The organism is Streptomyces sp. NRRL B-1347 (assembly GCF_000720325.1).
Lineage (GTDB): Bacteria > Actinomycetota > Actinomycetes > Streptomycetales > Streptomycetaceae > Streptomyces.
On sequence record NZ_JOJM01000030.1, the window covers coordinates 1 to 56,844 of the forward strand.

The 56,844-nt window shown below is 71.1% G+C and carries 53 protein-coding genes and 2 pseudogenes (1 of these 55 only partly in view); 32 read left to right on the forward strand and 23 right to left on the reverse strand.

Features of this window, described 5'->3' with window-relative positions; all coding sequences use genetic code 11:
• Positions 1-459: 459 nt before the first annotated feature.
• Entirely contained in the window at positions 460-1,029 is a 570-nt protein-coding gene (locus IG74_RS48080; RefSeq protein WP_051855217.1) for a hypothetical protein, read from the forward strand.
• A 119-nt stretch (positions 1,030-1,148) separates the two neighbouring features.
• Here the strand turns inward: IG74_RS48080 and IG74_RS52185 are convergent, their stop codons facing one another.
• The 4 genes from IG74_RS52185 to IG74_RS0124205 all read right to left on the reverse strand — a co-directional run bounded on the left by IG74_RS52185 (position 1,149) and on the right by IG74_RS0124205 (position 4,464).
• The gene (locus IG74_RS52185; RefSeq protein ID WP_420709935.1) at positions 1,149-1,973 is read right to left on the reverse strand and encodes a zinc-binding dehydrogenase; all 825 of its coding nucleotides are present in this window, start codon (positions 1,971-1,973) and stop codon (positions 1,149-1,151) included.
• Positions 1,901-2,623 (reverse strand): hypothetical protein, encoded by a 723-nt coding sequence (locus IG74_RS52190; RefSeq protein WP_051855221.1) that lies wholly within the window; start codon positions 2,621-2,623, stop codon positions 1,901-1,903. Before IG74_RS52190 ends, IG74_RS52185 begins: the two co-directional genes overlap by 73 nt.
• Before the next feature lie 257 nt (positions 2,624-2,880).
• Positions 2,881-3,468, reverse strand: a complete 588-nt coding sequence (locus tag IG74_RS0124200; protein ID WP_030681133.1) for a hypothetical protein — start codon at positions 3,466-3,468, stop codon at positions 2,881-2,883.
• A gap of 99 nt (positions 3,469-3,567) precedes the next feature.
• Positions 3,568-4,464: a universal stress protein gene (locus tag IG74_RS0124205; RefSeq protein ID WP_030681136.1), complete on the reverse strand. Its 897-nt coding sequence runs from the start codon at positions 4,462-4,464 to the stop codon at positions 3,568-3,570.
• Between the two features lie 125 nt (positions 4,465-4,589).
• Here IG74_RS0124205 and IG74_RS0124210 point away from each other — a divergent pair, with 125 nt between their 5' ends.
• The 20 genes and pseudogenes from IG74_RS0124210 to IG74_RS0124310 all read left to right on the forward strand — a co-directional run bounded on the left by IG74_RS0124210 (position 4,590) and on the right by IG74_RS0124310 (position 31,345).
• Positions 4,590-5,096: a hydrogenase maturation protease gene (locus IG74_RS0124210; protein WP_030681139.1), complete on the forward strand. Its 507-nt coding sequence runs from the start codon at positions 4,590-4,592 to the stop codon at positions 5,094-5,096.
• A gap of 5 nt (positions 5,097-5,101) precedes the next feature.
• The gene (gene hypF / locus IG74_RS0124215; RefSeq protein WP_030681142.1) at positions 5,102-7,483 is read left to right on the forward strand and encodes a carbamoyltransferase HypF; all 2,382 of its coding nucleotides are present in this window, start codon (positions 5,102-5,104) and stop codon (positions 7,481-7,483) included.
• 5 nt (positions 7,484-7,488) lie between these two features.
• Positions 7,489-7,746 (forward strand): HypC/HybG/HupF family hydrogenase formation chaperone, encoded by a 258-nt coding sequence (locus IG74_RS0124220; protein WP_030681144.1) that lies wholly within the window; start codon positions 7,489-7,491, stop codon positions 7,744-7,746.
• A 126-nt stretch (positions 7,747-7,872) separates the two neighbouring features.
• The gene (locus IG74_RS0124225; protein ID WP_030681147.1) at positions 7,873-10,644 is read left to right on the forward strand and encodes a bifunctional GNAT family N-acetyltransferase/acetate--CoA ligase family protein; all 2,772 of its coding nucleotides are present in this window, start codon (positions 7,873-7,875) and stop codon (positions 10,642-10,644) included.
• Between the two features lie 33 nt (positions 10,645-10,677).
• Positions 10,678-11,409, forward strand: a complete 732-nt coding sequence (locus IG74_RS0124230; RefSeq protein ID WP_030681150.1) for a CBS domain-containing protein — start codon at positions 10,678-10,680, stop codon at positions 11,407-11,409.
• A 13-nt stretch (positions 11,410-11,422) separates the two neighbouring features.
• Complete coding sequence (locus IG74_RS0124235; RefSeq protein ID WP_030681152.1) at positions 11,423-11,935, forward strand: flavodoxin domain-containing protein; 513 nt, start codon at positions 11,423-11,425, stop codon at positions 11,933-11,935.
• 162 nt (positions 11,936-12,097) lie between these two features.
• Complete coding sequence (locus IG74_RS0124240; protein ID WP_037825965.1) at positions 12,098-13,267, forward strand: 4Fe-4S dicluster domain-containing protein; 1,170 nt, start codon at positions 12,098-12,100, stop codon at positions 13,265-13,267.
• A gap of 5 nt (positions 13,268-13,272) precedes the next feature.
• Entirely contained in the window at positions 13,273-14,121 is an 849-nt protein-coding gene (locus IG74_RS0124245) for an FAD/NAD(P)-binding protein (RefSeq protein WP_234334441.1), read from the forward strand.
• Position 14,122: 1 nt separating this feature from the next.
• A complete protein-coding gene (locus IG74_RS0124250) occupies positions 14,123-14,920 on the forward strand; it encodes an oxidoreductase (RefSeq protein WP_030681160.1) in 798 nt (265 codons plus the stop codon).
• The gene (locus tag IG74_RS0124255) at positions 14,917-16,266 is read left to right on the forward strand and encodes a Ni/Fe hydrogenase subunit alpha (protein ID WP_030681162.1); all 1,350 of its coding nucleotides are present in this window, start codon (positions 14,917-14,919) and stop codon (positions 16,264-16,266) included. Before IG74_RS0124250 ends, IG74_RS0124255 begins: the two co-directional genes overlap by 4 nt.
• Before the next feature lie 55 nt (positions 16,267-16,321).
• Complete coding sequence (locus IG74_RS0124260) at positions 16,322-16,939, forward strand: CBS domain-containing protein (protein WP_030681164.1); 618 nt, start codon at positions 16,322-16,324, stop codon at positions 16,937-16,939.
• The gene (gene hypD / locus IG74_RS0124265; protein ID WP_030681167.1) at positions 16,936-18,069 is read left to right on the forward strand and encodes a hydrogenase formation protein HypD; all 1,134 of its coding nucleotides are present in this window, start codon (positions 16,936-16,938) and stop codon (positions 18,067-18,069) included. Before IG74_RS0124260 ends, hypD begins: the two co-directional genes overlap by 4 nt.
• Positions 18,066-19,100, forward strand: coding sequence for a hydrogenase expression/formation protein HypE (gene hypE, locus IG74_RS0124270; protein WP_030681170.1), 1,035 nt, complete (start codon positions 18,066-18,068; stop codon positions 19,098-19,100). The genes hypD and hypE overlap by 4 nt, the downstream gene beginning before the upstream one ends.
• Before the next feature lie 741 nt (positions 19,101-19,841).
• A complete protein-coding gene (locus IG74_RS0124275) occupies positions 19,842-20,042 on the forward strand; it encodes a DUF5988 family protein (RefSeq protein ID WP_030681173.1) in 201 nt (66 codons plus the stop codon).
• A 21-nt stretch (positions 20,043-20,063) separates the two neighbouring features.
• Positions 20,064-25,301, forward strand: coding sequence for a type I polyketide synthase (locus IG74_RS0124280; RefSeq protein WP_078868997.1), 5,238 nt, complete (start codon positions 20,064-20,066; stop codon positions 25,299-25,301).
• Between the two features lie 126 nt (positions 25,302-25,427).
• Positions 25,428-26,492, forward strand: coding sequence for an SAM-dependent methyltransferase (locus tag IG74_RS0124285; RefSeq protein ID WP_158857733.1), 1,065 nt, complete (start codon positions 25,428-25,430; stop codon positions 26,490-26,492).
• Positions 26,489-27,481 carry a spirocyclase AveC family protein gene (locus IG74_RS0124290; RefSeq protein ID WP_030681183.1) on the forward strand — a complete coding sequence of 331 codons (993 nt, stop codon included), beginning with the start codon at positions 26,489-26,491 and terminating at the stop codon, positions 27,479-27,481. Before IG74_RS0124285 ends, IG74_RS0124290 begins: the two co-directional genes overlap by 4 nt.
• A gap of 30 nt (positions 27,482-27,511) precedes the next feature.
• Positions 27,512-28,771, forward strand: a complete 1,260-nt coding sequence (locus IG74_RS0124295) for an NAD(P)/FAD-dependent oxidoreductase (RefSeq protein WP_051855224.1) — start codon at positions 27,512-27,514, stop codon at positions 28,769-28,771.
• A gap of 262 nt (positions 28,772-29,033) precedes the next feature.
• Positions 29,034-29,947: pseudogene (locus tag IG74_RS0124305) on the forward strand (IS630 family transposase); the annotation flags it as partial.
• Positions 29,948-30,439: 492 nt separating this feature from the next.
• Entirely contained in the window at positions 30,440-31,345 is a 906-nt protein-coding gene (locus tag IG74_RS0124310; RefSeq protein WP_030681193.1) for a calcium-binding protein, read from the forward strand.
• 158 nt (positions 31,346-31,503) lie between these two features.
• On the opposite strand, the gene IG74_RS49615 is transcribed toward IG74_RS0124310, so the two are convergent.
• The 8 genes from IG74_RS49615 to IG74_RS0124345 form a co-directional block, all read right to left on the reverse strand.
• On the reverse strand, positions 31,504-31,866 hold the full coding sequence (locus tag IG74_RS49615; protein ID WP_030681196.1) for a hypothetical protein: 363 nt from the start codon (positions 31,864-31,866) through the stop codon (positions 31,504-31,506).
• Positions 31,866-32,444: a nucleoside-diphosphate kinase gene (locus IG74_RS46105; RefSeq protein WP_158857735.1), complete on the reverse strand. Its 579-nt coding sequence runs from the start codon at positions 32,442-32,444 to the stop codon at positions 31,866-31,868. Before IG74_RS46105 ends, IG74_RS49615 begins: the two co-directional genes overlap by 1 nt.
• Entirely contained in the window at positions 32,441-32,956 is a 516-nt protein-coding gene (locus tag IG74_RS46110; protein ID WP_030681198.1) for a hypothetical protein, read from the reverse strand. Before IG74_RS46110 ends, IG74_RS46105 begins: the two co-directional genes overlap by 4 nt.
• A gap of 511 nt (positions 32,957-33,467) precedes the next feature.
• Positions 33,468-35,639, reverse strand: a complete 2,172-nt coding sequence (locus IG74_RS0124330; protein ID WP_051855227.1) for an ATP-binding protein — start codon at positions 35,637-35,639, stop codon at positions 33,468-33,470.
• Positions 35,636-35,836, reverse strand: coding sequence for a DUF5999 family protein (locus tag IG74_RS0124335; RefSeq protein ID WP_030681204.1), 201 nt, complete (start codon positions 35,834-35,836; stop codon positions 35,636-35,638). Before IG74_RS0124335 ends, IG74_RS0124330 begins: the two co-directional genes overlap by 4 nt.
• Before the next feature lie 82 nt (positions 35,837-35,918).
• Positions 35,919-36,455 (reverse strand): class I SAM-dependent methyltransferase, encoded by a 537-nt coding sequence (locus tag IG74_RS48095; protein ID WP_158857737.1) that lies wholly within the window; start codon positions 36,453-36,455, stop codon positions 35,919-35,921.
• Between the two features lie 65 nt (positions 36,456-36,520).
• The gene (locus IG74_RS54230) at positions 36,521-36,643 is read right to left on the reverse strand and encodes a hypothetical protein (RefSeq protein ID WP_267885590.1); all 123 of its coding nucleotides are present in this window, start codon (positions 36,641-36,643) and stop codon (positions 36,521-36,523) included.
• A 180-nt stretch (positions 36,644-36,823) separates the two neighbouring features.
• On the reverse strand, positions 36,824-37,366 hold the full coding sequence (locus IG74_RS0124345; RefSeq protein WP_051855229.1) for a hypothetical protein: 543 nt from the start codon (positions 37,364-37,366) through the stop codon (positions 36,824-36,826).
• Positions 37,367-37,709: 343 nt separating this feature from the next.
• On the opposite strand from IG74_RS0124345, the gene IG74_RS0124350 reads away from it, so the two are divergent.
• Together IG74_RS0124350 and IG74_RS0124355 are read left to right on the forward strand one after the other, a co-directional pair.
• Positions 37,710-39,047 carry a hypothetical protein gene (locus IG74_RS0124350; RefSeq protein ID WP_234334434.1) on the forward strand — a complete coding sequence of 446 codons (1,338 nt, stop codon included), beginning with the start codon at positions 37,710-37,712 and terminating at the stop codon, positions 39,045-39,047.
• On the forward strand, positions 39,044-39,916 hold the full coding sequence (locus IG74_RS0124355; protein ID WP_051855230.1) for an NAD(P)-dependent oxidoreductase: 873 nt from the start codon (positions 39,044-39,046) through the stop codon (positions 39,914-39,916). Before IG74_RS0124350 ends, IG74_RS0124355 begins: the two co-directional genes overlap by 4 nt.
• A gap of 71 nt (positions 39,917-39,987) precedes the next feature.
• On the opposite strand, the gene IG74_RS0124360 is transcribed toward IG74_RS0124355, so the two are convergent.
• Positions 39,988-40,899, reverse strand: coding sequence for a methyltransferase domain-containing protein (locus IG74_RS0124360; protein WP_078869001.1), 912 nt, complete (start codon positions 40,897-40,899; stop codon positions 39,988-39,990).
• Entirely contained in the window at positions 40,877-41,041 is a 165-nt protein-coding gene (locus tag IG74_RS52195; protein WP_158857739.1) for a hypothetical protein, read from the reverse strand. The genes IG74_RS0124360 and IG74_RS52195 overlap by 23 nt, the downstream gene beginning before the upstream one ends.
• 194 nt (positions 41,042-41,235) lie before the next feature.
• On the opposite strand from IG74_RS52195, the gene IG74_RS52795 reads away from it, so the two are divergent.
• Positions 41,236-41,406, forward strand: coding sequence for a hypothetical protein (locus tag IG74_RS52795; protein ID WP_199818881.1), 171 nt, complete (start codon positions 41,236-41,238; stop codon positions 41,404-41,406).
• A gap of 155 nt (positions 41,407-41,561) precedes the next feature.
• Here IG74_RS52795 and IG74_RS48100 read toward each other — a convergent pair whose 3' ends face one another.
• Positions 41,562-41,843 carry a hypothetical protein gene (locus IG74_RS48100; RefSeq protein WP_051855232.1) on the reverse strand — a complete coding sequence of 94 codons (282 nt, stop codon included), beginning with the start codon at positions 41,841-41,843 and terminating at the stop codon, positions 41,562-41,564.
• A 38-nt stretch (positions 41,844-41,881) separates the two neighbouring features.
• On the opposite strand from IG74_RS48100, the gene IG74_RS48105 reads away from it, so the two are divergent.
• Positions 41,882-42,448: a hypothetical protein gene (locus IG74_RS48105; RefSeq protein WP_051855233.1), complete on the forward strand. Its 567-nt coding sequence runs from the start codon at positions 41,882-41,884 to the stop codon at positions 42,446-42,448.
• Positions 42,449-42,938: 490 nt separating this feature from the next.
• Here IG74_RS48105 and IG74_RS0124380 read toward each other — a convergent pair whose 3' ends face one another.
• Positions 42,939-44,282: an erythromycin esterase family protein gene (locus IG74_RS0124380; RefSeq protein WP_037825969.1), complete on the reverse strand. Its 1,344-nt coding sequence runs from the start codon at positions 44,280-44,282 to the stop codon at positions 42,939-42,941.
• 315 nt (positions 44,283-44,597) lie between these two features.
• Here IG74_RS0124380 and IG74_RS54715 point away from each other — a divergent pair.
• Positions 44,598-45,668 (forward strand): annotated as a pseudogene (locus IG74_RS54715) (IS630 family transposase).
• Between the two features lie 28 nt (positions 45,669-45,696).
• On the opposite strand, the gene IG74_RS0124390 reads toward IG74_RS54715, so the two are convergent.
• The gene (locus IG74_RS0124390; RefSeq protein ID WP_078869002.1) at positions 45,697-46,569 is read right to left on the reverse strand and encodes an SDR family oxidoreductase; all 873 of its coding nucleotides are present in this window, start codon (positions 46,567-46,569) and stop codon (positions 45,697-45,699) included.
• Between the two features lie 144 nt (positions 46,570-46,713).
• Between IG74_RS0124390 and IG74_RS0124395 the strand changes: the two genes are divergently transcribed.
• Positions 46,714-47,118, forward strand: coding sequence for a winged helix-turn-helix transcriptional regulator (locus IG74_RS0124395; protein ID WP_030681228.1), 405 nt, complete (start codon positions 46,714-46,716; stop codon positions 47,116-47,118).
• A gap of 148 nt (positions 47,119-47,266) precedes the next feature.
• On the opposite strand, the gene IG74_RS0124400 is transcribed toward IG74_RS0124395, so the two are convergent.
• From IG74_RS0124400 to IG74_RS0124415, 4 genes are all read right to left on the reverse strand, one after another.
• A complete protein-coding gene (locus IG74_RS0124400; protein ID WP_030681230.1) occupies positions 47,267-47,812 on the reverse strand; it encodes a hypothetical protein in 546 nt (181 codons plus the stop codon).
• Positions 47,813-47,898: 86 nt separating this feature from the next.
• Positions 47,899-48,951 carry a TniB family NTP-binding protein gene (locus tag IG74_RS0124405; protein WP_030681232.1) on the reverse strand — a complete coding sequence of 351 codons (1,053 nt, stop codon included), beginning with the start codon at positions 48,949-48,951 and terminating at the stop codon, positions 47,899-47,901.
• Positions 48,948-50,477, reverse strand: coding sequence for a Mu transposase C-terminal domain-containing protein (locus tag IG74_RS0124410; protein WP_037825981.1), 1,530 nt, complete (start codon positions 50,475-50,477; stop codon positions 48,948-48,950). The genes IG74_RS0124405 and IG74_RS0124410 overlap by 4 nt, the downstream gene beginning before the upstream one ends.
• A gap of 146 nt (positions 50,478-50,623) precedes the next feature.
• On the reverse strand, positions 50,624-51,529 hold the full coding sequence (locus IG74_RS0124415; protein ID WP_324607511.1) for a TnsA-like heteromeric transposase endonuclease subunit: 906 nt from the start codon (positions 51,527-51,529) through the stop codon (positions 50,624-50,626).
• Between the two features lie 679 nt (positions 51,530-52,208).
• Between IG74_RS0124415 and IG74_RS46125 the strand changes: the two genes are divergently transcribed.
• Together IG74_RS46125 and IG74_RS0124425 are read left to right on the forward strand one after the other, a co-directional pair.
• A complete protein-coding gene (locus IG74_RS46125; protein WP_051855238.1) occupies positions 52,209-52,673 on the forward strand; it encodes a hypothetical protein in 465 nt (154 codons plus the stop codon).
• Positions 52,674-52,738: 65 nt separating this feature from the next.
• Positions 52,739-53,038, forward strand: coding sequence for a hypothetical protein (locus IG74_RS0124425; RefSeq protein WP_234334435.1), 300 nt, complete (start codon positions 52,739-52,741; stop codon positions 53,036-53,038).
• A gap of 133 nt (positions 53,039-53,171) precedes the next feature.
• Here IG74_RS0124425 and IG74_RS52800 read toward each other — a convergent pair whose 3' ends face one another.
• Positions 53,172-54,833, reverse strand: a complete 1,662-nt coding sequence (locus IG74_RS52800) for a hypothetical protein (protein WP_199818882.1) — start codon at positions 54,831-54,833, stop codon at positions 53,172-53,174.
• A gap of 595 nt (positions 54,834-55,428) precedes the next feature.
• Between IG74_RS52800 and IG74_RS54720 the strand changes: the two genes are divergently transcribed.
• Positions 55,429-55,989, forward strand: a complete 561-nt coding sequence (locus tag IG74_RS54720) for a hypothetical protein (protein ID WP_063761287.1) — start codon at positions 55,429-55,431, stop codon at positions 55,987-55,989.
• On the opposite strand, the gene IG74_RS54725 is transcribed toward IG74_RS54720, so the two are convergent.
• The gene (locus tag IG74_RS54725; protein WP_420709937.1) at positions 55,973-56,140 is read right to left on the reverse strand and encodes a hypothetical protein; all 168 of its coding nucleotides are present in this window, start codon (positions 56,138-56,140) and stop codon (positions 55,973-55,975) included. The two genes, IG74_RS54720 and IG74_RS54725, sit on opposite strands and share 17 nt — an antisense overlap.
• Before the next feature lie 25 nt (positions 56,141-56,165).
• On the opposite strand from IG74_RS54725, the gene IG74_RS54730 reads away from it, so the two are divergent.
• A complete protein-coding gene (locus IG74_RS54730) occupies positions 56,166-56,306 on the forward strand; it encodes a carbohydrate-binding protein (RefSeq protein ID WP_420709936.1) in 141 nt (46 codons plus the stop codon).
• Positions 56,281-56,844: the 5' portion of a TetR/AcrR family transcriptional regulator gene (locus IG74_RS0124440; protein ID WP_037825987.1), read on the forward strand. 63 nt of this gene lie beyond the right edge of the window; 564 of the gene's 627 nt are visible here — the first part of the coding sequence; its start codon is at positions 56,281-56,283; its stop codon lies beyond the right edge, outside the window. The genes IG74_RS54730 and IG74_RS0124440 overlap by 26 nt, the downstream gene beginning before the upstream one ends.

Below are 56,844 nucleotides of genomic sequence, written 5' to 3' on the forward strand. Positions count from 1 at the left end.
CGCATCAACCGCAACCCGCAACTGCCCTGGTCCTTCCTCACCCACACCGGCCTGACCATCCACCCACAACACCCACCGAACTTACGAAAAGATCAGTAGACGTTGTCTCGATTGGCGGAGTGTTGTCTTTGCGGGCCCCCGTGAGGGCTTCATGCCCGAGAACAACCGCGTCCCTCTCGTGGTTGCTTCGGGCGCGTTGGTGTGGGGCGCAGGAGGCGTCGTTGCCACGGCTCGGTGACTGGCCCGGCACAATCGCCGCTGTGGGCTCGCTGGTCTGCTGCCGGTCGCAGTCAGCTGGGGACCGCGCGCCCGGAGCACGCGCCGGAATCGCATCGTCCGTTCGGGTGGGGTGGGCGGCTGGCCGGTGGACGGCGGCTGCCAGGGTCCGGTTCCGTGGGAAATGAGCAGCCCTTCTGCCTGCTCTGCTCTGGAAACCCTCCCTTTGGAAAGGTGAATCGCATGATCCGACGCGTCTCTGCCGCCGCGGTGGTGGCCGCCGTGTGCGGCGCCGTGGTGCTGACGGCGCCCGCGCACTCCGCCGGTACGCCCGCCGCCCGCGGCGCGGCCGTGCTGGCCCCGCCGCAGCTGTGCACCCCGGAGGAGGAGGACAAGGGGGCGACCGACAACGCGGTCGCCAAGCAGTGCCACGTCCTCCGCGCCCGCAGCGCCGCCGACCGCGCCCACGCCTACTCCCAAATCATCACCGGCAACCCTGACGCGCTCTTGGAGGACGTCCAAGCCGCCCAGGCCGCCGACGAGGCCGCCACGGCCGCCGAGGCCGACGCCGTGGCGGCCCCCGACGCCGCCCAGGCCGCCAGCGCCGCGTGGGCCGTGGCCACCGCCGGCGCCAAACTCACCGCCGACCGCTCCGGCTACTATCCCCTCGACATCAGGAACACCGCCGAGGCCGCGAAGGACGCTGCGTCCGACGCCGAGGACGAACAAACGAACGGGCCCGGGCAGGACGCGGCCCTGAACAAGAAGGCCGACCAGGCTGAGGCGGCCGCGCAGGCCGCCCTTGCCGGCTGAGACCAGCAGCTCGTCGCCGCCCCCGTCACCACGCCCCGGTGCTCGGCGTGGTGACGGGGGGTGCTGACCGGCCCGCATCATGTAGGTGCGGCGGAACGGGCCGGGCCGGCCGACTCTCTTCAGCGCCCAGGGCGCACGTACTTGCCGGTGAGATGCCCCTGCCCTATGCGGGCGTGGGCCCGGGCTGCCTGTTCCAGGGGCAGGACCGTGACCGGTGGCGGAGTGACTTTGCCTGCTTCGAGCAGGCGCAACAACCTGCCCAAGTCCTCTCTGTACCAGTCGGGGTGGAGATCGCGGAGCGCCGCGATCCGATAGGTCGTCACCTGCCTGCGCCGCGGAAGCGCGGCGGCCGCGAAGACCGCGGCCCCCACCAGGTAGAAGCCGAGGGTGCGGAGCAGGCTTCGCCGTCCCTGGGAGAGTGCCGAGTGATGCCCGAACAGGATCAGCCGTCCGCCCGGGCGCAACGACCGGAGCGAGTCCCATGCCGTGCGGCCGCCGATGCCGTCGAGGACGACGTCCGCGCCACCACCGGTCTGCGCGCGCACCCGCGCGGGCACGTCCTCACGCGCGTGGTCCAGAGCCGTCGCGCCGAGCTCGGTGACGCGCGCTGCGCCTTCGCCCGCGGCCGTGCCGTACATCTCCAAGCCCTCGCGCAACCCCAGCTGCACCGCGGCGGTGCCGACCGCACCGGCGGCGCCCTGGACCAGGACGCGCTCGCCCTTCGTCGCGTCGGCGGCACGGTACAGAAGCTGATGTGCCGTCACGTAACTGAGGACGAGGCCAACGGCCCGGACGGGGTCGAGACCCGACGGCACGCGCACCAGGCTGCGAGCGGACAGGCAGACGTAGTCGGCATAGGCGCCGTACACCGTCAGAGCCGCCACCTGCTGTCCGGCTGTCCAGTCCGTGACCCCCGGCCCGAGGGCGTCGACCGTGCCGACCAGGTCGTAGCCGGGGGTGAGGGTGGCTTCGGGCCGCCTGGGTAGATGCCCTCCCGTAGCAGTACGTCGGTGAAGTTGACCTCCGCCGCGGCGACGGCCACCCGCACCTCGCCGAACCCGGGCTCCGGAATCGCCTCTTCCACCAGGCGGAACGTGCGTGGTCCGCCGAAACGCGGGACGACGATCCGCCGGTTCGTCGCTTCTCCTGCCCGGGGCGCGGAACGGGAACGAGGCCGCAGTCGCACCATCACCACACCGCCGTGGGCGACTCGGGCCCGGGGACGCTGCTGCCGGTAGGCCATCAGCTCGGCCCGGGCCTCCTGCGGCAGCAGGGAGCTGTCCAGCACCTCGGCGGTCGCGTCGACCGTGCGTCCGCGCAGCCGCAGTCGCACCGGGGCGGCCGGACGCAGGCTGCGCCACCAGTTCTCCCGCCGGGCGTCTTCGACGAGAACCCGGATGTCCTCGCCATCGGCCGAGCGGCAGTAGCGGACGGGGAGAGTGCGCACGCGTGCGGTCTCGGGATCCGTGTAGGTGAGCAGCAGTCGTGTGCGGCTGAGCGGCCAGTGCGCGCTGGAACGCAGTACGGTGCGGGCGGCGGTGCGGGACAGTTCCGTGCACAGAGCACGGAGGGAGCGGAATGTGCTGTCTGCCATGGCTGATGTACTCCCTTCTTCCGGTCACTCTCAGCCTTGCGGGTCCGTCGGTCGCTTTCCGGGGCCAAGGCGCCCCTTGCTGGAGACGGATGGGTACGGACCCGCCGGCCGTGTGCCGTGTCGGTCCGCACGTCGATGCCGCCCCGGGGACTGGCTGCCCGTCGGGGCGGGACACCCGAGCCAGTCAGTCTGCCTGCGCCGAAGGGAGAGGCCATGACGGCTGCGGTTCTCCGGAAGCGCGCTGTGCTCGTTGCCCGTCAGCCAGCCGCGCGGCCCCATTGCGGACCCAGCTGATCCCACTCCTGCCCCCATCGCTCGGTGGCCTGGTGCTCGACGCGCAGTCGCGCCAGGCGCCCGCCCGCGAGGAACGCCAGGCAGGTGACCGAAGCGGTGCCGGCGCCGGTCACCACCACACGCGTGGTGCCGTCCGTGCGGCTGATGGGGGCGGAGACCAGACGGCCGTGCGGGTCTGCCCACAGAGTCAGCTCCGTGCCCTTCTTGGTGCCGGGCCGCACGGATGCGCTCCCTTGGCGGAGCGTGCCGCCGTCATCGGCCCAGCGCACCCGTGCCCGTACGCGGTCGAACTCGGCACCGGTGTTCCCGTCGCGCGCGCCGGCGGGCGCCGTCTCCGACAGGACGGCGTGGACCGACTGCCGCCCGGAGCGCTGCCGCTCGACGGCGTCCTCCATGGCGTGCGCGCCCACGAGGCCGACCGCGGTGCCTCCGCCCAAGCCGGCCAGCCACGCGAACAGGAAGATCCAGGCCTCCACCACATCGCTGCGGCGGCGCAGCGGGTTGCCCCGCCACCGCCAGCCCGGGCTCCTCGCCCCTCGGAACGTCCGCATCGGTCCCACACCACCCCACGGAGACGCTTGGCACGGCCCCTGCCAAGAAGTCGACCTGTAGATCGCGCGACACCCACCGGTTCCCCGGCCTGTCGCTTCTCACTCGTGCGCGACGACGGCAACGGGACAGCTAACCTGGTGAATGGCCATGTGCGTGACGTGGCCGGTATGGCTTCGCAGGCGCCCGTGCCGCATCTCACGCCCCAGGACGAGGAGTCCCGCGTAGCGCGCGGCGCGTGACACCGCGGGAACCGGACGGCCGTACTCCGCCGTTGCGTGAACGGCGACCTGGGGGTACTTGTCCTTCCACGGTTCGAGCACGGACTCAAGGACCCACTCGGCGTCCCGCTGCGTCGGCACGTGCCCCCGTTCGTCGGTGCCGCCGCGCGTGTTCGGCAGCCGCCAGGCGTGCACGACGTGCAGCGGCGCGGCACGGTGGCGAGCAGCCTCGAAGGCGAAGGCCAGCAGCGAGTCGCAGGAGTGGCGCAGGTCGAGGGCGACCACCACCGGACGGTACGGGTTCCCGACCGAGGCTTCGCGATCGCCATTGGGCACGTGCTCGTCCACGGCCTCGAAACCCGCCCGCACGAGCACGACGGGAGTGCGCGCGTGGGCCACCACCGCCATGGCCACGGACCCGGCCAGGAGCCCGCCGAGGCCCCCGAAGCCCTGATTGCCGAGCACCAGCAGTTCCCCCGCGTCTGCCTCGGCCAGCAGCGCCGGCACCGGTGGCCTGTGGATCTGTTCGGCGGTCACCGGCACCTGCGGGTGATCCTCGTCGAGCCGGTCCACGGCGGAGCGCAGGATCCGCCGTGCCCAGTACCGTGGGGCCGCCAACTCGGGCAGGCTCACCGGTTCGTCGTCGCCCGGCAGCCCCTCCCAGGCGTGCACGACGCGTAGGGGAAGACCGCGGCGCAGTGCTTCCCGAGCCGCCCAGTCCGCAGCGGCGACACTCTCACGTGAGCCGTCCAGGCCCACCACGATCGGCCGGAGCATCGACCTCACCTCCCTGTGCCGCAAGCGTCGCGCGGCACGCGTGGTGGGGACACGGGCGCACCGGCCTTCGGAAGGGGCCGTTCGGCCCCTGCTTGCCGCCGGGCGCGGCCGCCGACGCTGGAGACATGAAGGAACGGACACGCATCGCCGTAGTGGGCGTCGGCAACGAGTACCGACATGACGACGGGCTGGGCCCCGCCGTCGTCGCACGGATCCGTGAACGGACCACGGTGCGTCCGCTGCCGCCCGGGACGACGCTGGACACCTGTGACGGCGAGCCCGGGAGGCTCATCACTCTGTGGCAGGGTGCCGACCTCGCAGTGGTCGTGGACGCCGCGCACGCACATCCCGGTACCCCCGGCCGCGTGCACCGCATCGAACTGGACGCCGTACGACTCGCTCAACCCCCCGCCGCCGGATCCCACGGGCTCGGGCTCGGTGAAGCCGTCGAACTCGCCCGTGTGCTGGGCCGGTTGCCCGGCCGCCTCGTCGTGTTCGCGGTCGAAGGCTCCGACACCTCGCTGGGCACCGGCCTGTCACCCGCGGTCGCGGCCGCCATCGGGCCGCTCGCCGAGACCGTCGAGCAAGAGATCGTGCGGCACCGTGACGCCGCAGCCCGGGGCGGACCGTGACCCACGTGACGCGTGGCTTCGTGGTCCGCGGCACCGTGCAGGGCGTGGGCTTCCGGCCGTTCGTGCACCGGCTCGCCGGTGAACTCCGGCTGACCGGCTGGGTCGCGAACGTGGACGGCCACGTCGAGGGGGTGGTCGCGGGACCCGTCGACGCCGTAGCGGAGTTCGGGCGGCGGCTGCGCGCGGACGCGCCGGTGCTCGCGCGCGTACGAGAGGTCGCGTGGACTCCGTCGGACGCCGCCGGAGTGCCGCATCCCGGGGGCAGCGACGACGTGGTGAGGCCGAAGGCCTTCGCGGTCCGCCGCAGCGCCCCCGTGCGGCGCGCTACCCCCGCCCGGCGTGAGATCCCGCCCGACGCGGCGATCTGCGCGGCCTGCCTGCGTGAGCTGTTCGCCCCGGAAGACCGCCGCTACCGGTACCCGTTCGTCAACTGCACCGACTGCGGACCGCGGGCCACCATCATCGAGGACCTGCCCTACGACCGGATCCGGACCGCCATGCGCCGGTTCCCGATGTGTGCCGACTGCGCTGCGGAGTACGCCGATCCCCGTGACCGCCGCTTCCACGCCGAGCCCGTGGCCTGCCCCGCGTGCGGGCCGACGCTCGCCTGGGACGACCTGCGCGGCGAGCGGGCGCTGAAGGCCGCCGTGGGCGTCGTCGCCGACGGCGGGATCGTCGCCGTGAAGGGACTGGGTGGCTACCAGCTGGTGTGCGACGCGATGAATTCAGCCGCGGTGGCCGAGCTGCGGCACCGCAAGCGCAGGCCGGTGAAGCCGTTCGCCGTGATGGTGCGCGACGTGCGGACGGTCGGGCGACTGGCCCGGGTGAACAGTACGGAGCTGGCGCTGCTGACCTCGCCCGCACGGCCCGTGGTGCTGCTGAGGCCCCGGACCGGGCGCGGCGGGGGAGCGCTGCCCGTGGCGGCCGCTGTGCACCCGGCACCGGGCTCCGACGAGGGCTTGCCGGGACCGGGCACACCGGCTGTCACCGGCCGCCTCGGCCTCTTCCTGCCCACCACAGGGCTGCACCACCTCCTGGTGCGCGAGCTGGACCGGCCCCTCGTCGTCACCAGCGGGAACCTCTCCGACGAGCCCATCGCCATCGACGACGCCGAGGCCCGTCACGCCCTGGCCCACGTGGCTGACGGCTTCCTCACCCACGACCGGCCGATCCGCGCCCGCTACGACGACTCCGTGGTCCTCACCGCCGGGCGCCTGCCTCTCACCGTGCGCCGCGCCCGGGGCCTGGCGCCCGCGCCGCTTCCCCTCGCCCCCAGGACGCCAGTTCCGCTCGCGGGCGCCGGAGCGCAGCTCAAGCACACCTTGACGCTGGCCGAGAGCGATCGGGCCCATCTCGGCCCGCACCAAGGCGACTTGGCGTGCTCGGCCACGCACGCGGCCTTCGAGGGCGCGTACGCCGACCTGTGCCGTCTCACTGGCATCACCCCGCGTGCCATCGCGCACGACCCGCACCCCGGCTACCTGTCCACCCAGTGGGCGCTCGCCCAGCCGCTGAGACGCCTGCCCGTACAGCACCATCACGCACATGTGGCGGCGTGCGCGGCCGAACACGGGCTGCGCGGGCCGTTCCTCGGCGTCGCCTACGACGGGCTGGGCCTGGGCGACGACGGGACGCTGTGGGGCGGGGAGGTCCTGGTCGCCGACCTCAAGAGCTACCGGCGCGTGGCGCGGTTCGCCACGGCGCCGCTGCCCGGCGGCGACGCGGCCGTGCGCCACCCCTACCGCATGGCCCTCGGGTACCTCTTCGGGGCCGAGTCGCTCGGTTCGCCGTCCCACGCCGCAGCCGCTCGCGCGTTCCTCGGCCGGGTCGATCCCCGGCAGGCCGAGGTGGTCGGCGCCATGGTCGCGCGCGGCGTCAACTGCCCGCGCGCCTCCAGCGCCGGACGGCTCTTCGACACCGTGGCCAGCCTCCTCGGACTCGTCGACACCAACAGTTACGAAGGCGAGGCGGCTGCCGCACTGGAAGCGGTGGCCGGACGCGAGCGTGCGGTGCCCCTGTGCCACCGCGTCGTGCGCGTCGGGGACCTGTGGGTGTACGACTGCGCGGCGACAATCGGCGACCTGCTGGAGCGCCAGGCGAGCGGCGAGTCCGTCCCACGCCTCGCCGCGGCCTTCCACCAAGCCCTCGCGGCCGCCACCGCCGAACTGGTCGCCAGAGCCGTCGAGCAGGGCGCACCGCGCACGGTGTGCCTGGGCGGCGGCTGCTTCGCCAACGTCCTGCTGCTCACCCACGTACGCAGACGACTGCGCGCCCTGGGCCTGCGGGTGCTGGTCGGACGCGAGGTGCCCGTCGGCGACGGCGGCATCAGCTACGGCCAGGCGGCGGTCGCCGCCGCGCGCCTCGCCCACGAACGCAAGAGGAGGTGAGAGCAGTGTGCCTGGGGATTCCCGGCCGCGTACTCGACCTGTACGACGACGCCGGACTGCGCATGGCGACCGTCGACTTCGGCGGCGTACGGCGCGAGGCGTGCCTGAGCTACACGCCGGACGCGGCCGTCGGCAGCTACGTGATCGTGCACGTCGGCTTCGCGATCACCGAGGTCGACGAGGCGGAGGCGCACCGCACGCTGGAGGTGCTGCGCTCGATGGCCGCCGCGGTCGAGGGCGAACTCGGCGAACCACTGCCCTGAGGGCCGTTCGGCCCGCCCACAGGCGCCGCCCGGCCCCGGCTGGTGCCCGCCCGGCCACTGCGCCGCGGGCCCTCGGCGCCGGACGCTGAAGACGTCCACCGAACGCACAGAATCGCGAGGTCCGTGATGACCGGCAGCACCGCTCCCAGCTCACCCGCACCCCGCACGACAGCCGACGGCGCCGCGCACGCCCTGCTGGCCGACGGCACCACCATCCGCATCCGGTGCGCGCGGCCGGACGACCACGACGCGGTGCTGCGCCTGTACGAGGCGATGTCACCGGAGTACCTGCGATTGAGGTTCTTCGTGGCAAGCCAGCGCTCAGCTGCCCAGGCCGCGGCCCGTGTGCGCAGGCGCGCCGCGCCCGCCGGATCCACGGGGGCTTCCCGTTCCGGCTACCGCGCGCTCCTCGCCGAGTACGAGGATCACCTGATCGGGATCGCCGAGTACGAGAGCACCGGGACGGACACCTCGACAGCGGGCCCCGTCACCGCCGAGATCGCCCTGGTCGTCGCGGACCGATGGCATCACCGAGGTGTGGGCACGCTCCTGCTGGAGCACCTGGTGTCCGCGGCCCGCGCCGACGGGATCACCGCGTTCACCGCGGACGCGCTCGCCGAGAACCACGAAGTCCTGAAGGTCTTCGCGGACCTCGGGCTGAGCACCGCACGCCACTTCGAGGGCAGCGAGGTGCGGTGCGTCGTCCAACTCGACCAGACTGATGCCTATTTGACCTCCGTCGAGGCCCGCGGCCGCACCGCTGACGTGGCGAGCCTGCACCCCCTGCTGCGCCCGGAGTCGGTGGTGGTCGTGGGAGCCGGCAGCAAACCGGGTTCGGTGGGCCGCGCCGTGCTGCGCAACCTGCGCACCGGAAGCTTCCAGGGCCGGGTGTTCGCGGTCAACCCGCGCGCCGCCATGGTTCTCGGTGTTCACGCCTACCCCAGCGTGGGCTCGCTGCCCCTGGTGCCGGACCTCGCCGTCCTCGCCGTGCCGGCGGACCGGGTCCCGGATGTGGCTGAGGAGTGCGGCAAGTTCGGCGTACGGGCCCTGCTCACCATCTCTTCCGGCCTCGACGCCGCCCAGGCGCGGGCGCTGCTGGACATCTGCCGGGGCCACGGCATGCGCCTGGTCGGCCCCAACTGCCTGGGCCTGGCCAACACCGAGGCGGACATCGGCCTGGACGCCACCTTCGCCGCCGCGCACCCCGCCCCCGGTACGGCGGGGGTGGCCGTGCAGTCCGGCGGCGTGGGCATCGCGCTGCTCAGCGGTCTCGCCCGGCTCGGCGTCGGCGTGTCCAGCTTCGTCTCGCTCGGCGACAAGTACGACGTGAGCGGCAACGACCTGCTGCAGTGGTGGGAGTGCGACACGACCACCGACCTGGCGCTGCTGCACCTGGAGTCGTTCGGCAACCCCCGGGCCTTCTCCCGCACGGCGCGGCGCGTGACCCGGAGGATGCCCATCCTGACGGTCGACGCCGGCCGGACCGAGGCGGGGCGCACGGCCGCCGCGTCACACACCGCGGCGGCCGCGACCCGGACCATGACCCGCCGGGCCCTGTTCACCCAGGCGGGGATCACCGCGACCGACTCCGTCTCCGAACTGCTCGAAGCCGCTGCCCTGCTGTATTCCCAGCCGCTGCCGTCGGGAGCACGCGTCGCGGTGGTCACCAACGCGGGCGGCGCCGGTGTCCTGGCCGCCGACGCGTGCGCCGAGGCCGGTCTCAACCTGCCGCCGCTCGACACCTGCCTCATCGACGACGTGCTCGGCGTGCTCCCCGACGGGTCGACCGCCACCAACCCCGTCGACGCCACCGCCGCCGTCAGCGAGGAACAGCTGCGCGCCTGCGTCGACCGCATCGCGGCGAGCGGGTGCGTCGACGCGGTCCTGGTGGCGCTCGTGCCCACCGCGGTCGCCGCGGCGACCGGCGACGTCCTGGTCCGGTCCCTCACGCACGCCCCGGACCGGCGGCGTGACAAGACGGTCGTCGCGGTGCTCATCGACCAGGAGCAGCCGGTACGCCTGCTGCCCGCCACCACCGGCACCGTTCCCGGGTACGCCGAACCGCAGGCGGCCGCCCGCGCCCTGGCCCACGCGGTCGAACGCGGCCGGTGGCTGGCCCGGCCCCCCGGCACCGTGCCCGAGCTTGACGTGGACGCGCCCCGCGCCCGCGCGGCCGTCGAGGCCTACCTCGACCGGCACCCCGAAGGCGGCTGGCTCGGTCCGGCCGAGTGCGCCGAACTCCTGTCCTGCTACGGCATCCCCCAGCTGCCCTGGGCCTGGGCAGAGACCGAGGACGACGCGGTCCTGGCCGCCGAACGGCTCAAAGGCCCGGACGGACTCGTCGTCCTCAAGGCGCACTGGCCGGGCCTGCTGCACAAGGCGGAGCAGCGCGCGCTCCACCTCGACCTGCGGGGTGACACCCAGGTGCGCGCCGCCTACCGGGACCTGGAGACCCGTTTCGGGCACCTCATGACCGGCGTGGTCGTCCAGCCGCTCGCCCCGCGCGGCACCGAACTGTTCGCCGGCGTCGTCCAGGACGAGATCTTCGGCCCGCTGGTCCTCTTCGGCCTCGGCGGGACCGCGACCGAGGTACTCGCCGACCACGCCGCCCGGCTCGCGCCCCTCACCGACCACGACGCGCACGACCTGATCACCGCGCCGCGCTGCGCGCCGCTGCTCTTCGGCCGCGGCGGTGGCGGACCGGTCGACCTCGAAGGCCTGGAGCAACTGCTGCTACGGCTCTCGCGGCTCGCGAGCGACCTGCCGCAGCTTGCCGAGGCCGACCTCAACCCGATCCTGGCCCGGCCCGAACGGATCACCGCCCTTGACGCGCGGATCCGACTCCTGCCGCGCCCTTCCCAAGACCCCTATCTGCGACAACTGCGACAACTCCGCTGAGCCCGAGCGGTGCGCCGAGGAGGCGAACGCAACATGAAGCACAGCAAAGTCGGCTCGGTCATGACGAGCGACGTGGTCACCGCGACGTACGACACCCCGTTCAAGGAAGTGGCCCGGCTCCTGGCCCGCCACCGCATCAGCGGCCTGCCGGTGGTCGACGCCGACGGATCCGTCATCGGCGTGCTCTCCGAGACCGACCTCATGGTGCGCCAGGCGGAGGCGGAGGATCCGTACGCGCCCGCCCGCGCCGTCCGCTGGCACAAGCTGCTGCCGGGCGCGCGCAAGCGCGAGGCCAAGGCCCACGCCCGTACGGCGGGAGAGCTGATGTCGCAGCCGGCCCTCACGGTGTACGCAGACGGCACCATCGCCGAGGCCGCCCGCACCATGGCCAGGCACCGTGTCGAACGGCTCCCGGTCGTCGACGACGAGGAGCGGCTCGTCGGCATCGTCACCCGGCGCGACCTGCTCCAGGTCTTCCTGCGACCCGATGCCGAGATCCGCCGCGAGGTCGTCCAGCAGGTCCTGGTGGACACGCTGTGGCTGGCGCCGCAGACCGTGGACGTGGAGGTCCTCGACGGCGTGGTGACCCTGTGCGGACAGCTGGAGCGGCGCAGCGAGGTACCTGTGGCCGTGCGCATGACCCAGCAGGTCGACGGCGTCGTGGCCGTCGTCGACAAGCTCACCTACCGCTTCGACGACTCCCATCTGCGGCCCAGCGACGAGGCGCTCAAGGGCGTCGCCGACGACTGGCTGCGCAAGCTGTGAGGGAGGTGCGGCCATGCCACACACGGTCCTCATCGCCTACGGCTCGACCTACGGCTCGACCGCTGAACTGGCCCGGACGATCGGCGACGTACTCCGCAAGGCCGGACTGATCACCGAGGTGCGCTCGGCCACCGACGTGCCGGACCTGGGGCCGTACGGCGCGGTGGTGCTCGGCGGTGCGCTGTACGCCGGGCGGTGGCAGCGTGACGCGCGTCGCTTCGCGCGCCGCCACCGAAAGGCCCTGGCCCGGCTGCCGCTGTGGCTCTTCAGCAGCGGCCCGCTGGATTCCTCGGCCGCGGAGCGGGACCTTCCGCCGCCGCCTTCGGTACGGCGTCTGGCACGCCGGCTCGGGGCCCGGGAACACACGACGTTCGGCGGGCGGCTCGACCAGCGGGCCGACGGCCGACTCGCGCGGATGATCGTCAGATCCGGTAAGGGCGGCGACTTCCGCGACTTCGAGGCGGTGTCGGCCTGGGCGGAGCGCGTCGCGCGGGAGCTCAGGTCGGTGACGGCTCCGCAGGGCTGAGCGGTACCCGAGCAGGGCCTGCCCGGGCCCACGAGCAGCGCCCACCGGCCCCCGACCAGGCCCGAACAGCCCCTGCCTCGTTCCGCTCCCCGCCACGACGCTGGTCGCGGAGGGGACGCCCGACGGAAATCCGCACCACATCGCGAACCGAAGGAGGAGGCCATGGCCGCCACCGGAGCCACAGCAGTGATCGGCCGGGACGGCCTGGCCGCCCTGATCACCGTGCTGGTGGCGGAGGGCCGCACCGTCGTGGGGCCCACGGTCCGCGACGGCGCGATCGTCCTCGACCGGTTGGAGTCCGCCGACGACCTTCCCTCCGGCTGGGAGGCCGAACTCGACGCCGGGCGCTACCGGTTGACACCCCGCGAGGACGGCGCGGTGTTCGCGCACTGCGCCGGACCGCAGTCGTGGAAGGCTTTCCTGCACCCGCAGCGCGAACACCAGTGGAGCGCGCGACGCGGGCCCGACGGCACGCCGGTGTTCACCGAAGCGCCCCCTGATGACCCTGCGTACGCATTCCTCGGCGTCCGGCCCTGCGATCTGCGGGCCATCGCGATCCAGGACCGTGTCCTGGCGGGCGGCCACTACCCGGACACCGGCTATCAGCGGCGCCGGAGGGGGGCGCTGCTGATAGCCGTGGAGTGCACCGAGCCCGGCGCGACCTGCTTCTGCGTGTCGACGGGCGGCGGCCCCGCGGCCGACGCGGGCTTCGACCTCGTGCTCACCGAGGTCGTCGACGACGACGGTCACCGCTTCTTCGTCCGGGTGGGAAGCGGACACGGAGAGCGGCTGCTCACCGCGATCCCTCACCGGGAAGCGGACCTGACGACGGAGTCCGTCGCCCGGGGTGCGGTCGACGCGGCCCGCGAGCACATGGGCCGCTCCCTGCCTCCGGTCGACCTGCGGACCCTGATGGGCGCCAGCCTGGAGGCCGAACGCTGGAACGACGTCGCCTCCCGCTGCCTGACCTGCGCCAACTGCACCATGGTGTGCCCCACGTGCTTCTGCACCACCACCGAGGAGGTAACCGACCTCACCGGAGACCACACCGAGCGCTGGCAGCGCTGGGACTCCTGCTTCGACCTCGACTTCTCCCGCCTCCACGGCGGCCCCGTGCGCGCCTCGGCACGCAGCCGCTACCGCCAGTGGCTCACCCACAAGCTCTCCACCTGGCACGACCAGTTCGCCAGCGGCGGCTGTGTCGGCTGCGGACGCTGCATCGCCTGGTGCCCGGCCGGGATCGACCTCACCGAGGAGGCGGCCGCGCTGGCCGCCGAGCGCGATGCGGCCGTCGGTCCGGCGGCTCGGCGCGACGGAAGGACCCAGCAGTGAACACCGTGGTCGCTCAAGCCGCCCCCGCACCCCCGGCAGTGCCCACCGAGCGGCGCCTGCCCGTGCCCTACCGGGTCGTCGCCCGCTGGCGCGAGACACCCGACACGGTCACGCTCCGCCTCGACCCCGTCGACGCGGCGCTCGCGGCCTTCACACCCGGCCAGTTCGCCATGGTGCACTGCTTCGGCCGTGGTGAGATTCCCCTGTCGGTGAGCTCCCTGCCGACCACCGGAGGCCTCGCGCACACCGTGCGCGCGGTGGGCGCCGTCTCCGCCGGACTGTGCGCGACGCGGGTCGGCGACGTCCTCGGGCTGCGCGGCCCGTACGGCACCGGCTGGGAACTAGAGCGGGCGCTGGGCCAGGACGTGGTCGTGGTCACGGGCGGCATCGGCCTCGCTCCGCTGCGCCCCCTGATCCGCGACGCGGCGGCCGAGCCACGCCGCTACGGCCGCCTCAACGTCCTCATCGGCGCCCGCACCCCGGAAGACCTGCTCGCCAAGTACGAGACACGGCGCTGGCCCACCACGTACACGGGCGTCACGGTCGACCGCGCGCGATCCGGCTGGCACGGTGAGGTCGGTCTGGTCACCGGGCTCCTCGACCGTGCCCGCTTCACCCCGGCGCACTGCCGGGCCTTCGTCTGCGGCCCCGAGCCGATGATCCGCGCCACCGCACGCGACCTGACCCACCGGGGAGTCGCCGCCGACCACATCCGCGTGTCCCTGGAACGGAATATGCGGTGCGCCACCGGCACCTGCGGACACTGCCAGCTCGGTCCGCTGCTCCTGTGCAGGGACGGCCCGGTCGTCGACTGGAGCCGGGCCGCACCACTGCTGTCGACACGGGAGCTGTGACATGACCACTCACAGGGCGGCCCGGACCGCCCCCACCCTCGCCGTGTTCAAGCTGGCCTCCTGCGACGGCTGCCAGCTCACGCTCCTGGACTGCGAGGACGAGCTCCTCGGCCTCGCCGGACAGGTGGAGATCGCCCATTTCCTGGAGGCCTCCAGCGCGGTGCGCCCCGGACCGTACGACGTGGCCCTCGTCGAGGGATCGGTCACCACGCCCGCCGACGCCGAGCGGGTCCGGCGGATCCGCGCCGCGTCCCGGCACCTGATCACGATCGGCGCCTGCGCCACGGCCGGCGGCATCCAGGCACTGCGCAACTTCGCCGACGTCGAGGAGTTCCAGCGCGCCGTGTACGCGCGCCCCGACTACCTCGACACCCTGGCCACCTCCACCCCGGTGTCCGCGCACGTGGACGTCGACTTCGAACTGCGCGGCTGCCCCGTCGACCGCGGCCAGCTCCTGGAGGTCCTCACCGCACACCTCGCGGGACGCAAGCCCGACATCCCCCGCCACAGCGTGTGCTTCGCGTGCAAGCGACGCGGCACCGTCTGCGTCACCGTCGCCCACGGCACACCCTGCCTCGGCCCGGTCACCCACGCGGGCTGCGGCGCCATCTGCCCGGCGTACGGGCGCGGCTGCTACGGCTGCTTCGGCCCGTCCGGTTCGGCGAACCTGTCCGCGCTGCTCCCACTGCTGCGCCGCGACGGCCTGGACGCGCGGGCCGTCGACCGCCTCCTGCACACCTTCAACGCACCCGCCTTCGACGACCTCGACGACCTCGACGACGAGGAGGGACGGCCGTGAGTCACCGTGGATCCCGAGTGCTGCACGTCGGCGCGCTCTCCCGCGTCGAGGGCGAGGGCGCGCTGCGGCTGCGCGTGCACGACGGCGAAGTCGTCGAGGCGCTGCTCAACATCTACGAACCGCCCCGCTTCTTCGAGGCGCTGCTGCGCGGCCGCGCCCACACCGAGCCGCCCGACATCACCGCCCGTGTCTGCGGAATCTGCCCCGTGGCCTACCAGATGAGCGCCTGCGCGGCCCTCGAGGACGCCTGCGGCGTCGACGTCCCGCCCGAGATCCGCGCGCTGCGCCGCCTGCTGTACTGCGCGGAGTGGATCGAGAGCCAGACCCTGCACATCTACCTGCTGCACGCCCCCGATTTCCTCGGCTGCGACGGCGCGCTCGACCTGGCCCGCACCCGGCGCGCCGACGTCGAGCGCGGCCTGCGCCTGAAGCAGACCGGCAACGCCCTCCTCGAACTGCTCGGCGGACGCGCCATCCACCCGGTCAACGTCCGCCTCGGCGGCTTCCACCGCGCGCCCACGCGCGGAGAGCTACGGCCGCTGGCCGAGCGGTTGCGGCGCTCCCTGGACGACGCCTGGGAGACCGTGCGCTGGGTGGCGGGCTTCGACTTCCCCGACGCCGAGGTCGACGCCGACTTTCTGGCGCTCGCGGCCCCGGGAACGTACGCCATCGAGTCCGGGACGCCGACCGTGCTGCGCACCGACGGCACCTTCACCACCTTCCCCCTGTACGACTTCCCGCTGCGCGTCCGCGAGGAGCAGGTGCCGCACTCCACCGCCCTGCACGCACAGCTCGACGGCCGCCGTCACCTCACGGGCTCCCTGGCCCGGTTCGCGATCAGCGGCCGATGGCTCTCCCGCGCCGGCGTGGAAGCGGCCCGGGAGGCCGGACTCGGCGACCCCTACGACGGTGCCGTCTGCCGCAACCCCTACCGCTCCATCCTCATCCGGGCCGTAGAAGTGGTGTACGCGGTCGACGAGGCGCTGCGGATCATCGACACGTACGAGCCGCCGTCCCGCCCCCACATCGAGGTCCCACCCGCCGCCCGCACCGGACACGGCGCGACCGAGGCACCGCGCGGACTGCTCTACCACCGGTACGCCCTCGACGCCGACGGCACCGTCACCGACGCCCTGCTCGTGCCGCCGACCGCCCAGAACCAGGGCGCGATCGAGGACGACCTGCGGCGTGCCGCGTCCCGGGCCCTCACCGCGCGGGACTTGACCGACGCGGAGCTGACGGACGTGTGCGAACGGACGATCCGCAACCACGACCCGTGCATCTCGTGTGCCACCCACTTCCTCGACCTGACCGTCGTACGTACCACTGGAGGTCCCCGTGCCTGACGCACCGCGCACCGAACCACCGCCCACGAGCTCCCCGTACCGCGTGAGCGACGTGATGACCCACACGACCATCGCCATCGGCCGGGACGCCCCGTTCAAGGAGATCGTCGAACTCATCGAGCAGTGGCACGTCAGTGCCCTGCCGGTCCTCGCGGGCGAAGGCCGTGTCATCGGCGTCGTGTCCGAGGCGGACCTGCTGCCCAAGGAGGAGCTCCGCGACGCCGATCCCACTCGCTACGACGTCCTGCGCCGGCTGTCCGACATGGCCAAGGCCGGTGCGGTCACCGCGGGCGAGCTGATGTCGAGCCCCGCCGTCACCGTCCACGCCGACGCCAGCCTCGCCGAGGCCGCCCGGATCATGGCACGGCGCCGAGTGAAGCGACTGCCCGTCGTCGACGGCTCGGGCCTGCTCCAGGGCGTGGTGAGCCGCAGCGATCTGCTCAAGGTGTTCCTGCGCGAGGACGCGGAGATCGCCGCGGAGATCCGCAGCAACGTGCTCGAGCCGCTGCCCGCCGCGGCCAAAGTCGAGGTCCGCGTGCATCAGGGCGTCGTCACGCTCGCCGGCGCCCTGTGCGACACGGCGCTGGTCCCCGTCCTCGCCCGGGCCGCCCGCGCGGTCGAGGGCGTCGTCGACATCCGCCTCGACCTGTCCCGCTCCGTGAGCGAGCCGTGAAGTACCTGGACGAGTACCGCGACCCGGCGCTGGCACGCCGCCTCCTGGACGAGCTGCGCCGCGTCGCCACCAGCCCCTGGCGGATCATGGAGGTGTGCGGCGGCCAGACCCACACCCTGGTCCGCCAGGGCATCGACGAACTGCTCCCCGCGGGCATCCGGATGATCCACGGCCCCGGCTGCCCGGTCTGCGTCACCCCCCTGGAGACCCTCGACCGGGCGATGGCCCTCGCCGCACGCCCCGACGTGATCCTCACCAGCTTCGGCGACATGCTGCGCGTGCCCGGCACGGCGACGGACCTGCTGTCGCTGCGGGCACGCGGCGCGGACGTACGAGTCGTGTACACGCCCACGGACGCGGTCCGCACCGCGGCCGCGCACCCGGACCGCCACGTCGTCTTCCTGGCCGTGGGCTTCGAGACCACCGCGCCCGCCAACGCCATGGCGGTCCTGCATGCCGAGCGCCTCGGCCTGGACAACTTCTCGCTGCTGGTCAGCCACGTCCTCGTACCGCCCGCGATGGCCACGCTCCTCGCCTCCGACGAGTGCGAGGTCCAGGCGTTCCTGGCCGCCGGACACGTGTGTGCCGTCATGGGCTGGCACGCCTACGAACCGATCGCCGCCACCCACCGCGTGCCGATCGTCGTCACCGGCTTCGAACCCCTCGACCTCATCGAGGGCATCCTGATGGCCGTGCGCCAACTGGAGTCAGGCCGCCACGAGGTGGAGAACCAGTACGCGCGCGCCGTACGCCGCACCGGCAACACCGCGGCGCAGGACGTGCTGCGCCGCGTCTTCCGCGTCACCGACCGCGCCTGGCGCGGCATCGGCACGCTGCCCGCCAGCGGCCTCGAACTGGCACCGCGCTACGCCCACTTCGACGCCGCCTGCCGCTTCGACCTCGCGGACCTGCGCTCCGCCGAAGACCCCGAGTGCGTCGCGGGTGCTGTCCTGACCGGCTCTCTGCTGCCCACGCAGTGCCCGGCGTACGGGGTGCGGTGTACGCCGCGTACGCCGCTGGGGGCACCGATGGTGTCGGCAGAGGGAACGTGTGCGGCGTTCCACGCGGCGGGCCGCACGGCCGCGGTCGCACCAGGTGCGGCCGCAACGAGCGGAGGGAGTCCGCCATGACCCTTGACTGCCCAGTTCCGCACGGGGAGTCCGAGCGCCTGCTGCTCGGTCACGGCGCGGGCGGAAGACTCACCGCCGAGCTCCTCAACGCGCTCGTGCTTCCCTTGGTGGCGGACTACACCGGCGGCCCATTGGAAGACGCGGCGTCCGTCCCCGCTCAGCCTCACCTCATGATGTCCACCGACGCGTTCGTGGTCAGCCCGCTCACCTTCCCCGGTGGCGACATCGGCTCTCTCGCCGTGCACGGCACCGTCAATGACCTGGCGATGCGCGGAGCGCTGCCGCTCGCGCTGAGCTGCGCGGTGATCGCGGAAGAGGGCCTGCCCCTCGACGAGCTGCGGGCCGCTCTGACCTCCTTGGGAAAGGCGGCCCGCGCGGTGCCAGTGCCCGTCGTCACGGGCGACACCAAGGTGGTGGGCCGGGGCGCCGCGGACAAGCTGTTCCTCATCACCACCGGTATCGGCAACCGCATCCCGGGACTCACCCCGTCCGTGGCCCGCGCCCGTCCCGGCGACGCCATCCTGCTGTCCGGGCCCATCGGCCTGCACGGTACGGCGGTGCTCTCCACCCGCGAGGGCCTCGGCTTCGCGTCCGACATCGCGTCCGACAGCCGCCCCCTGCACCATCTCGTCGAAGCTCTTGGCCGCTACGGTCCGGCGGTGCACACCCTGCGCGATCCGACCCGTGGCGGACTCGCGGCCGCCCTCAATGAGATCGCCCGGGATTCCGCGGCATCGATCGAGATCGATGAGAGCGCCCTACCGATCCCTGAACCGGTCGCCGCGGCTTGTGACCTGCTCGGCCTCGACCCTCTGACGGTCGCCAACGAGGGTTGCCTGGTGGCTTTCGTCGCGCCCAGCACCGCGGACGACGCACTGTCCGCGCTGCGTGACCGGCCGGAGGGAGCGTCAGCGACCCTGATCGGCAGGGTGACGGACGGGCCGCCCGGCCGCGTCACCCTGCGCACGCTCGTCGGCGCCCGCCGGGTGGTCGACATGCCGTTGGGGGAGCAGCTGCCACGTATCTGCTGAGCGGCTGGAGCGGCGTCAGGGGTGCCTCGCGGTGACTCCCGTGGTCTTCGAGATCACTTTGTTTCGATCACCGCTGCCCGGTGCAGAGCGTGGACGACATCGCTGTGGGGCGATGACGTTTTTCCGGGTGCACCTCGAACGCGGGTGCAATGCCTTCGTCGTGCAACGAGTACTCTCCGCTGCCTTCGTCAGTAGCCACGGCTAGGAGAGATGTTGACGCATGCGGAGTGGTGCGCGCCGGGGGCGCACGCGGGTGGGGCCCGTGTCGGGAGCGTCATGCACACGGTGTTCGGGGACGCCCCGGAGTCACCTCGGGCGGGGGAGGGCGCACCCTCTTTTCCGGGCGAGGAGGCGTACGGCCATCAGGTTCCGGTTGTCACGCCGCATGGCGTGTGCGGTGGCTGGGGCACAGCACGCGGAGACGCCTGCGGCCTGCGGTGGAGCTCCCGCTTCCGTCGTGCTCCTCATCCCTGCCTCGATGCGCTCCGGGGCGGTTCCGCATGTTCCGGAAGGGCGGGGCGCCCGGTCGACCGGATGACCATGTGGTCGGTGCACGGCGTGCACGGCGTGCACGGGGTGTGGGAAGCCGTCCCGACGTGCGTAGGCGGTCGGCTCGGGTGTGCGTGGGGGCACGGGTGCGTGGGGCGTGCTCGCGTATGCCATCCGCACACCCTTATACGGAGGGGCGAGGTCGGAGTTCTCTGCTGCGGTGCCTGACGCGCAGCCAAGGAGGTACTCCCCGTGATCACCATCGTGACCGATGGCGGCCCCGAGGACATGGGACGGGTCCGCCGGATCGATGAGGAAGAGGTTCCCGAGCGCTGGGTCGTGGCCTACTACGGCCGGCACCAGCACTTCGAGCGGACGAGCGCGACCGAACTCGTCGAGGGTCTGCGGGTTCCCGTCTTCCGGTTCACCTACAGCACCGCCATCGCCGAATAGCGGCAAGGGAGTTGAGTCAGCATGTCTGCATCCAACGAGGTCCCGATCGCGGTGGTGGGGATAGGCTGCCGTCTCCCCGGCGGCGTGAACACACCGGATGAACTGTGGCAGTTGGCTGCCGACGGCCGCTCGACCGCCGGTCCGGTGCCCGCCGACCGGTGGGATGCCGAGACCCTCGCGTCCCTGCAGGACCCGGAGCTGCGTGAGCGGACTGCGGCCGGCTGCTTCCTGGAGGGGGACGTGTGGTCCTGGGAGCCGGAGGCACTGTCGGTGGCCCCGGCCGAGCGGGAGTGGGTGGACCCGCAGTCCCGGGTGATGATGGAGGTTGCCTGGGAGGCCGTGGAGCACGCCGGCATTCCGGTCGACCGGATCCGGGGCTCGCGGACCGGGGTGTATGTGGGGACGTACGCACCGGACAATCTGTTCCGGGAAGCACGCCCGGTTCAGGACGCACCCAACAGCCCGTACTTGTTCGGGAACTACACGGCGGGCACGGCGGGCCGGGTGGCCTTCTCGATGGATCTGCGCGGCCCGGTCATGGTGGTCTCCACGCACTGCTCCTCCAGCATGGTGGCCCTGGACACCGCGTGCGGAGCGCTCACACTCGGCGAGTGCGACATGGCTCTCGCGGGTGGGGTGCTGCTGATGGTGGCGCCGCAGACGCACTACTTCGAGGCGCCGTTGCTCCTGTCGCGACGCGGGGCCTGCCACGCCTTCGACGCGCGCGCGGACGGGTACGTGCGGGGCGAAGGCGCCGGTGCCGTGCTGCTCAAGCGGCTCGCTGACGCGCGCCGCGGCGGCGACCGGATCCTCGCCGTGATCCGCGGCAGCGCGGTCAACAACGACGGCCAGGCGACGAGGATGACCGCTCCGTCCGGTGAGATGCAGCGTCGGCTCTTCGCGGCCGCCGTGGAATCGGCGGGCGTAGACCCGGGGGAGGTGGGGCTGGTGGAGGCGCACGGGCCGGGCACCCCGGTGGGTGATCCGATCGAGTACTCGTCCCTCCACGCGGTCTACGGACGCGGCGGCCGGGGGCGCTGTGCGCTCGGGTCGCTGAAGACGAACATCGGGCACACCGAGCCGGTTTCCGGTGTCGCCGGGGTCATCAAGGCGGTGGAGAGCCTGCGGCGCGGAGTGGTCCCGCCGAACCGGAACTTCACCGACTGGAATCCGGGCATCGACCGGGCCGAGAAGTCCCGGCTGTTCGTGCCGACCGAGCTGACCCCCTGGCCGGTGCCGGGCAAGGGACGCCTCGCGGCCGTGTGCAGCTACGGGGTGAGCGGCACCAACGGGCACATCGTGCTGGAGGCCGCGCCCGCCGCGCGCCGCCGGCCCGCGCGCCGGGGGAAGCGGCCTGTCGTCGGGAAGCGTCTGTTCCTGTTGTCCGGGACCTCGGAAGGCTCGTTGGCGGGGGCGGCCGGACGGCTGGCCGACTTCTGCGAGAGGACCCCGGCCGATGCGCGCGATGTCGTCCATACTCTCGCGCTGCGCCGTCGCCATGCCGAGCACCGGCTCGGCATCGTCGCCGACGGACTCGGGCAGCTCGTCGGCCGGGCGCGGGAGTTCGCCGCGGGCGGCGCGCCCGAGGGTGCCGTCAGCGGTGTCCCGGTGCTGCCTCCCGACCATCCTGGTCCGGTCTTCGTCTTCACCGGGCAGGGCTCCCAGTACGCGGGCATGGGCCAGGGTCTGCTCGCTGACGAGCCGGTGTTCGCCGCCGCCGTCGACGCCCTCGAACCACTGATCGGGGCCGAGTCCGGCTTCTCTCTGCGGGAGGCGATCGAGCGCCCCGAACTGCTGGTGGGTGTCGACCGCATCCAGCCGACGCTGTTCGGCGTGCAGGTGGCGTTGGCCGAGCTGTGGCGCTCCTGGGGGGTGCGGCCGGCCGCGGTGATCGGGCAGTCCCTGGGTGAGGTGGCCGCGGCCGTGGTCGCCGGGGTGCTCAGCCGTGCGGACGGGGTGAAGGTGATCTGTCGCCGGGCCACTCTGCTCGCCCGAATCGCGCACGGCGCCATGGCCTCCGTGATGCTGAGTGCCGCCGAGACCCAGGACGCCATCGACGCGCTCGGCGCGGTGGGCGTCGCGCTCGGCGTGCTGACTGCCCCGCGCACCACGGTGATCTCCGGTGACGCGCAGCAGGTGCGTGACCTGGTGGCGTACTGGAACGAGAACGGTGTTGTGGCCCGCATGGTCGATGTGGATGTGGCCTCGCACTCCCCGCAGGTCGACCCGGTCGTCGACGAGCTGTACGCCGCCTTGGCCGAGCTGCCCGACAACCGGCCGGGCGCCATCACCTTCTACTCCACCGTCAGCGACGACCCGCGCGATCCGGGCCCGCTGAACGCCTCGTACTGGGTGCACAACCAGCGTGACACCGTGCACTTCCAGCGTGCCGTGACCGCCGCCCTGGCCGACGGGTACCGACTGTTCATCGAGTGCACCGCCCACCCGCTGGCCGCCCGGCCCGTCACCGAGACCGCCGCCGAGCAGGGCGTCCAGGACGTGGTCGCGATCGGCTCGCTGCGCCGCGGCAGCGACGACACCGAGGCGTTCTTGACGCAGCTGGCCACCGCCCACTGCGCGGGCTTCGACGGCATCGACTTCGCCACCCACTACGGCGACGGGCGGCTCGCCGACGTGCCGACCACCTTCTGGAACCGCACCCGGTACGGCGGCGCCACCGAGCCCTACACCCTCATCGCACCGACCCTGCCCGCCGCCCGCCAGCATCCGCTGCTCGGCGGCCATGTCGCCGACCCCGACCGGGCGGGCCGCCACCTGTGGCAGACCCCGATCTCCGCGGCCCGGCTGCCCTGGCTCGCCGACCACCGGGTGGCCGGTGTGCCGGTGCTGCCCGGCACCGGTTTCGCGGAGATGCTGCTCGCCGCGGGCGCCGAGGTCTTCGCCACCGACCGGGTCGCGATCGAGGACGTGACGATCGAGGCGCCGCTCGTCCTGGAACCGGAGCCGCAGGTGTTCACCCGGCTCGTGGAGGAGGACGGCGTGGTGCGCGGGCAGGTACTCACCCGCACCGCCGAGGGCCAGGTCGTGCACGCCCGCGCCACCATCCGCCCGCTCACCGACCACGAGCAGCGCCCGGACGCACCGGTGGACGGCCCCACCGCGGAGTGGACCGAGTCCGCCCCGGTCGACCTGCACCGCCACTTCCGCGAGCGCCACAACGTCTTCCACGGCCCGGCCTTCGCCGCCGTCGACCGCATCCGCCTCGACCCGGGACGCACCCGCGCCGTCTCAGCCCTGCGCATCGCGGACACCGCCCGCGTCTCGGCACACACCCTGCGGCTGCATCCGGTACTGGCCGACGAGTTCGTGCAGACGGCGGTGGCGGCCTGGCTCGGCCACTGCGCGACGAGCCCGGGACCGGTCGTGGTGGCGGGCTTCGGCACGCTCCGCGTATACGGGCCGACCGGCCACGCCCGGCACGCGGACGTGACCTTGCACGAGGCCGACGACCTGACCTGCACCGCGTCGGGCACGCTCAGCACGGCCGACGGCACGGTCGTCGCCGAGATCACCGCACTGCGGCTTTCCAACATCACCCCGCCCGAACAGCGCTACGCCGACCGCCTGGCCCATCTCGCCTGGCAGCCGGTCCCGGCCGGCGAAGCCCCCGAGTCCACCGCCCAGCAGTGGCTCGTCGTCGCACCCGAGGGCACCCGCTGGGGCGAGCGCCTGGCCGCCAAGCTCGGCAAGCGGTCGGCGGGAAGCCATCTGCTCCTGCACCCGTCAGGCACCCCGCTCGACCCAGGGCAGCTGGAGCGGGCGCTGGCCGCCGACACCCGCCCGGCCGCGACCCATCTGCTGCTGGTCCTCAACGGCCCGGACACCGAGGGCACGCCCGACCGTGCCCGCGCCGCCGTGCACCGCACCCTCACGGTGCTGCAGACCCTGGCCGCCCGCGCCGCACCGCCGCGCCTGTGGGTGCTGTGGCGCGGCGATCACCCTCTGGCCGCCGCGGGCGTGCGCGGACTGCTGAGGGTCGCCGCCTTCGAACACCCCGAACTGCGGGCCGGAAGCCTGGAGGTGGCGGGCGACACCCCGCTCGGCAACGTCCTGGGAGATCTGCTCGACGACACCCTGCCGGTCACCGAGGTCGCCTGGCGGCACGGGGTAAGGGCTGTGGCCCGGGTGCGCACGGGCCCCGGGGCGACTTCTCACCCCATCAAATCCCCCTACAGTGAAGCCAGTTACCTGGTCACCGGCGGCTTCGGCGGCCTCGGCCTGCTCACCGCGCGGCGCCTGGCCGAACACGGCGCACGCACCCTGGTCCTGGTCGGCCGCACACCACCCGGCCCGGACGCCGAGCACACCCTCGAAGCGCTGCGCACCACGCTCGGCACGCACATCGAGCCGGTCCTCGGCGACATCGCCGAGCCAGGTACCGTCCACCGAGCCCTGAAGGCCGCCGACGGGAGGCTGCGCGGCATCGTGCACGCCGCCGGCGTCGTCGAGGACGCCACCGTGGCGCACATCGGGGACGAGCTGCTCGAGCGGGTCTGGCGCGGCAAGGCCGAGGGTGCCTGGCAGCTCCACCAGGCCACCCTGGAAGCCGAGTTGGACTTCTTCGTCGTCTACTCCTCGGTGGCCTCGCTGCTCGGCTCGCCCGGCCAGGGCGCGTACGCCGCCGCCAACGCCTATCTGGACGCGCTGGTCGCCCACCGGCTCGCCGACGGCTTGCCCGCCACCGGCATCCACTGGGGTGCCTGGTCCGGGGCCGGACGCGGACAGCACCTCGCCGAACGCGGCTTCGTCATGATCAACCCGGCCGACGGCCTCGACGCCTTCGACCGCATCCTCGCCGAGGGCCACCATCAGATCGCCTACTCGCCCGTCGACGCGGCCGCCTGGACCGCCCCCTACCCCGCTCTGCGCGAAGCGGCGCTCTACACAGAACTCCTCACCGGTGTCCAGGTGAGCGCCGAGGCCGACGGATCCCCAGTCCTCGACGACCTCCACCAGGCTGCCCCGGGCGCCGAACGCCACCGCGTCCTCACCGAGTTCATCGTCGCCCAGGTCCGCGACCTGCTCGGCGGGACGACCCGCCACATCGGCGCCCACACCAGCCTCGTCGTCCTCGGCCTGGACTCCCTGGGCGCGGTCCAGCTCCAGCAGCGGCTCGCCAAGGCGCTGCGCCACGAGATCGCTCCGGGCACCATCTGGGTCAAGCCGAGCCCGGGGGCGCTGGCCGAGGCGCTCCTGCAGTCCATGGGGTTCACGTCGGAGCAGGAAGCGAGCCGCTGACGGACCGCTACAGCCGCCTGCGCCTCCTCCCAACGAAGGCGACCGCAACCGTTTCGACGGCGTGATGCGGGCCGGTCGACGGCATGACGCGGACCGGGCGATTCCGAGCTCATGAAGGGTATGGACATGACGGCTACACACGGCACGGGCCAGGAGACGCCACAGGGGACACCGCAGGAGCCGGGCCAAGAAGCCCCGGAGGGATTCCTCCGCGTCGAAGGACAGACGAAGTTCCTGGAGACGTTCCTGCCGGTGCGCAACGAGGTGCTCCACGACTTCTACCAGGCCTCCCGCACCAGCCGTGCCCCGCGCGCAGACCAGCGGAAAGACCTACGGGCCGCGGTCCGGCTGCTCGGCGGGGGCGCGAAGGACTCCGTCCCTGACCTCTACCGTCTCTACTACAACCGCCTGTTCTCCATGATCTGGCTGGCCCTCAACTGGGGCCCCTACACCCCTGAGATCCGGCAGGTGGCCGACCCTCAACAGCGGATCCACCTCTCCCAGGTCAACTCCGTGGACCGGTGCTGGCAGCCGGCCGTGGAGAGCGCGCCGCAGGACGGCCTGCTCATCGAGGTCGGCACCGGCCTCAGCGACGGCTGGGCCCGGATCGCGCACCTGCTGCCGCAGGTCGAGATCGTGTCCCTCACCATCGAACGCGACCAGGCCGAGATCGGGCGCCGCATTGCCGAACGGCTCGGCCTGTCCGACCGAGTGACCTTCCGGGTCGGCGACCTCTTCGACCCCGCCACCACCCGCGACCTGGCCGGAAGCGCGGACGCCGTCACCGCGATGGGCGTCATCCCGCACTTCCCGCCGCCGCGCAAGGCGGAGGGGATGCGCGCCATGGCGGCCATGCTCAAACCCGGGGCTCCGCTCCACATCTTCGACGCCTACCGGGTCCGGCCGTTCTCCCGCTTCATGCACCGGGCGCTCATCAGCTCCCTGTGCTGGTACCCGACCGGCGACGAACTGCGCGCCGCACTGGCCGAGGCCGGTCTGTCGCTCACCCGCTTCGACGCGTACGACGCCGAGAGCTGCCTCCAGTTCGCGGACGACACCCGGGGCAACGACCAGCTGCGCCGCGAGTTCGGACCGGTCGTCGCCTGGGTGTTCCCGAACGTCGTGAGCCGCTTCATGAAAGGGCTCCTCACACCCCAGGACTCGGTCTACCTGTCGGCGGTCCGGCGATGACCGCCCCGGAACCGGTCCCCGGCGCGGCTCCCGCGGACGCGGAACGCGCCGCCCGAGTGCCCGTCACGTCGGCCCCACGGACCTGGTGTTCGCCGGTCATGGCCTGGGCGGCGGTCGGGACCGTGTTCCTGGCGGCCGAGGCGTGGGTGATGGTGCGCTGGGCCGTCACCGACGCACGCTGGTTCCCCTCCGGCGACTACGGACTGAGCCCCACGCGGCGCGTCGTGGCGAGCGCGTTCCAGATCCTGAGCATCGCAGGAGTCCTGGCCAGTGTGGGCTGGCCGCTTGTCCAGAGCATCCGACAGCGAGCCCTGACCATCGAGACCAGAGTGCTCCTCGGCTACCTGAGCGCCTTCTGGCTCATGCCGGTCGTCAACTACACCTCCCAGACAGCCGGTTACAGCAAGTACCTGATCGGCACCACCGACTGGGGCTCCTTCATCCCCGGCTGGCACGGCCCGGACCCCGACACGCACCCGGTGCCGCTGTTCGTCGGCTGGTTCGCGCTGGCCGAAGTGATGATGTGGACCCTGCCGACGGTCTGGGTGCTCGGCGCCGCGGTGCGCAGGCGGCCGCACCTGCCCGGAACACGCCTGGCCCTGCTCGCCTTCGTCACGGCCCTGTCCGCCGAACTGGTCCTGGAGCCGATCATGGTCTTTACCGGCGGCTACGTCTACGTCACCGCGGTGCCCGAGCTGACCCTGTTCGCCGGCCACTGGTACCAGCTCCCCACCTACGCCATGGTGGTCGCCGCACTCGTGTACGGCATGATCCCGGGCCTGATCTGTCACTACCACCGCCATCACGAACGGGGCGCACCCGTTCTGCGCGGGACGGGTGGCCTGTCGCCCGCCGCGCGCCCGTGGGCGGCCACGCTGGCCGTCATCGGCACCGCCCAGGTCTGCTTCCTGGCCCTGGTCGTCAGCTACGCCGTCATCCCCCTGCTCGGCGGCGAACCCGCCACCGACCTGCCCGCACACCTGCGGTGAGCCTCAACCAAGCCACCTTCGGGAGGGCGCATGCCACAGACCAGGGACCGCGCCGTAGTCATCGGCGGCGGATTCGCGGGACTGCTCGCCGCACGCGCCCTCGCCGAGCACTTCGCGACGGTCACCGTGATCGAACGCGACCTGCGGACCGATGCCACCCGCCGCCGCGGCGTCCCGCAGTTCCACCACCCCCACGGCCTGCTGCACCGCGGCGCGGAAGCCCTCGAGATCCTCTTCCCCGGGCTCCGCGCCGAACTGCGAGCACGCGGGGCCGCCACCTTCGACTTCGGCGAGCGGACCCGGATCCTGTTCCCCTCCGGCTGGGCTCCGGCCGGACCGGTCGGCGTGGACCATCTCGCCTGCAGCAGGCCACTGCTGGACGACGTCCTGCACCGGCGAGTCGGCGTACTGCCGCCGGTGCGGCAGGTCACCGCCACTGTCCATAGCCTGCTATGGCGCGACGAGCGCGTAGCCGGTGTCCGCGATACGACGGGCGCGGCGCATCCCGCCGAGCTGGTCGTGGACGCGTCCGGCCGCACCTCGCGGCTGACCGACTGGCTCACCCGAAGCGGCACACCCGTCCCGGCAAGAGCCCACGTCTTCGCCGGTCTCACCTACGTCACCCGGGCCTACGAGGACACACTCGACCAGGACTGGCACATGTCCACCGAGATGACCTACGCCCCCACGATCCGCCACGGCTGCCTCATCCAGCGCGTCGAGGCAGACCGGGTGCTCCTCACCCTGATCGGGGCGGACGGAGTGCGTCCCCCGTACGACACCGACGGCTTCGAGGAGTACGCCGCGACGCTGCGCAGCTCCCACCCACTGGACGTGATCAAAACCTGCGCGCCGCTCGGCCGCACCTACCGCTACGGCGGCCTGCACAACCACTGGAACCCCTACCACCACATGCGCGACTGGCCGGACGGACTCATCGCGCTGGGCGACGCCGTGGCCGCCCTCAACCCGATCTACGGACACGGCCTGACCGTCGCCGCGCTCGAAGCCCTGGCCCTGCGCGACCTACTCGCACAGAACCCGGGCCGCGGCCTCACACGCCGCTTCCAGCGCACGGCCGCCGACATCATCCGCGTGCCGTGGCTGCTCGCCAGCCGCTCAGACGCAGCCTGGCGACCGCACACCCAACGCCCCTCGGTCCGCCTCACCAACTGGGCGCTGCGCCGCCGTCTGAGCCGGGTGCCGGACCACCCCGGGCTCTACCGCAAGGTGGTGACTGTACAGAACCTGCTCGCACATCCGGCGACGCTCGCGTCCCCCTGGCCATGACAAGCGGTCCCGGCCAGGATCGGGACTGGTGCGGGCGGCTCCGGGGAGTTCGTTGTGGCCGACGATGTGCTCGCGATTGTCCACCGCGGCAACGTGTACGTCCTGTCACGCACCTCGCTGGAACTGGAGGAGCAGCGGACACGACAGCGCCGCAAGCTTGCGGTACTCGGCGACGCGTGGGGCAGCCGAGCCCCGGCACTGACCGTAGCCCCAAGCGAGCCAGCCATCGCTCGTGAGCTTTGGCCACGGAATCTGAGATCCTGCCCTGGCGTCTCGTGGCCCGAGCGGGTCGCGGTGCCGTCTCTCCCCGTGCTGCCTGCAGAAGCTGGCCGCGTACCTGGAGCAGGGTCCGGCCGCGCACGGCTGGGTGGAGGACCAGGTGTGGACCGCCGGCCGGGTGGCCACGCTGATCGGCAGGAAGTTCCACGTCTCTCACAGCGTCTCGGGCGCCACGCGGTTGATGCACCGGCTCGGTTTCTCGCCGCAGGTGCCTACGCGGAGGGCCGCGGAGCGCGACGAGCAGGCCGTGACGGTGTGGAAGGAGGTGACCTGTGCCGGGGTGAAAGAGCCCGGGCGGCCTGCGGGGGCTGCCTCTGCTTCGAGGACGAGGCAGGCTTCACCCGCCGTCCGCTCAGGGGACGCACCTGGGGCCGGCGCGGCGTGACGCCGGTCGTGACGGTCAGCGGCCGACGCCCGGGACGGCTGTCGGTGGCCGGATTGATCGCGATGCGGCCCGGCTCCCGGCCCCGGCTGTGCCACCGCCTGCGCACTCACCCCGCGGGCAGGGGAAAGCGCCGCAGCTTGGGCGAGCGCGACTTCCTCGCGCTGATCGACGGCACCCACCAGCTCGTCAAGGCACCGATCGTGCTGGTGTGGGACCGGCTCAACACCCCCATCTCCCGCAGGATGCGCAAGCTGATCGCCGAACGTGAGTGGCTGATGATGTTCCTACTGCCCGCCTACTCACCCGACCTCAACCCGGTCGAAGGCGTGTGGGCGCACGTCAAACGCAGCCTGGCCAACCTGGCCGTCGTCACCCTGGACCGCCTGGAGACACTCGTCCGCAACCGGCTCAAACGCCTCCAGTACCGGCCCGGCACCCTCAACGGCTTCATCACCGGAACTGGCCGCGACCTCGACGCGCTTCCGGCCATCAGCTTGCCCCTTCTTCGGTGAACTCTCCTCGAGCCCACCTCTCAAGCAGCGAGAACGCCGCCCAAGTGGCCTTGTTCGCCGAGAACGAGCAGCACATGCTCTCCGCTTCGGGAGGCGCTCCGGTCGGTGACTGTTCACTGTCGGCCCGTGGCATATGAGCGGCGGTCGACGGTGCGCCCGATCAGGATGCCAGCGAGTCCTTCACAGGCGGTATTACTGCATAATCTGCGCAAAATTGAAGTTATTTCTCTTTTCATCCTGTTTTGTTCCAAAGGTGACTATGCCAATGCCATACTGCGGACACGGCGCAGGAGGCCCAACTCCGGTGACGCTGATGCACGTTGGATCCCGTCGTGGCCCAGTCCCCGCTCGGCGACGAGCAGCCCAGGCGCGATCCCTGACTCTGTTCTCCGCCGTTGGCCCGATCCGTCGTAGCGATTCCGCATCGCTGCGGATGTCCAGGGATTCTTCGTTCCCACCGCCACGATGCGGACACGGGAAGGAGACATCGTCATGTCCTTCACTACACACCCCCGCTCACCGCACCGAAGACTGCCCTACCGGCTGACCGTCCTGGTCTCCGTGACGGCGCTGGCCCTGTACGGCATGCTCGCCGTGGCCAGCTCCGCTCAGGCGTCCGCCGCCACAGCGAGAGCGGCCCAGGCTCTGGGAATCAACGTGGCGAAGTTGGCGTCGCCGACCACGGTCTCGGCCCCCGGCGAGACGGTGACGTACTCGTACCTGGTGACCAACGACGGCGACGAGCCCCTGACCAATGTGGTGGTCACGGATACGTTCACCGCCCCCGCGGGCCCGCCGGTCACCGTCACCTGTCCGCAGAGCACGCTGGGTCCGCTCGGTGACACCTTCACCGACACCGTGACCGTCACCAACAACGGCCCCGGCAGCGCCTCCTCGGTCACCACCTCCGTCACCTACACGGGCACCGCCGCCACCGTGGGCTCCGCGACCGCCAGCCAGGGCACCTGCGCGCCCAGCGGCTCCACGGTGAACTGCACCCTCGGCTCCCTGGCCAACGGCGCCTCGGCCACAGTGGAAATCACCGTCGAACCCGCGGCGACCGGCACGGTCACCACGACCGCCACCACCAGCGCCACCGAAAACGACCCGGTACCCGGCAACAACGACGCCACCGAGTCCACCACCGTCAACAACGCCAACGGCTGCACCATCACCGGCACCTCCGGCAGCGAAACGATCACCGGCACCAACGGCAGCGACGTGATCTGCGCACTCGGCGGCAACGACACCGTCCACGCCGACAACGGCGACGACACCGTCTACGGCGGCAACGGCAACGACACCATCCACGCAGGAACCGGCGACGACACCGCCGACGGCGGCAGCGGCACCGACACCTGTCCCGGCACCGAACACCCCACCAGCTGCACCGCATAGAACCACCCGCACCACAGCCACACCACCACTGCAGCCGACCGAACCCACCGGCCGGCTGCAGCCACGAATCCGCGCACGCCGCATTTCGTCGTAACCGCACGCAAGAGCGCTCACGACAAGGTTCGGAGAGCGCCATCACTCCGGTTCACACCCTGCCCTTACATGTAGGCGAGGACGATTCGACTGTCTTGCTTGGTGATGCCGTGCCCTGTAGGCAGGTCGGATTCCGGCATCGTGACAGGGCGCACGCTCAACGGCGGCACCGCGGTGCGGTCCCCGCTCCAAGCCGCAATGTGGGCGGCGTCGCTCATCAGGCGCCGCGGCGTCTTCATCTCGAAGTTGTCGAACAGATGGCGCACGCAGTAGCCGCACTCCAGGGGGCACCCGACGATCCAGTTCAGCGACAGCCCCGACTTGCGGTACTCGATCACGTCGGCGAGCTCCGGCTTGAGCACGCCGATCTGCTCCGTGGTCAGGATGGGCAGCGCACGCCGGGTGCCGGTCTGGGGTGTGCTGGTCATCAGGAGTCCCCCTTCAAAGGGTGGGAGGTCATCGTGGGCTGGTGGGGTGTGCAGCACGGGGGTGTGAGGAGCTGGTTGAGCCGGGCGCCGTACCAGGTGCCGAAGTCCCGGCGGGCGGCTGCGGGATCGTCGGAGGTGTGGACGAGGTTGCGGACCAGGCGCTGTTCGGCGCGGGCCACGGCCAGGCTGTCGTGGCCGAGGTCGCCGCGGAGCGTGCCGGGCACGGCCATGGTGGGGTCGGTGTGCCCGACGAGCTGCCGTAGCCGGGCGTGCAGGTCCCGCTCGCCGTGGGCGAGCGCCACCGACCCGGCGGTGCGCGAACGCCGTGTCCAGCAGAGCGGGAAGGTCCCCCGGGCCCGCTTGGCGTCGGTGAGCAGGTCGCGGTAGACGACGTGCGCCTGCCAGGGCTCGGCCACCATGTCCCGCCGCTCCGACACGGTGATCCCGGCATCGCTGATCCGGGCCAGCACCGTCTCGACCAGGCTCCGTTCGACCGCGTCCGGCTTGCACAGGATGACCGCCCACCGGGCGAAGTCGGTCCCCTCGACGACCGCGCCGCCGCGCGGACCGGCGCTCACCGCGGACCCCCGGCCGCCGCGCAGGCCTCCCAGCGGCGGGCGGCCAGCCACCGCAGCGCCGGATCCAGCGCACCGAGGATGTCCGGGCTGACGGCCACGGTGTGCTCGTGCCGGATCTGCCGGTACAGCTCGAACAGCAGCAGCACCTGCTCGAAAGGCGAGACCTCCTCGCCGGGTGCCGGGGTGAGCAGGGTGTGCCCGTAGGCCGAGCCGCCCAGGTTCACGCCGTCGGCGGAGCTGGCGCCCATGGACGGGGCGTAGTAGCCGATCATCTCCAGGTCCCGGCGCCCGGCCAGGTACCACAGGGCCTCGGCGTACTGGAACACCGGATTCGCCCCGCGCGTGGCCAGGTAGGGCAGGCGCTGGCGGGGATCGGGCAGGCGGAAGGCGACACCGATCACCTCGCGCGCGGGATTCCCGCGCGCGTCGATGCGGTGCTCGTACTGGGTGGTGGCGAGCCTGAGCAGCGCCAGGTAGGCGTCCTCGACGCTGCGGAAGACAGGCGTATGCATGAGGTGACTCCGAAGACAGGCCCGGCCGCGCCGTGCGGCCGGAGGCAGACTGGGGGCGGTGCGTCCAGGACAGCGCGCACCGGACACGCGTGGAGATCGACTTGCAGACGGTGCACACGAGGTGCGCCAGGTGCGCGGGGCCTTGACCGCCGCGGCGTCTCGGGCAGGCCCTTCGGTGGCGCCGTCCACCACCGAAGGGTGGGGCGCAACGCCTTGACGGTGGTGTGCTGCGAGGGGTGGTGCCCTCTCCACCGGCTTGTCTGGTTCCCCCGCCGGTGGAGAGGGCGCGGCCGGCCGCCGTGTCCCCATGTCTGGGCGGCCGGGACGCCCTGGTGTCGCGTCCCGAAGCGACAGGCGCCGCTTCCTCCGCTGCGACTCGGCGCGCCCGCTGAGGGTGCGGCGCTGCCAGAGGACGGGGGAGCGGAGAGGAAGCCCGCTGGTGGGCCGCTCGGCGCCATGGGTCCGTCACCTCCACGGCACCGAGCGGCGGTTGAAGGGCCGCTGCCTGCGGTCAGAGGGCGGGCGAGGCGCGCTCGTCGGGCAGCGTCTTGAGGAGGTCGGCCAGCTCGTCGGCATCGTGCGCGCTGGAGGTCTGGTAGAGCGCGAGCGCTGCCGTGTAGTAGTCGCGGGCGGCCTCCAGGTCGTCCTCCCGTGCTGCGAAGTTCCCGCGGACCCGCAGGAGCCGGGCCTGCCCGGACAGGGTGCCGGTGGTGCGGAAGTCGGCCTCGGCCAGGTCGAGCAGATCCCGCACCCGAGCCGAGCAGGGGCCATACGGCGGGGCGTAGGCCTCCGCGAGGAGCAGCGCCGCGCGACCTGCGTTGATCAGGTCACCCGCGGCACGGAGGTCGACGTGGGCGGGGCCCGCGTGGTCGGAGGCCTCGGTCACCCGTCCGTTCTCCAGCTCGATCTGCCCCAGAATGATGCGGGTCAACGCCGTTGCCCGGCGGTCTCCGATTTCCTGGCGGATCTCCAGGGCCTCGCGCAGCAGGGCTACGGCGGTGACCTGGTCTCCCTGCCCTTTGGCACACAGGGCCATCTCGTGGGTGGCCTGCCCCTCACTGCGTCGGTCGCCGTCCTCGCGGGCCAGGGCGAAGGCGCGTGTAGCCCACGTGAGGCCGTCGCCGAAACGGCGCAGCCCCCGCAGCGCGATGACGCCGGTGGTCAGCATCTCCCGCTGTGCCATCCGGTCCCCGCACGCCTCCGCCGCCGCCACGCCCAGGCGGTGCAGTTCGCAGGAGAGTTCGTGCAGACGCAGGATGTGGAAGCCGGGCCAGGCGGCGTGCACGAGCTGCCAGACCATGGGGTGCCACTGCCGCCGAGCGGCCTCACGCACCATCTGCGCCAGGTCGTCCATGTGCGCCCCGACCCATAGGCGTGCGCCGCGTTCCTCGTCGCCGTCGCCCTGGCTGAAGTCCACGGGCGGGACGGGGCGTGTCAGGGTGCGGTCCAGGGTGCGGTGGTGGGGGGTCAGGATTCGTTCGGCGCGCGTGAACGTGGCCAGCAGCCATTCCCCCGTGCCGCGCACAGCGTCTTGGACCGCCTTGTTGCCGTCCGCCTGCGCGGCGTGCTGTTGGGCGTGGGGGCGGACCTCGTCGTGGAACCTGTAGGACGTGCCGTTGCGGCCGGGCCGATGGCCGAGGGGTTCCAGGAGGCGGGCGCCGGCGAGGTGGTGCAGGGCGGCGGCCGCCTGGTCGGGGGTGAGGTCGCAGGCGCGGGCGGCGGTATCGGTGTCGAACTCGGTCAGCGGCACCATGCTCAGCAGCCGGTAGACCCGGCGGGCGGTGTCGTCGGGTAAGCCGTCGCAGGCCTGATCCAGTACGGACGTCACGGTCCGGGGTCCTTCCGGGCGAAGGGGCGAAGTGCTGGTGTGGGACAGGGCGTGAGCGAGCGTGGAGAGCCCTGCGGTGGAGCGGGTGGAGGCGCTGGTGGCGGCCACGACCAGGGGCAGGGGCAGATACGCGCAGCGCGCCGCGATCGTCCCGAGGGCAGCGCGCTGGCCGCGGGCCCGGTCTCTGCCGGCGATCCGGGCCATGAGCCGTTCGGCTGCCGCGGGGTCGAGGGGCTCCAGGTCGTAGGGGAAGGCCCCGTGGGCGTTCAGGGCGTCCAGCGGCTCGCGCGAGGTGGCGACGACCAGGTGTCCCGGACCGCCGGGAAGCAGCGCAAGGACCTGGTCGGCGCGGGCGTTGTCCAGCAGGACGCCCAGGCGGCGGCCGTAGCTGGCCGAGCGCCACCAAGCGGCAAGTTCGTGCACATCGTCGGCGTCCGGGCGGTGGCCCAGCGCGCGCAGGAAGTGCCGCAGCACCCGCCGCACGACGGCCGCCGCGGGCTCCCCGGGCGGGCTGCTCAGCTCGGCGTACACCTGTCCGTCCGGGCAGTCACCACAGCGGTCGGTCAGCCACTTGGTGGCCAGCCCGGTCTTGCCCACCCCTCCCGGGCCGCTGATGACCACAAGGGCCGAGGCATAGTCCGGGCAGGCCTTGGCCGCGTCGCTCAACTCGCGCAGCGCCGACTTCCGGTCCGTCCAGGTCGCGGGAACCGGCAGGAGCTGCCGGGGCGGCGGAGGCACCACGGGCGCCAGAGCGTGCAGATGGACGGATCCGATCTCCCCGGCCTGAACCACCGGGGCACTGACGGAGGACTGCTGCAGGTGGTTGCGCGTCGTCCCCGCGCGGCCGCCGCTCATGCCGCCACCTTGCGGGTGTCGGTGGGCCGGTGCGGAGCGACGACCTCTCCATTGGGCAGCAGCTCACCGGTGTCCTCGAAGACCAGGACCCCGTTGCACAGCAGGCTCCAGCCCTGCTCCGGGTGGTGCGCCACCAGGAGCGCGGCTTCCCGGTCGGTGGCCTCCGCGGTGGGGCACGGCGGCTGGTGCTCGCACATCGTGTCACGGCCCTTCTGCTTATCGGGGAAGCGGCGGCACAGGCGGTGGGCGGCCGCGTACCGGCCGCAACAGTGTGCGCGGCTAGCCATGAGGGCCCTGCAGCACAACCGCGGCCACGTTCCGGTCGCGCAGGCAGTTGTGCCGGGCCCACTGGACGTTGCCGAGCAGGCTGTCGAGCTGCGTCTGTGACAGCGCCCGGCGGTAGGGGTCTACGTCCACGGCCCCCTCTGCGCCGGGCTGCCCATCGGCGACCGGAGTGAGGATGTACAGGGCTCCGTCGCGCGTCAGCCAGCGGGCGACGTCGGTGAGGAACCGCGCGACGTCGAAGTACGCCAGGGAGAAGCGGCAGGTGACCAGGTCCAGACTCCGGGGCGACAAGCTCGTCGGAATCGAGTCGCCGTTGACGTCGTAGGACTTGTACGCCATCGCGGGATGCTCCTGGAGCCGGGCCTGGCGCAGCGCCTCGGGAGAGTAGTCGTAGCCGGTGACACGCGCGGCGCCCCACTGGGCGAGCTGGCGAGTCCACTTACCCGTGCCGCACCCGAGGTCGGCCACCCGCAGTCCTCGCGCGCTGGGCGCCATCAGCAGGAACCGCTCCAGCTCCTTCTGGCTCGGCAACACATCCCCACGACCGGTCGTGTATCGGTAATCCCAGGCTGCTGGGGTGATTTGCGTGCGATAGGTCATCTCACGCCCCCCGCCGGAGCGGCCATGGGGTACGGCAGTGTCGCCTGCACGGTGATCGCGGCGAAGTAGGGGAAGCACACGCTCAGGGCCCGCACGGGCGCGTTCAGCACGACAGGCACGGTCAGATCCGACGCTGTGACTGGAGGAGTAGAGGGTGGGACCAGACGGAGTGGGGAGGATGGAGTGGACATCAGGGCCTCATGAGGGAGTCGGAGGGGCCAACAGCAGGTGCGGACGAAGGCCGGCTGGGGAGGGAGAGTGCCACGCAGCGGAGCGTCACGACGGGCCGATAGGCGCAGCTACATGGCGTGCATGGCCCTTGCTGGGTGGGGAGGTGGAAAGGGGCGGTGCCGCTCCAGCGCCTGGTGCAACATCACTGGCCCGACGAGGTGCGTCTGCCGCGCCCCGGCGAAGGGCCGCATCCAGTACCGGCCGGGTGGTGCCTGCCGATCCGGGGGTGGGATGCGTAGAGTCCCGCCCCCGAAGCACTGAGCATCACGGCAGACCCAGCGCCTGGCGGTGCGAGGCGGCACCAGGGCGATGAACCGGTCCTCACGGATCGCCTTGCCCATCGAGGCGATGACGGGCCCGCAGCCAGGGTGTTGCGTCGTGTCCAGTTCGTGGATGACCGCGAGGCCGCGGCGCCCTGCGGAGAAGACCACGACGTCGAACAGGGTCCCGACCGGCACCACTACCTCCGCGTGGGCGGTCGTCTCCAGGAGAGCGCGTACTGCAGCGTCGTCAACGCCTCTCAGGGATCGGACTGCGACGGCCAGCTCGGCCATGTCCGTGGCGGCCGTACGACCCATGGGCGACATCGCAGGAGAGACGACCGTGGTCATCTGCGACCTCCTTGTCAGCAGGGGCTTGTGCCACGGCCGCGTGGAGGGAGGGGGCTGGTGCGCCAGGGAGAGAAGACGTCGGAGCGTGGAATCAGCTCTTAGCTCTCGCCCGTACCGCCCAGGGAGCGTCCGTGGGACCTCGCAGTCTGGGGCCATACGACGCGCGTTTCGAGAGGCATTTCGCCAGCATCTTCCAATGTCTTGGAGCGAAACGAAGCATCTTGGGATCCCCGGTTAACTTCCCTGCCGCTGAAGCGTTTTGCTGTCTAGCGTGTAGAGGGAGTACGCACGTATCGAGGTCCTGGAGGGTGGCATGCACGGCGGTTCCCGCAGTCTCTTCAATATGCTCATCACCGAGCGCCACTGGCAAGACTTTGAGGTATTTGTCCGGAAGTATCGTCAGGCGGCCAAGGAACTCGCCGAGTCGGAAGGGCCCGCCTCGCTGGCCACGGCCACTGTCTCGGAATGGCAGTTCACACGCTGGGTACGCGGCGAGACGCGGCGCCCCCACAGGGACGCCCGCCGGATCCTGGCGTACCTGTTCCGCCCCATCCCCGTCGGGAACCTGTTCGCCCCACCCCTGTCCGTTCCGGCCGACACCCGGGGATCCGTCACTGAAGACGATCGCGGAGAATCCGGTGCGGAGGAACTGGGCCGGGAGGAGGACATGGTGACGGACGCCGCCAGCGAGTCAGCCGAGTGGGCTGCCCGCGTGGAGAGCAGCAACGTGGGCCCCCACACCATGGAGCAGCTCGAAGCCGATATCCGCCGGATAGTCACCACCTACCCCAACCGACCCGTCGAGCCGCTCTTCCATGAAGTGCGAGGACTCCGCAACAGGGCCTTCGAACTCCTGGAGGGGCGTCAACCACCCCACTTCACGAGCGACTTGTACGTCGCCGCGGGGGTGCTGTGCGGCATCCTCGCGAACGCGTCTTTCGACCTCGGACGCTACGAGGCAGCTGAGACCCAGGCACGTACCGCGTTCATGTGCGCCGAGCTGGCCGGCCATAACGGGCTGCGTGCATGGGTCCGTGGTCTGCAAGCGCTGGTGGCCTACTGGGGCGGACGAGCGGCTGTGGCGGTCCGGCTCGCCGATTCCGGAGCTGATTTCAGCCCGGAGAGCGGGACGGCACACATTCGTCTCGCCAGCATCAAGGCCCGCGCCTACGGCCAGCTCAACCATTCCACGGAGGCGATCACCGCGCTGAGGGATGCTGAGAACATGCGTGAACTTCTCACCGACGGGGACGACCTGCCCGGCGGGATGATGGCTTTCCCGTTCGAGAAACAGCGGTTCTACGCCAGCAGCACCCACCTCTGGCTCGGGCCCGCTCACCTGGAAGAGGCCGAGGCCGCGGCAGACGAGGCGGTCAGCATGTTCGAGAGCGCCCCTCCGCAGAAGCGCCGCCTCGGGGAGATGTCCCTGGCCCGCATGGACCTTGCGCTCGCCCGGCTGGGCCGGGGAGAAATCGAAGGCGCGGCGCACCAGGTCCACGCAGTACTGGAGAGCAACTCCCGCCGAGGAACAGAGAGCGTCCGCAAACGACTGAGCCACTTCACCAGCACGCTCGCCCAGCACCCGAGCTCTACGAGTCCGACCGCGATAGGGCTGCGCGAAGCACTCCTCGCCCACCAGCATCGCAGCACGCCCACTTTGCCCTGTGGAGGATCGCAATGACCACGGTGACCCTGCTCCACCCCGGCTCCATGGGAGCCGCCGTGGGCGCGCAGGCGACGGCGGCGGGCCACCGAGTCCACTGGGTGCCCGACGGCCGCGGCAACGCCAGCCACGCACGCGCCGAACAAGCGGGACTCATCCCCGCCGAGTCCCTGGACGAGGCTCTCGCCGCGAGCGACCTCGTGCTGTCCATCTGCCCGCCTCACGCTGCTGAACAGGTCGCCTCCGCAGTCGCCGCCAGCGACTACCGCGGCATCTACATCGACGCGAACGCCATCAGCCCACAACGCATGCTGCGCATTGAAGCCAACATGGCGCGCGAGTGCACGGTGGTGGACGGGGCCATCATCGGGCCACCTCCCACGGATGACCGTTCCGCCCGCCTGTACCTTGCAGGAAACGAGGGCACCCTCGGTCTGCTAGCCAAGGTGTTCGCGGGCAGCTCCGTTCACGTACGGGAAGTAGGCCCTGACCTCGGGGCGGCCTCGGCCCTGAAGATGGCCTTCGCCAGCTACCAGAAGCCCGCTCGGGCTCTCGCAGGGGTCGCCCATGCACTTGCCACGAGCCACGGAGTCGCCGACCTGCTCACCGCAGAGGCCCAAACCATGTCCTCACAGATCCTCTCGGACCCCGACTACCTGCCCAGCGTGGCAGCTCGCGCATGGCGGTGGGCCCCCGAGATGCTCGAAGTCGAGGAGACCCTGCAAGCTGCCTCCCTCCCCACCGACTTCGCCCAAGCCGCGGCCGCCGTCATGGAGCACTGGGAGCAGAACAAGGACATCACCCTTCCCCTCGCGACGATCCTGTCCCAACTACACGATGCGGAGCCTGAGCAGGCATCGCACGCTGCGTCCCAAGATCTGGCGTGACGGCGTCGGGCACGTGGTCCTCGACCGCGTGAACCCAGCAACCACGTCGGCAAGGCCTGAGGGCCAGGCCGTCACGGCGCCGTTCGGACGCGCTGCTCACCTGACTCCACCGTGACCCGGTAGCCGCCCCACGTCGGCCAGCCCAGGTCAGCGTAGCTGCGGCGCTCGCGCTGCCCTCGTGTCTTCATGAAGTCGACCGCCCCGATGAAGGAGCCCGTCGCCCGCCCCTGCCCGTCGACGGTGAGGCGGGCTAGGCCGTCACACTGGAAGGGGCTGTCGAGAGGGGACAGAATCACGCCGCCGGGGCGTACCTGGTCGACCCAGGCCTGCGGGAGCCGGCGCACGGCGACGGTGGAGATGAGCCGGTCGTACGGAGCGCCCGGCGGATACCCCTCTTCGCCGTCCCCGACCACGAGCCGGGGTGCGCAGCCCACGGCACTCAGCGCGGTCTCGGCGTGCTCGGCGAGCACTTTGTCGATCTCGATCGACGTGATGGCGGCCGCACCGACACGCTCGGCCAGGAGCGCGGTACTGTACCCGGTGCCGGTGCCGATCTCCAGGATCCGCTCGCCGGGCTGCGGGTCCAGGTGGTGCAGCATGTCGACAACGACGGCCGGGCACGAGATGGACCCGCTGAAATCGCCGCAGTCGGTCGGCCCGATGGCGGGTACGGCTCCGTCGGCGATCTGCGTGATCAACGGGCTCCGGGCGCGGTAGACGGCCCGCAGCCACTGGCCGGGCTTCGTCCGCCGGTCCAGGAGCGGGAACAGCCCGTCCTCGGGGCCGCGGTGCGGCCACCACACACGGTCGGGCACGAAGGCCTCACGCGGCACGGCGAGGAACGCCGCGCGCAGCCAGGGCCGGTCGTGGAAGTGGCCGTGCTCGTACCTGTCGATCTGGGCGGCGCATTCTGCCCGCAACCGCTCCGCGGCCGCCACCGTGACCACCCCTGACGCCGGGTCAGCCGCCGCTTCCGGGCACATCCGGTGGGTCCTCCTCCTCGGGTGGCTCCTCGATGTCCAGGTCCTCTGCCGGCAGCGTCTCCTCCGGCATGGGGTTGCCGGGATCTCCCGGGGACGAGTACTCGCCGCCGACCTGGCCGTTGCCCTGCTGCCGGTGCGCCATGGCCCCTCCTCCACACTGCTGGTGCTGCGAGTCTGCGCGCGGCCACACCGTGATCGCCACACCCCATCCAGATCGTGTGCACATCCTGCACACCGAAGGTGTGGCGGTTCCGGCCCTCTGGCTCTGCCGAGACGCGTTGAGTAGCGTCACCGGCACAGTTCCAGCCGTGCACCACCGTACGGAAGGACGCGGTCATGCCCCTTGGGGACTTCACACCCCCGCCTCCACGCCGGAGCCTGCCCTTCGAGCGGCTCTTCATGACGAAGGCGGTCCGGCGAGTCCAGGCCCCGGCGGAGGCGCACGAGTACAAGAAGGAGCAGGGCAGCTCCGACGCCTCGCACACCTACGACACGACGGCCATCTGACGCCTGGGTGCGCGGACACGGCCCCGGACGGCTGGCTCGCGGGCGGAGGGGACGAGCGTGCTCAAGCTGTGCATCACGCCCTACCGGGACGCCACGTGGCGGTGGACCGGCAGCCGGTACGCCACCGCGGACGACGCGAGTCGGGTCCCCCCGTTTCAGGATCCGATGGTCGAGCACCTGGCCGTGGACGACGGACGGCGCTGCCTGATCGTGGTGCGCGAGCGCGTCGCGGACCGCGCGGTCTGCGACCCGGCTGTGCGGCGCATCTCCGCGGCCGCGTACGACGAGGCGCATGCGGCGCTGGCCGACTGGCCGGTGGACTGCGTGGCCGTGGAGACCATCCGGGACGAGCCCGCGCGGGTGATGGCGGGCCCGTGCCGCACGACGCCGCTGTACCTCGCCCACGACGGGGCGAGCCTGTACGGCTCGTGGGACATGGCGGACCTGCGCGCGCACGCCCGCCGGATCAACGTTCGTGAGGCCGCGCGGCTGCCTGTACCGCCCTCGCTACAGCCACGACACCCTGTTCGAGAACGTGTACCGGCTCACCGAGCGCTCCACTGCCTACTTCGGCGGTCACCTCTACCTGCGCTATCCCGGACCCGCCCTGCACACCGGCCCGCGCGAACTCGCGCCCGACGCGGATGTCCTCGGTGCCTTCGTCCAGGTCCTCGACGACGCCTTGGACGTACGGCCACTCGACGCGCAGCGCACCGTCTTCCACCTCACCGGCGGCTTCGACTCCGGCACCGCCGCCATGCAGGCCGCCCAGCGCCACCTCGGCGAGCTGAACACCGCGGCTCTGCTCATCAGCGGGCCGGGGCGGGTCCAGCAGGTGCGACGGCGCAAGCAGATGCGGGCCGCCGCGCCGTTCGGCCCCCGCGACGACATCGTCGACGCGGCCGTCGAGCTCCCGCTCCACCCCGCCTGTGCGCGGATACGCGCCGAGCCGATCAGCCCGTACGAAGAGCCCCCCTTCCGTGACCTGACAGAGGGCCTCACCTTGGGGGCGGCAACCCTGTGGGGAGTGAGCGCCCCGTGAGGCATTTGTCCTTCGACAGGGAATCTAGTCGGATGCAGCCTGCTGACCTGGGGCGACTGGGTTGGATGTCAACGGGAAGAATGATCTGTTCGCATTCAGAGGGCCCGTTCAGGTCTTTGGAGAGGTCCAGGATGAGGCGTCTTTTGCCGTCGGAGGTGACGTTCACGGCCGTGTCGCAACTCGCTCACGTCCACGAACTGGTCGGCGGCTTCACTGCCATGCTCGACCGGCACGACGCCACCGAACTGCAGCTCAAGAATGGGCGAAGGCCGTGTCATGGGCGTGAAAATCCACCCAGTCGGCACAGTCAGCTCGCCACCTGTGAACGATCTCTGCCTACGAGCACTTGCCAGGGCCACTTCAAGAAGTACGCCGACAGACAGCGTCACCTGCGGTCGGCGTGCGGTCGCAGGCCGGGGCGGCCGGGGGCCCGGCCCGGTGGTCGGCAGCCGCCCGGTTCACGCTGGGGCGCGTCCGGCGGCCGGGCCGGCTACAGCTTGCCTGCCTCCCGAACGGTGTGGAGGTGGACCAGGACGTCGTAGGCCTTGCTTATGGCGACCTCGGGGGTCTTGTCGTTCGGGTACTGGGTGCCGACGCTGTGGGTCGGGCGCGCTGTGCCCAGCCAACGGCGGGCGGTGGCAGGGGACGTGCGCAGGTCGGCGTAGTAGTCGCGGTGTCGGACCCGGTCGAGTGTGTGCTCGTTCGTGCCGGGGGCGGATGGGCCGACGGTGAATTTCTTCCACTCGCCGCCGAGCGCCTGGTCCTTGGAGAGGAAGGAGCCCCGGTCGAAGGTGGTGCCGATGGCCAGGTAGTCCGCGCCCAGGGTGTCGCGGAGGAACGAGCCCTGGGTCTTCGGGTACGTCGTGGGATCGGAGGCCGCGTAGCCTGCGTGGTCGTTGTGGGCCGACATCAGGATCCTGCCGCCGGTGCGCCGCTGCCACCATGCTGTGGTCTCGGCCATCACCTGGTCACGGTAGCGCTGCATGGCGGTCAACGATCCCTGGTCGCCGGGGTTGACGCTGAGGAAGGTGTAGGTCTGGGCGATGTTGCGTGCGTTCTGCAGAACGAACTCGAAGTCCTCACCGCCTCCGGACCTCTGACGTTGGACAAAGTCAAGCACTTGCTTCGCCTTGGCCGCGTTCCGCTGCCGCTCCGCGAGCGGGCGGTCCAGGTAGGCGATGGCGTCGTCGAGCGGGCGCAGACCGGTGAGGAGCTCGTTCAGGCGTGGCAGCGACTCCGGGCGGGTCCGCCGGACGTGGTCGGTGACGCTGTCGAAGACCCGTTCGTCGATGCTGGGCGCGCCGATGTCGTCGCCCAGGAAGTGGACCGGGCGGTCGGGGTGTTGGAGGTTGTGGTCGCGCATCCACTGGATGAGGGTCGCGAACTCCGCACGGTCCCAGGGGGATCCGGCCATGACCTCATGCACGATCTGCCGCGCGTCGCGGTCACCGTCGCCGCGCTGGAGGTAGTCTTCGATCCGTAGACCCGCCGACCAGCTGATCTCCAGGGCGAACGTGGTGAATCCCTTCTGCTCGACGAGGTAGCGGAAGACCCGGTCCTTCAGAGCGAAGAATTCGTGCGAGCCGTGCGTGGCCTCGCCCACGCCGACCACCTTGGCATCGCCGACCATCACCCCCAGGGCGCGAAGATCGGCCGTGCCGGTGCCCGGCTTCGCAGACCGTAGCGGATGGGCGATGCAGTCAAGGGCGCGGACGGGGTCCGACGCGGCGGCCGACGCGGGCGCCACCGGTGCTGCGTGCGCAGCCGCCGTGGGGGTCAGCGTCGCGGCCAGGGCGAGAGCCGCCGCCGTGCATCGCTTCCCATGGCCGATCATGTGCGATCACTCCTCAACGTGCTGGGTGTCAAGCGCTGCTGAGAAGATCATCACGCGCGCAGAGGCCCAGCACGCTGGGGTCGGCCCGACACCTTCCCGGGGGATAGCCCCCCACTCGCTCCCCAGTGCCTGGCCCCGTACGACTAGGTTCACTGGCAAGGAAGTCAAAACGACTGGGTTCGCTGTCAAACGACTCGATTGGATGACAGCGGACAATGACAGCGGGCATTTGTCCTTTGACATCGAAGTTACTGAGGTTGAACTCGTGGTGTCGTAGGGGCTGATGGCTCGTCGCCTATGCGGTATCACCGGGGCATGCGGTATCCACAAGGAGGCGGGCTGACTGCCGAACGGCAGCAGTTCCGCGAGGAGTTACGACTCAAGGCGGCCGAGTGGTTTGCCCAGGGCGAGGTGAGCTCGGTCATCGCCAAGGCCCTGCGCGTCAACGTCCGCTCGGTACAACGGTGGCGGCAGAATTGGGAGGAGGGCGGTCCGCGGGCCCTGCGGTCGCAGGGCCCAGCATCGCTGCCGAGGCTGAGTCAGGAGCAGTTCGCGCAGTTGGAGGCGGAGCTGGCCAAGGGGTCGGCCGCGCACGGCTGGGAGGACCAGCGCTGGACACTGGCGCGGATCAAGACGGTGATCGGTCGGCGCTTTCACATGGCCTACACGATCCAGGGCGTGCGGAAACTGCTGGCGCGTAACGGCTGGTCCTGGCAGGTCCCGGCCCGACGGGCCATGGAGCGGGACGACGGGGTGGTGGCCGGGTGGGTCAAGGAGGTGTGGCCCTGCGCGGAAGACTCGCGGCGGCCTGTGGAGCCTGGCTCGTCTTCGAGGGCGAAGCCGGATTCTCCATGACGCCGCCGCACGCGAAGACCTGGTCGCAGCGCGGCCGGACCCCGGTGGTGCGGGTCCGCGGCCGCTCCCGCAGACGGATCTCCATCGCCGCGCTGACCTGCTACAAACCCGGTCGCCGCTCCAGGCTCATCTACCGGCCCCGCCATGACGACGGCCGTCGCGATGGGCGCAAGAGCTTCTCCTGGCGCGACTACCGGGACCTGTTGATCACAGCACACCAGCAGCTCGGCGGCCCGATCGTGCTCGTCTGGGACAACCTCAACGTCCACAAGGCCGCCGACCTGCAAAAGTTCGCCGAGGCCCGGGACTGGCTGACCATCTACTACCTGCCGCCCTACGCACCCGACCTCAACCCACCCCGTCGAGGGGATCTGGTCCCTCCTGCGACGCGGCTGGCTCTCCAACGTCGCCTTCAGCACCCCCGAACACCTCGTCCAGTGCATCCGGCGCGGCCTACGGCACATCCAGTACCGCAGCGAACTTATAGACGGCTGCCTCGCCGAGACCGGCCTGACGATCAGACCCACCTGAGCAACCCGGCCACATCACAAGTTCAACCTCAGTCATGCAGGGCGACCGCGAGTGCCTCGGCCAGGGTCACGGGCGGGCGGCCGATCAGGCGGCGCAAGTCGCCAGAGTCGGTGTACATCTCGCCGCGGTTCATACCGCGGTCAGCGTCAGCGAGGACCTCCGCCAGCTCGGCGGGTAGGCCCGCGGAGGCCAGTACCTGAGCGAAGTCGGCCACTGGGAGGTCAGCGTAGGTAACCTGCTTTCCGGCCGCAGCGGAGATCGCGGCGGCGAGCTCAGTCAGGGTGAAGGATTCGTCGCCGCCGAGCTCGTACACGGCGCCGGTGTGGCCTTCAGCGGTGAGGACGACCGCTGCGGCCTCGGCGTAGTCGGCGCGGGACGCAGCGCTGATCCGCCCCTCGCCTGCGGCGCCGACGACCGCGCCGTTCTGCAGGATCTGCGGCAGTTGGCTGGTGTAATTCTCCAGGTACCAGCCGTTGCGCAGCAGCACGCTGGGTATTCCGCGGTCCCGCAGATACTCCTCGGTCTCGCCGTGCGTGGCACCGATGACGGTGGTGGCCGTGTCCGCGTGCGTCGTGCTCGTGTACGCCACTAGCGACACGCCTGCGGACGCCGCGGCGTCGATCACGCGGCGGTGGTTGGCGACCCGCTCGCTCACGGGGACCGAGGCCGAGATCAGCAGCAGCCTTTCCGCCCCCGCGAATGCCTCGGCCAGGCCGTCGGTGTCCGCGAAGTCGGCGCGGCGTACCGTGATGCCTCGGTCGGCCAAATCCTTGATCCCGGCGATGTCCCGGCCGGTCGCGATGATGTCCGCGGCCGGGATCCCGCGCCGCAGCAGTGCCTCGACGGTGAGCCTGCCCAGCTGGCCGGTGGCTCCGGTGACGACGATCGGCATGATGGTCATTCCTTCCTTCCGCGCGTGCCTTGCACGCCTGCCGCGGTCGGTCCGCGGCGGGATGGAACACAGAATGACCTGGACACTCTCTGTTGGGGAGTAGCCACTTCTTGGTAGGGTACTTACCGCAGCGAAAGCATTGAGGTGAGCCGTATGGCTGCTGTCGAGAACGTGACCGGGCCCATGCCTTCATTCGATCCGTACGAGCGCGGCTGCCCGTCGCGGGACCTGCTCGACCAGATCGGCAGCAGGTGGGCGGTCCTCGTGCTGGGCGAACTCGGCCGGAACGGGACCTCCCGGTTCGGTCATCTCCGGCAGGCGCTGGCGGGCGTGAGCGAGAAGATGCTCACCCAGACGCTGCGCACCCTCGAACGCGACGGGCTGGTCAGCCGGACCGTCTACCCAGAGGTGCCGCCGCACGTGGAGTATGAGCTGACCGCGCTCGGCCAGACGCTACGGGAACCGCTGAAGGCGCTCACGGAGTGGTCCGTGCTGCACATCGAAGAAGTCATCACCGCCCGCGAAGAGTACGACGACCGCACTGAGCGCACCAGGTAGTCAGCGGCGGCCAGCGGTCTGGGTCATAGACGGCCGCCTCGCCGAGACCGGCCCGACAATCAGACCCACCTAAGCCACCCGGCGACATCACGAGTTCAACCTCAGTAGTCGGGTGCAGTGCGCTGACCTGGGGCGACTAGGTTGGATGTCAAGGGGAGGCTGACCGCTTCTTGCGCTGTCTGCCGGATCGCGTGTAGTCGATGTAGTGGCGGATGCTGTGGTATTTGACCAGGTAGTCGTGGTCGTCCATGAGCTCGATCCAGATCTGCCTCTTGTTCAGCCCTCTGCTGATCATGTTCTCGATCAGGTCGGCGAGTTCGCCGGTGATGGGGTCGGCCAGCTGTCCCGTCTCTGTGGTGGTCAGGCGTGGGGTCTCCAGGGCGAAGCGGATATCCCAGCAGCGGAGGTTGTAGCGCTTGGCGAGCGTGTGGATCCGTGTGCCTTTCAGGGCTTCTTGGGCGATGCGGTGCGCCAGGTCCTGGCGCCGGGCGAAGGGATTCTTCCTGGGCAAGCGGCGGCGTGGCCTGTTGGCGCCGCCCAGGGCGCTGGCGTCGGCCAGGGCGCGTTCGAGTGCCTCGGGCGAGTGGCCTGCGACCGTGGCGAGGTGTTCGAGGAGCGGCCTGGCGAACCACTGCGGTGGGCCGGAGAGATAGCAGTGCAGGAAGCTGGGCTTGAGATGGTTGGCGCGGGCCAAGCGCCGGATGTACGAGTCGGAGGATTCTCCTAGGCAGGGGCGGAGGCGGACCGGCAGAGGCGCATACCGGGGCGGCAGTTCGCTGTTCATCGGGACGCTGCGGTCTTCGTGGCCATCGAGGCGGTGGTGTGGGCGGTGTGGTCGAGCGGAATGGCCTGCAGACTCTTCTTGGTGATCTTCTCGGTGCCGGTGAGGATGGCGTCGATCGCGGCTCCGCGGATGGCGTGTGAGAGGGATCCGATCATGCCGCCGGTATGGTCGTGGAGGAAGCGGTCCAGGCTGGTCAGCGTGCCGGGGCGGTGGTCGTGGAGCCGGAGGGTGTCTTCCATGGTGGCGACCAGGCCCTTCCATTCGCTGTTGTAGGGGAAGGGGCGGGAGGGGATCAGGGTGAAGCGGCCGGCGATCTGTGCGCCGCGTGTCCCGGACAGCAGGCTGGATTCGGCGATGTCGATGCCGGCATAGATGAAGGTGGCGGGCAGGCGCTCGGAGAAGTACTTGAGGGTGTCGGCGACTTCGGCGCCGTTGCGACTGGTGAGTGAGATGTTGTGGAGCTCATCGACCAGCACCATCCCGGTGCGTGTATCGGTGCAGACCCCGACCACGGCCTCGATGATGTCGGTCATGTTCGAGCGTGCCCGCACCGGCAGTCCCAGGAAGCGGGCGAACTCGGTGCCGATCATGCTGGCCGTCGCGGCCGGCGGGACGGTGACGTAGACGACCGGGATGCGGTCGGTGACGTGTGGGTGCCGGGCCCGGTCAAGGAGTTCGTGGGAGCGTCCCAACTGGGTGATGGCGATGGTCTTTCCGGTGCCCGCGGGGCCGGAAACGATCAGCCCTCGGCGGGCGCCGATCGCGTGGCGGTTGAGCAGGACCAGCCGACGGCCGCAGATCGCCGTCTTCTCGACGAACGAGGTGGCGATCGTGAGCATGCGGGCGTGATGGTCCAGGCGGTCTTCGTCGTAGAGGTCCCGCTCGGATACTGACATCTGCTGCCAAGCGCTCCGGGAGGCCAGGTCCGGGGGTGTGGGCGGCCCGTCGATGAACCTGTGCCATCCAGTGAGGGTGTTCAGCTGTCGGTCGGCCTCGGCGTCGGCATCCCGCAACACGGCTTGCCGAGCTGTCGGCTTGGAGAGGGTCACGGGCGCCTCCAGGGGTTGGCGAGCGGGTCGAACAGACCTAGCGGGATGACCTTGGCCGGTGAGGTGTCGGTGTCCTCATCCGTTGGTTCGCGGTTGGTCGGCGGATCGGGGATCTCCCGGCCTGGGGCGGTCGCCCGGGTGCGGGCGGCAATCCGGCGATCTTTCTGAGACCGTTTGACCGGAGGGTCCTTCTCACCCTGGGGGCCATCGTGGGCGCGCCGGAGCAGGGCGGCCGCCGCATCCGCGATCTGTGCCTCGTTGCCGTCCTGGACCTGTTGGCGGGCGTGGTCCCAAGCCATTTCGCCGAACGGGACGCCGACGCGGTGCAGGTGCCGCCAGAACACCGTGATCCACCGGTCCCGGTCGCCGCGGCGGTCGCGTACCCAGATCCGGGAGACGTCGTAGGGGTCGTGGTGGATCTCCCACAAGCCGTTCTTCTCTGCGATGCCGGAGCGCTGACGGCGCAGCGGGTTCAACTCCGGGCTGTCGTAGGTGCGGTGGTTGATCTTGATGCCGTAGGCGTTGATCGCCTGCCACCGTTCCGGCAGCAACTCGACGTAGTCCTCACCGCTCAGCGCGGCCGGGACGTAGCCGCTCGACTCCAGCAGCATCGCGTACTTCTCGTTCGGCGAGAACGCCCGCCTCGGTGCGTCGGGGTCGCGCAGGGCGTCGTGCGGCCGGTTCTGCCAGACGGCGACGATCCACTCGTCCAGCAGTTCCTGCAGCTCGGGCAGCGACCACAGTGGTCCGTCCTCCAAGTGCCTGCCGCGGCGGTCCACCGACCGGACGGTGTAGCCCGCGACGAACTGCGCGAACAGCGTCGCCACCGACCCCAGGGTCTTCTCGATCACTCCTTTCTCGAAGGGCGACGCCTTGTGTGTCGGCTGCAGCGTGATGCCCAGAAAGCGGCAGGAAGCGCGGAAGTTGTTCGAGATGAACAGCTTTCCGTGGTCGCAGACGACCGTCTCCGGAACGATCACCGGCCTCGCCGCCGCATGCTCCAGCCGCTCGTCCAGGGCCAGCAGTCGGCGGTGCGGCAGTACCGACCGGGACATGCGCAGCGACTCCGACCAGCCCGGACGCATCAAGTCTGGCGTGATGCTGCGGGCCACCAGGGCGGAGGCGTCGGCCGCCTTGGTCGTCGGCCGCAGCACCGCCGCGGTGATCGACCTCGACGCGATATCGACCAGCGCGGTCAACTCGACCTTCTCCGCGATTCCGTCGTCCAGCCTGACCAGGACATCCAGCGGACTGGAGTCGATCTGCATCAGCTCGCCCGGCGCGATGGCCGGGACTTCCCCGAACGGTCCGGCCGGACGCGCATGCAGCGAGCGGCGCGTAGTGGCAGAGCCGGTCGCATGTGTCCCGGCGGCCAGTTTGTCGAACAGCCGGTAGAGCGTGCGCTCGTGGGGCAGCTCGATGCCGTCGCCATCCTCGCCGGATGCCAGGATCTGCTTGGTCCGCCAGATGGTGAATCGGACTGTCCTTGAGGAGGCATCGGTCGTCTCGGCGATCGCTTGCCGCATCGCGTCGACCACCGCCGGGGCGATCTGGCCGAAGGGAGGCAGCTGCTTGGCCGAGCGGCCGTCGGCCAGCCCAACCAGCCCGTCGCGGTGATAACGCTGGCGCCGCTGCTTGACGCCGCTGGCCGTCATCCGATGGCCCGCCGCCGTCAGCTCGGCCGCCTTGGCCCGCTCGCGTTCGGCCAGCGAGTGCAGCCTGGGGTCGAACTCCGGCCGCGGCACCGCCCCTTGGGGAGCATCCGGCGGCAGACCATGCAGTACCTCCAAGATGTGCCCCTCCCACCAACGGGCCTGGTCAGCAGCCGTCTTGGGGAACTCCACGATCCGGGCAGTCGGCGGAACCCACCGCCCCTCCTCCGCCATCCGGCACCCCCACCGGCCAGGCGCACGACCGTGCGCGGCCCCAGCAGCTCGACCGCCATCCCCTCGGCGGACAACTCCTGCTGCCACAGAAGGTGGAACAACACGGGCAGCGTCGCCAGCCGGTCGCCGACGCTGTCGGCCCCGGCCATGAGCGGTCCCGGTTGCGAGGAAATCTCCATCAGCCGGGCCGCGACCGGATGTTGCCGGCAGCGGGGGTGACGGTAGCGCGACAGCCACCGCACGTTCGCCAGCAGCACCGTCTCCGGGGTCCCCACCCGCTCGAAGCCCCACCCGGCCTCGGCGCAGGCCCGGCGCGTCACCTCGAACGCTTCGGCATCGCGCGGTGCGATGCAGTCGTCGGCGCGGACGTCGACAACCATGGCCGAGCCATCCGCGCGGCGCAGGAAGAAGTCCGGGGCATGCCGACGCTCACGCGTCCCGTCGTGCCAGTGCAGCCAGAACGGCTGGGAGGCAACACCCACCACAGCCGGGTCGAAATCCATGAGCACGAGACGGTCCCGCTCCAGCCACGACTCGAAACCGACATGCTGCCGCGTCGTCGCCGCCCAGTACCAGCCCGGGAAATAGCGCCCTCCTGGCGGCCACCGAAACGGCCGTACCGGACGAGCATCCTCGAACCTGACCGACACACAGTCCAACAGCGGACGCCCCAGACGCTCGCGCTTGCCCACCACACTCGACACCTCGACGTACGGCGCCGTCCCTTCCGACCCAGCCGATACCGACATACGACACCCCCAGCCTGCTCACCCCTCACGACTAGATTCACTGTCAAAGAAGCCGAAACGACTGGGTTCACTATCAAACGCCTCGATTGGATGACAAAGCGACTGGGTTCGCAGTCAAAGGACAGCATTCGCCCACGGCAGACGGGCAAGAGCTCCACTGGACTGGAACCTTCTCCGAGACCATGTCAACGTAAAACGTTCCGGAAAACACCAGGTCGGCGACCGTTGGTGAGACCGGTGTGAAAGCGCGTGAGCCGTGAGGAATCCCCCCGGTAGGGCAGTTCCGGCAGGGTTCCATCGGTAGAGACAGGACGTGCTGTGCGGCGCTCCACGCGGCTATGGGGTCTTCCAGAGGGGCCGGTGTTGACGTGCCGCGCCGTGCGGTTTCGGTCGGCCCTGCGGGAGACAGAGCAGGTCTCCGCCCGTGTGGACTGCCACGAAGTCCCACCGGTACCCGCCCGAAAGGGTGGGTACCGCACCCTCGACGGAGATCGCTACGGTTCTCGAAGTCGGGGCGGCGGCCCTGGGAAGGGCAACGACAACCGTGGCTGCGTCCAACGCCTGCTTCTCGCGCTGCACGCCGCCTTGGCAGTACTCCATGACCACCGAATGACCACCGAACATGACGAAGGGAGACCTGGTGAAACGATCGGCCGTCTTAGGTCTGCACTCCGCCGTTGTGGCCCTTGCCGCATCGGCGTGCCTCATCGGAGGCGCCACGTTCGCCCAGGCGGACCCGGCCGGGGACCGAACCGTACCGGGAGGCGGGCACGGGTACCGCAGTTCCGCGACCGACAAGTGTCTCGACGTCCCGGTCCGTTCGTATGAAGTGAGCGCTGAGGTCGGGTCGTTCGACTGCAAGAGCGGGACGAACCAGAAGCTCGCCTCCACCGAGGTGGGCACGTTCACCGGCAGCGGGATGGGAACGTCGCCGTCGCAGGCAGTGGGCGGCGCCACCCGGATGGCCTACTCGATCGCCCAAGGGGCTGGCTGGCAGGCGAACCAGTGCCACGTCCGTGCCACCGATGTCAGGTGGGTAGGCGGGGGCGTGTACTCCGCGGTCGCCAGTCTGTTCTGCCAACGCTGAATCACACCAACCTCCAAAGAACGGATACCGACATGAGCTCGATACTCATTCGAGGTGGGGCTGTCATGGCTCTCGCGGCCCTCGCCGCGCTCGCACCGACCGTCGCGCAGGCAAGCACGCAGGCAAGCACGCAGGCAAACACGCAGGCCAGCACTCAGGTCGGCGCACAGGAGACGCAGGTGTTCACCGGCTTCCACTCCGGCAACAGCCCGAAGGAGGCGAAGCGGAAAGCCGAGACTGCGGCCCGCCAGCACGCGATGGTCGGCGGCTTCCTCAGCGAGCAGTGCGTACTGCTCTACGCCAACTCCAGCCGGATGGGGCCCGGGTACTACTGGGGCGACGCCGCGGTCAGCTGCACCCGCTGATCAGCTGCCACCGCTGATCCGCTGATCATCCCCCGTTGAGGCGAACCGGTGCGCCTCAACGGAACCCGCCTTCCCTGCCCACAACAGACCTTCCCTGTCCGGACGTTGGCGGTCCTGTGACCGCATCCACGACTCACAGTCGGTCGAGTCCGTCTTCGCGGACCCTCAGGGCCAGGTCGATCTTCGTGTATGCGGGTCTGCCCGCCGCTTGGTATTTGGCCTTGACCTGGCTGAGGTAGTACTTGGCCGTGTTCGGCGTGACGCCGGCCCGTCGGGCCGCGGCCTTGAGGGTCAGGCCGGAGGCGTAGTCCAACAGGATGCGTAGCTCCTTGGGAGCGAGTCGCGGTACGACAGGTCTGGCGCTCGCTGTGTCGAGCCCGTCTCCGTGGGTGATGCCGCTCAGCCAGCCGGGTAGATCGGCGGCGGCGAAGTCGTGGGTGAAGACCTCCGGACGGCGGCCGCAGGAGTACACGTCGTCCCGTATGCCACCGTGCTCGCGGAAACCGAGGGCCTGGACCAGGACTTGGTAGTCCGGGCTGGCAGTGGAGACGACCAGGCGCTCGCCCTGGACAGCCTGCCGCAGGACGTACCGCAGCAGGTGGGCACGTGCGGCTGTTTCGGTGCAGTGGGCGACGCCCAGAAAGAGCCCGCCGGCGGTCAGTGTCCTGCTGTGCTGTTGGAGCAACGGTTCCAGACCGTCCACCGTGTGCGCGCCGATCGGCATCAGATTGGCCAGGCCGATCGCCCGGCCGTCCCGGTCGCGGGCGAGGTGGAACGCGGAGATGTCGTCCGCGCCCCAGCGCTCGGTGAAGCGGTCGCAGCGGCGCAGGTCGAAGCCGCTGTCCAGTGCCCATCGGCGCATCAGCCGCCCGATGTCGTCGGCGTCCGCGGCGACGGCGGTGTGGAAGCCCACCGCGTGCTCGTCGGCCGGGAACAACTCGCGGCGCAGCAGCGGGTCGCCGGTGAGGAAGAGACCCTGGTCGGTGAGGTCTGCGCGCTCCTTGGCGTCGCGAGCACGATCGAGCAGGGTCAGGCGGTAGTCGCGGGCCCGGGTGCGGACGCTGTCGTGTGCCTCTGGCCGCCGCCACCGGTAGGCCAGTTCGAGCACCGTCCGGTACGGTTCCGTGATCCGAAGCCCGAGGGTGTCGCGGTTGACGATGCTGAGCGCGGCGAGCGAGGAGAAGTGGTCCGGACCGCCGGGCAGCAGCTCCTCGTCCCCGCACCGCACGGTGGCGAGGAGCCGTAGCGAGTGCCGCCACCGTCTGCCGGGCAACTCGCGGCCCAGCCGGTCCAGGATCACTTCGGCGAGTTGGTCGGCGACCGCGCCGGGGGACACGTTCGACACGCCGGAATCCAGGGCACGGCGGGCGGCGTCCGAGAGCAGCGGGATACCGCCGCCCAGGCGGGCCACGAGTACCCGACCTTCGGCATCCTCGATTCCTGCGGCACGAGTGGGGAGTTCCCCGTTACGGATGGGCCCCATGGTGACGGTGACGGCGCCCGAGTAAGCCCAGTCAGGATGGGCCAGGACCGGCCGGCGGCTGACGACAACCACGGTCGGGTGCTCGCCTCCGGCGTCGTCGAGCACGGCGCGCAGTACGTTCAGGCGCTGTTGGCCGTCAGCGCTGTCGATCACCAGCATGCGCCGGGCGGGATCAGCCAGAGCCCCGCGCAGTGCGATGAGTGCGTTGGGCCGGTCGAGGTCCACCGCGGTCGCGTTCTCCAGGCGGCCCGCCAGGAACGACTTTCCCACTCCCAACGGGCCGGTCAGGTTGACCAGTCGGTGGCTGGCCACCGCCGCACGTAACTCCTCCAGCACCTGCGATTCTTCCTTCCAGCCCCGCCCGCAGACACGTTTCTGTCCCCGGGTTCCCTGTCTGACGATGGACTGTATCGATGTGCCCGCTTCCCGTGGAAGGCGCCGCAACGTCTCTTCTGCGCAGGCTGCCGATCGCGGGGCCGGCCGGTGATGGAGGTCCGGGTCACGGGGCATCACAGGGCAGTGGCAGCAGGAGATCAGGGACGGTGTGACGCTGGCGGCGATGAGACGTATGCGTTCCCTCCGTGCCGCTCACCGCGGCGGCCACCGCTGTGGCCGCTCTGGGCCTGACCGTGGTCTCGGGTGCCCCCGCTCAGGCCGCCACTCCACTTCCCGCCCGTGTCTTCGCCCCCCTACACACCTCACTGCCCATCGACACCAAGTCCTTCGGCGCCGACATCAAGCCGACATCAAGACGATCCAGGGCCGCGGGGGAGACGTCATCGCCTCCTTCGGCGGCTGCACGGCGGACACCACCGGCGCCGAGATTGCCGGCAGCTGCACCGACGTCGACCAGATCGCCGCCGTCCACCAGAAGGTCATCACGACCTACGACATCCCACGGCTCAACATGGACATCGAGGTCGACGCCCTGGACAACACCGCAGGCATCGACCGGCGGAACAAGGCCATCGAGACGGTCCAGGACTGGGCCGCCGCCACTGGGCGCGAACCGGAGATCTCGTACACCCTGCCGACGACGACCAAGGGCTTGGCAGCCAGCGGTCTCGCCCTCCTCAGGAACGCGATGGCCAACGGTGCGCGGGCCGACGTCGCCAACATCATGACGCTCGACTACTACGACAACGCCCTGCACGACATGGCCCAGGACACCACCAAGACCGTCGCCCAGGGCCTGTACGACCGACTCGCCAGGCGCTGCCCGAGCAAGACCCCCGACCAGCTCTGGGGCGTGATCGGCATCACCGAGATGCCGGGCGTCGACGACTTCGGCTGGCCGAGACGTGACTTCTCGCTGACGGCGTCCCCCGCCACCGCCACGCTCAAGGCGGGCGGCTCCACCACCAGTACGGTGCAGACCTCGGCGACCGCAGGCACCGCCCGGACCGTCACCCTGACCGCCAGCGGCGCACCCGCCGGAGTCACCGCCTCCCTCATCCCACCTCAGTGACGGCCGGCGGGACGTCGACGCTCACGGTCTTCACCACTACGGCGGCCGTCAACGGCACGTACGACATCGTGGGCACGGGTACGAGCCCGCAGCCCGCGCACTCCACGACGTACTCCCTGACCATCACCGGCGGCAGCGGCAACCAGTGCACAGCGACACCCTGGGCCGCGAGCACGGTGTGCACCGCCGGTCAGAGGGTCTCGCACGAGGGACACACCTGGAAGGCCAAGTGGTGGACGACGGCTCCACCGCCCCATGATCCGCGCAACAGCGCCCCGTATGCTCCTGACCATGAGCACTGCACACCCCGCCCGTAGGCGTGACGCCGCCGCGACGCGCGAGGCGATCCTCGCCGCCGCGGTCGTGGAGTTCACCGAGCACGGGTACGCCGGGGCCGGGGTGCGTCAGATCGCCGAGCGGGCGGGGGTGACGGCGATGATGATCAACCGCTACTTCGGCTCGAAGGAGGGCCTGTTCGCGCAGGCCGTCGCTCGTTCCTTCGCACCGCCGACCATCGTCGGCGACGAACGCACCACCGGCTTGGCGGATGCCATCGCCCACACGCTCACCGAGCGCACCGCCTCCGACGCGGAGCAGCTCGATCCGTTCCTACTGCTGTTGCGCTCGGCACCGGATCCGGAGGCGGCGGGCATCGTCCGGCAGGGCGTGGAGGCCAACGTGGGCGCCCGTCTGGCAGGGCTGCTCGATGGCTCGGACGCCGACGTGCGCGCGCAGCTCGCCCTCGCGCTGGTCGCCGGTACGTGGCTGCTGCGCAGCGTGGTCGGTACCACCGCGCTCGTCACGGCTGATGAGGCCCGCCTCACCGCCCTCCTCACCGACATGCTCGAACCGGTG

Bases quoted from the DNA above. Each gene is read 5' to 3' on its own strand.
- IG74_RS48080 (WP_051855217.1), top strand. From the start codon at position 460: ATGATCCGACGCGTCTCTGCCGCCGCGGTGGTGGCCGCCGTGTGCGGC.
- IG74_RS52190 (WP_051855221.1), bottom strand. From the start codon at position 2,623: ATGGCAGACAGCACATTCCGCTCCCTCCGTGCTCTGTGCACGGAACTG.
- IG74_RS0124200 (WP_030681133.1), bottom strand. From the start codon at position 3,468: ATGCGGACGTTCCGAGGGGCGAGGAGCCCGGGCTGGCGGTGGCGGGGC.
- IG74_RS0124205 (WP_030681136.1), bottom strand. From the start codon at position 4,464: ATGCTCCGGCCGATCGTGGTGGGCCTGGACGGCTCACGTGAGAGTGTC.
- IG74_RS0124210 (WP_030681139.1), top strand. From the start codon at position 4,590: ATGAAGGAACGGACACGCATCGCCGTAGTGGGCGTCGGCAACGAGTAC.
- IG74_RS0124225 (WP_030681147.1), top strand. From the start codon at position 7,873: ATGACCGGCAGCACCGCTCCCAGCTCACCCGCACCCCGCACGACAGCC.
- IG74_RS0124230 (WP_030681150.1), top strand. From the start codon at position 10,678: ATGAAGCACAGCAAAGTCGGCTCGGTCATGACGAGCGACGTGGTCACC.
- IG74_RS0124235 (WP_030681152.1), top strand. From the start codon at position 11,423: ATGCCACACACGGTCCTCATCGCCTACGGCTCGACCTACGGCTCGACC.
- IG74_RS0124240 (WP_037825965.1), top strand. From the start codon at position 12,098: ATGGCCGCCACCGGAGCCACAGCAGTGATCGGCCGGGACGGCCTGGCC.
- IG74_RS0124250 (WP_030681160.1), top strand. From the start codon at position 14,123: ATGACCACTCACAGGGCGGCCCGGACCGCCCCCACCCTCGCCGTGTTC.
- IG74_RS0124260 (WP_030681164.1), top strand. From the start codon at position 16,322: ATGACCCACACGACCATCGCCATCGGCCGGGACGCCCCGTTCAAGGAG.
- hypE (WP_030681170.1), top strand. From the start codon at position 18,066: ATGACCCTTGACTGCCCAGTTCCGCACGGGGAGTCCGAGCGCCTGCTG.
- IG74_RS0124280 (WP_078868997.1), top strand. From the start codon at position 20,064: ATGTCTGCATCCAACGAGGTCCCGATCGCGGTGGTGGGGATAGGCTGC.
- IG74_RS0124285 (WP_158857733.1), top strand. From the start codon at position 25,428: ATGACGGCTACACACGGCACGGGCCAGGAGACGCCACAGGGGACACCG.
- IG74_RS0124290 (WP_030681183.1), top strand. From the start codon at position 26,489: ATGACCGCCCCGGAACCGGTCCCCGGCGCGGCTCCCGCGGACGCGGAA.
- IG74_RS0124295 (WP_051855224.1), top strand. From the start codon at position 27,512: ATGCCACAGACCAGGGACCGCGCCGTAGTCATCGGCGGCGGATTCGCG.
- IG74_RS0124310 (WP_030681193.1), top strand. From the start codon at position 30,440: ATGTCCTTCACTACACACCCCCGCTCACCGCACCGAAGACTGCCCTAC.
- IG74_RS49615 (WP_030681196.1), bottom strand. From the start codon at position 31,866: ATGACCAGCACACCCCAGACCGGCACCCGGCGTGCGCTGCCCATCCTG.
- IG74_RS46110 (WP_030681198.1), bottom strand. From the start codon at position 32,956: ATGCATACGCCTGTCTTCCGCAGCGTCGAGGACGCCTACCTGGCGCTG.
- IG74_RS0124330 (WP_051855227.1), bottom strand. From the start codon at position 35,639: ATGAGCGGCGGCCGCGCGGGGACGACGCGCAACCACCTGCAGCAGTCC.
- IG74_RS0124335 (WP_030681204.1), bottom strand. From the start codon at position 35,836: ATGTGCGAGCACCAGCCGCCGTGCCCCACCGCGGAGGCCACCGACCGG.
- IG74_RS0124345 (WP_051855229.1), bottom strand. From the start codon at position 37,366: ATGACCACGGTCGTCTCTCCTGCGATGTCGCCCATGGGTCGTACGGCC.
- IG74_RS0124350 (WP_234334434.1), top strand. From the start codon at position 37,710: ATGCTCATCACCGAGCGCCACTGGCAAGACTTTGAGGTATTTGTCCGG.
- IG74_RS0124355 (WP_051855230.1), top strand. From the start codon at position 39,044: ATGACCACGGTGACCCTGCTCCACCCCGGCTCCATGGGAGCCGCCGTG.
- IG74_RS0124360 (WP_078869001.1), bottom strand. From the start codon at position 40,899: ATGTGCCCGGAAGCGGCGGCTGACCCGGCGTCAGGGGTGGTCACGGTG.
- IG74_RS52195 (WP_158857739.1), bottom strand. From the start codon at position 41,041: ATGGCGCACCGGCAGCAGGGCAACGGCCAGGTCGGCGGCGAGTACTCG.
- IG74_RS52795 (WP_199818881.1), top strand. From the start codon at position 41,236: ATGCCCCTTGGGGACTTCACACCCCCGCCTCCACGCCGGAGCCTGCCC.
- IG74_RS48100 (WP_051855232.1), bottom strand. From the start codon at position 41,843: ATGTCCCACGAGCCGTACAGGCTCGCCCCGTCGTGGGCGAGGTACAGC.
- IG74_RS0124380 (WP_037825969.1), bottom strand. From the start codon at position 44,282: ATGATCGGCCATGGGAAGCGATGCACGGCGGCGGCTCTCGCCCTGGCC.
- IG74_RS0124390 (WP_078869002.1), bottom strand. From the start codon at position 46,569: ATGACCATCATGCCGATCGTCGTCACCGGAGCCACCGGCCAGCTGGGC.
- IG74_RS0124395 (WP_030681228.1), top strand. From the start codon at position 46,714: ATGGCTGCTGTCGAGAACGTGACCGGGCCCATGCCTTCATTCGATCCG.
- IG74_RS0124410 (WP_037825981.1), bottom strand. From the start codon at position 50,477: ATGCGGCAAGCGATCGCCGAGACGACCGATGCCTCCTCAAGGACAGTC.
- IG74_RS46125 (WP_051855238.1), top strand. From the start codon at position 52,209: ATGACGAAGGGAGACCTGGTGAAACGATCGGCCGTCTTAGGTCTGCAC.
- IG74_RS0124425 (WP_234334435.1), top strand. From the start codon at position 52,739: ATGGCTCTCGCGGCCCTCGCCGCGCTCGCACCGACCGTCGCGCAGGCA.
- IG74_RS54720 (WP_063761287.1), top strand. From the start codon at position 55,429: ATGGACATCGAGGTCGACGCCCTGGACAACACCGCAGGCATCGACCGG.